The 53,097-nt window shown below is 26.8% G+C and carries 58 protein-coding genes, 1 pseudogene, 1 riboswitch and 2 other annotated features (1 of these 62 running past the window's edge); of the genes and pseudogenes, 46 read left to right on the forward strand and 13 right to left on the reverse strand.

Annotated features, from left to right (window positions below):
- From KGF46_RS09985 to KGF46_RS09995, 3 genes are all read left to right on the forward strand, one after another.
- Nucleotides 1–261, forward strand: partial view of a radical SAM protein gene (locus tag KGF46_RS09985; protein ID WP_227850407.1) — the end only. It extends 642 nt beyond the left edge of the window; the window shows 261 of its 903 coding nt (coding positions 643–903); its start codon lies beyond the left edge, outside the window; the stop codon is at nt 259–261.
- Between the two features lie 352 nt (nt 262–613).
- A complete protein-coding gene (locus tag KGF46_RS09990) occupies nt 614–1,444 on the forward strand; it encodes a class I SAM-dependent methyltransferase (RefSeq protein WP_227850406.1) in 831 nt (276 codons plus the stop codon).
- Between the two features lie 244 nt (nt 1,445–1,688).
- Nucleotides 1,689–2,915, forward strand: a complete 1,227-nt coding sequence (locus KGF46_RS09995; RefSeq protein ID WP_227861954.1) for an RtcB family protein — start codon at nt 1,689–1,691, stop codon at nt 2,913–2,915.
- 247 nt (nt 2,916–3,162) lie between these two features.
- On the opposite strand, the gene KGF46_RS10000 is transcribed toward KGF46_RS09995, so the two are convergent.
- Together KGF46_RS10000 and KGF46_RS10005 are read right to left on the reverse strand one after the other, a co-directional pair.
- The gene (locus KGF46_RS10000; RefSeq protein ID WP_413927280.1) at nt 3,163–3,492 is read right to left on the reverse strand and encodes a tyrosine-type recombinase/integrase; all 330 of its coding nucleotides are present in this window, start codon (nt 3,490–3,492) and stop codon (nt 3,163–3,165) included.
- A complete protein-coding gene (locus tag KGF46_RS10005) occupies nt 3,474–3,869 on the reverse strand; it encodes an Arm DNA-binding domain-containing protein (RefSeq protein ID WP_413926708.1) in 396 nt (131 codons plus the stop codon). The genes KGF46_RS10000 and KGF46_RS10005 overlap by 19 nt, the downstream gene beginning before the upstream one ends.
- Nucleotides 3,870–4,037: 168 nt before the next feature.
- Between KGF46_RS10005 and KGF46_RS10010 the strand changes: the two are divergent.
- The 11 genes and pseudogenes from KGF46_RS10010 to KGF46_RS10060 form a co-directional block, all read left to right on the forward strand.
- Nucleotides 4,038–4,479: pseudogene (locus KGF46_RS10010) on the forward strand (hypothetical protein); the annotation flags it as partial.
- A 376-nt stretch (nt 4,480–4,855) separates the two neighbouring features.
- A complete protein-coding gene (locus KGF46_RS10015; RefSeq protein WP_227850403.1) occupies nt 4,856–5,086 on the forward strand; it encodes a hemolysin XhlA family protein in 231 nt (76 codons plus the stop codon).
- Nucleotides 5,087–5,314: 228 nt separating this feature from the next.
- On the forward strand, nt 5,315–5,917 hold the full coding sequence (locus KGF46_RS10020; RefSeq protein WP_227850402.1) for a hypothetical protein: 603 nt from the start codon (nt 5,315–5,317) through the stop codon (nt 5,915–5,917).
- 11 nt (nt 5,918–5,928) lie between these two features.
- The gene (locus KGF46_RS10025; protein ID WP_227850401.1) at nt 5,929–6,234 is read left to right on the forward strand and encodes a hypothetical protein; all 306 of its coding nucleotides are present in this window, start codon (nt 5,929–5,931) and stop codon (nt 6,232–6,234) included.
- Complete coding sequence (locus KGF46_RS10030; protein ID WP_227861955.1) at nt 6,234–6,416, forward strand: hypothetical protein; 183 nt, start codon at nt 6,234–6,236, stop codon at nt 6,414–6,416. Before KGF46_RS10025 ends, KGF46_RS10030 begins: the two co-directional genes overlap by 1 nt.
- 131 nt (nt 6,417–6,547) lie before the next feature.
- On the forward strand, nt 6,548–7,792 hold the full coding sequence (locus tag KGF46_RS10035) for a hypothetical protein (RefSeq protein WP_227850399.1): 1,245 nt from the start codon (nt 6,548–6,550) through the stop codon (nt 7,790–7,792).
- Nucleotides 7,789–8,100, forward strand: a complete 312-nt coding sequence (locus tag KGF46_RS10040; RefSeq protein ID WP_227850398.1) for a hypothetical protein — start codon at nt 7,789–7,791, stop codon at nt 8,098–8,100. The genes KGF46_RS10035 and KGF46_RS10040 overlap by 4 nt, the downstream gene beginning before the upstream one ends.
- Complete coding sequence (locus KGF46_RS10045) at nt 8,101–8,238, forward strand: XkdX family protein (protein ID WP_227850397.1); 138 nt, start codon at nt 8,101–8,103, stop codon at nt 8,236–8,238.
- A 31-nt stretch (nt 8,239–8,269) separates the two neighbouring features.
- Entirely contained in the window at nt 8,270–8,428 is a 159-nt protein-coding gene (locus tag KGF46_RS10050; RefSeq protein WP_227850396.1) for a hemolysin XhlA family protein, read from the forward strand.
- Between the two features lie 93 nt (nt 8,429–8,521).
- Complete coding sequence (locus KGF46_RS10055) at nt 8,522–8,722, forward strand: phage holin family protein (RefSeq protein WP_227861956.1); 201 nt, start codon at nt 8,522–8,524, stop codon at nt 8,720–8,722.
- Between the two features lie 56 nt (nt 8,723–8,778).
- Nucleotides 8,779–9,594, forward strand: a complete 816-nt coding sequence (locus KGF46_RS10060; RefSeq protein ID WP_227850394.1) for an N-acetylmuramoyl-L-alanine amidase — start codon at nt 8,779–8,781, stop codon at nt 9,592–9,594.
- Nucleotides 9,595–9,643: 49 nt separating this feature from the next.
- Here KGF46_RS10060 and KGF46_RS10065 read toward each other — a convergent pair whose 3' ends face one another.
- The 5 genes from KGF46_RS10065 to KGF46_RS10085 form a co-directional block, all read right to left on the reverse strand.
- Nucleotides 9,644–9,778: a cyclic lactone autoinducer peptide gene (locus KGF46_RS10065; RefSeq protein ID WP_003417378.1), complete on the reverse strand. Its 135-nt coding sequence runs from the start codon at nt 9,776–9,778 to the stop codon at nt 9,644–9,646.
- A 12-nt stretch (nt 9,779–9,790) separates the two neighbouring features.
- Nucleotides 9,791–10,378, reverse strand: coding sequence for an accessory gene regulator B family protein (locus KGF46_RS10070; RefSeq protein WP_227850393.1), 588 nt, complete (start codon nt 10,376–10,378; stop codon nt 9,791–9,793).
- 51 nt (nt 10,379–10,429) lie between these two features.
- Complete coding sequence (locus KGF46_RS10075; RefSeq protein WP_227850392.1) at nt 10,430–11,743, reverse strand: ATP-binding protein; 1,314 nt, start codon at nt 11,741–11,743, stop codon at nt 10,430–10,432.
- Nucleotides 11,744–12,318: 575 nt separating this feature from the next.
- Nucleotides 12,319–12,519, reverse strand: a complete 201-nt coding sequence (locus tag KGF46_RS10080) for a cold-shock protein (protein WP_021384215.1) — start codon at nt 12,517–12,519, stop codon at nt 12,319–12,321.
- Nucleotides 12,520–12,746: 227 nt separating this feature from the next.
- Nucleotides 12,747–12,923: a hypothetical protein gene (locus tag KGF46_RS10085; RefSeq protein WP_227435413.1), complete on the reverse strand. Its 177-nt coding sequence runs from the start codon at nt 12,921–12,923 to the stop codon at nt 12,747–12,749.
- 52 nt (nt 12,924–12,975) lie between these two features.
- A riboswitch (cyclic di-GMP riboswitch) is annotated at nt 12,976–13,071 on the reverse strand.
- A 217-nt stretch (nt 13,072–13,288) separates the two neighbouring features.
- Here KGF46_RS10085 and KGF46_RS10090 point away from each other — a divergent pair.
- The 6 genes from KGF46_RS10090 to KGF46_RS10115 all read left to right on the forward strand — a co-directional run bounded on the left by KGF46_RS10090 (nt 13,289) and on the right by KGF46_RS10115 (nt 17,926).
- Nucleotides 13,289–13,678, forward strand: coding sequence for a BlaI/MecI/CopY family transcriptional regulator (locus KGF46_RS10090; protein ID WP_227861957.1), 390 nt, complete (start codon nt 13,289–13,291; stop codon nt 13,676–13,678).
- A 30-nt stretch (nt 13,679–13,708) separates the two neighbouring features.
- The gene (locus KGF46_RS10095) at nt 13,709–13,939 is read left to right on the forward strand and encodes a BlaI/MecI/CopY family transcriptional regulator (RefSeq protein WP_227861958.1); all 231 of its coding nucleotides are present in this window, start codon (nt 13,709–13,711) and stop codon (nt 13,937–13,939) included.
- 471 nt (nt 13,940–14,410) lie between these two features.
- Complete coding sequence (locus tag KGF46_RS10100) at nt 14,411–14,866, forward strand: MarR family transcriptional regulator (RefSeq protein WP_227861959.1); 456 nt, start codon at nt 14,411–14,413, stop codon at nt 14,864–14,866.
- Between the two features lie 106 nt (nt 14,867–14,972).
- On the forward strand, nt 14,973–16,316 hold the full coding sequence (locus tag KGF46_RS10105; protein ID WP_227861960.1) for an MATE family efflux transporter: 1,344 nt from the start codon (nt 14,973–14,975) through the stop codon (nt 16,314–16,316).
- Nucleotides 16,317–16,514: 198 nt separating this feature from the next.
- Entirely contained in the window at nt 16,515–17,297 is a 783-nt protein-coding gene (locus tag KGF46_RS10110; RefSeq protein ID WP_227861448.1) for a PhzF family phenazine biosynthesis protein, read from the forward strand.
- 209 nt (nt 17,298–17,506) lie between these two features.
- Nucleotides 17,507–17,926, forward strand: a complete 420-nt coding sequence (locus tag KGF46_RS10115) for a YjdF family protein (RefSeq protein WP_227828492.1) — start codon at nt 17,507–17,509, stop codon at nt 17,924–17,926.
- Nucleotides 17,927–18,036: 110 nt separating this feature from the next.
- Here the strand turns inward: KGF46_RS10115 and KGF46_RS10120 are convergent, their stop codons facing one another.
- Nucleotides 18,037–18,300: a DUF1294 domain-containing protein gene (locus KGF46_RS10120; RefSeq protein ID WP_227828493.1), complete on the reverse strand. Its 264-nt coding sequence runs from the start codon at nt 18,298–18,300 to the stop codon at nt 18,037–18,039.
- Between the two features lie 239 nt (nt 18,301–18,539).
- Here KGF46_RS10120 and KGF46_RS10125 point away from each other — a divergent pair, with 239 nt between their 5' ends.
- From KGF46_RS10125 to KGF46_RS10245, 25 genes are all read left to right on the forward strand, one after another.
- The gene (locus KGF46_RS10125) at nt 18,540–19,241 is read left to right on the forward strand and encodes a B3/4 domain-containing protein (protein WP_227828494.1); all 702 of its coding nucleotides are present in this window, start codon (nt 18,540–18,542) and stop codon (nt 19,239–19,241) included.
- Nucleotides 19,242–19,323: 82 nt separating this feature from the next.
- Entirely contained in the window at nt 19,324–19,932 is a 609-nt protein-coding gene (locus KGF46_RS10130; RefSeq protein WP_227828495.1) for an NUDIX hydrolase, read from the forward strand.
- Nucleotides 19,933–20,398: 466 nt separating this feature from the next.
- Nucleotides 20,399–21,415 carry a type I glyceraldehyde-3-phosphate dehydrogenase gene (gene gap / locus KGF46_RS10135; protein ID WP_227828496.1) on the forward strand — a complete coding sequence of 339 codons (1,017 nt, stop codon included), beginning with the start codon at nt 20,399–20,401 and terminating at the stop codon, nt 21,413–21,415.
- Between the two features lie 380 nt (nt 21,416–21,795).
- Nucleotides 21,796–22,965 carry a hypothetical protein gene (locus KGF46_RS10140; protein ID WP_227828497.1) on the forward strand — a complete coding sequence of 390 codons (1,170 nt, stop codon included), beginning with the start codon at nt 21,796–21,798 and terminating at the stop codon, nt 22,963–22,965.
- Between the two features lie 388 nt (nt 22,966–23,353).
- Nucleotides 23,354–27,610: a 2-hydroxyacyl-CoA dehydratase gene (locus KGF46_RS10145; protein ID WP_227828498.1), complete on the forward strand. Its 4,257-nt coding sequence runs from the start codon at nt 23,354–23,356 to the stop codon at nt 27,608–27,610.
- Nucleotides 27,611–27,756: 146 nt separating this feature from the next.
- Nucleotides 27,757–28,251 carry a methylated-DNA--[protein]-cysteine S-methyltransferase gene (locus KGF46_RS10150; RefSeq protein ID WP_227828499.1) on the forward strand — a complete coding sequence of 165 codons (495 nt, stop codon included), beginning with the start codon at nt 27,757–27,759 and terminating at the stop codon, nt 28,249–28,251.
- A gap of 86 nt (nt 28,252–28,337) precedes the next feature.
- The gene (locus KGF46_RS10155; RefSeq protein ID WP_227828500.1) at nt 28,338–28,715 is read left to right on the forward strand and encodes a C-GCAxxG-C-C family (seleno)protein; all 378 of its coding nucleotides are present in this window, start codon (nt 28,338–28,340) and stop codon (nt 28,713–28,715) included.
- Nucleotides 28,716–29,059: 344 nt separating this feature from the next.
- Nucleotides 29,060–29,500 carry a SufBD protein gene (locus KGF46_RS10160; protein WP_227828501.1) on the forward strand — a complete coding sequence of 147 codons (441 nt, stop codon included), beginning with the start codon at nt 29,060–29,062 and terminating at the stop codon, nt 29,498–29,500.
- A gap of 53 nt (nt 29,501–29,553) precedes the next feature.
- Complete coding sequence (locus KGF46_RS10165; RefSeq protein WP_227828502.1) at nt 29,554–29,706, forward strand: hypothetical protein; 153 nt, start codon at nt 29,554–29,556, stop codon at nt 29,704–29,706.
- 532 nt (nt 29,707–30,238) lie between these two features.
- Entirely contained in the window at nt 30,239–31,546 is a 1,308-nt protein-coding gene (locus tag KGF46_RS10170; protein ID WP_227828503.1) for a hypothetical protein, read from the forward strand.
- An 85-nt stretch (nt 31,547–31,631) separates the two neighbouring features.
- Nucleotides 31,632–31,891, forward strand: a binding site (T-box leader).
- 125 nt (nt 31,892–32,016) lie between these two features.
- Nucleotides 32,017–32,820 carry an amino acid ABC transporter substrate-binding protein gene (locus KGF46_RS10175; protein ID WP_227828504.1) on the forward strand — a complete coding sequence of 268 codons (804 nt, stop codon included), beginning with the start codon at nt 32,017–32,019 and terminating at the stop codon, nt 32,818–32,820.
- 37 nt (nt 32,821–32,857) lie between these two features.
- Nucleotides 32,858–33,469: an amino acid ABC transporter permease gene (locus KGF46_RS10180; RefSeq protein WP_227435933.1), complete on the forward strand. Its 612-nt coding sequence runs from the start codon at nt 32,858–32,860 to the stop codon at nt 33,467–33,469.
- A gap of 32 nt (nt 33,470–33,501) precedes the next feature.
- Entirely contained in the window at nt 33,502–34,173 is a 672-nt protein-coding gene (locus KGF46_RS10185; RefSeq protein WP_227828505.1) for an amino acid ABC transporter ATP-binding protein, read from the forward strand.
- A 137-nt stretch (nt 34,174–34,310) separates the two neighbouring features.
- Nucleotides 34,311–34,688, forward strand: a complete 378-nt coding sequence (locus tag KGF46_RS10190) for a VOC family protein (RefSeq protein ID WP_227828506.1) — start codon at nt 34,311–34,313, stop codon at nt 34,686–34,688.
- A gap of 233 nt (nt 34,689–34,921) precedes the next feature.
- Nucleotides 34,922–35,284 carry an arsenate reductase family protein gene (locus KGF46_RS10195; RefSeq protein ID WP_227828507.1) on the forward strand — a complete coding sequence of 121 codons (363 nt, stop codon included), beginning with the start codon at nt 34,922–34,924 and terminating at the stop codon, nt 35,282–35,284.
- Nucleotides 35,285–35,957: 673 nt separating this feature from the next.
- The gene (locus KGF46_RS10200; RefSeq protein WP_227828508.1) at nt 35,958–36,659 is read left to right on the forward strand and encodes a DUF4253 domain-containing protein; all 702 of its coding nucleotides are present in this window, start codon (nt 35,958–35,960) and stop codon (nt 36,657–36,659) included.
- A gap of 385 nt (nt 36,660–37,044) precedes the next feature.
- A complete protein-coding gene (larE, locus tag KGF46_RS10205) occupies nt 37,045–37,848 on the forward strand; it encodes an ATP-dependent sacrificial sulfur transferase LarE (protein WP_227828509.1) in 804 nt (267 codons plus the stop codon).
- Nucleotides 37,849–37,909: 61 nt separating this feature from the next.
- On the forward strand, nt 37,910–39,058 hold the full coding sequence (locus KGF46_RS10210) for a THUMP domain-containing class I SAM-dependent RNA methyltransferase (RefSeq protein ID WP_227828510.1): 1,149 nt from the start codon (nt 37,910–37,912) through the stop codon (nt 39,056–39,058).
- 141 nt (nt 39,059–39,199) lie between these two features.
- On the forward strand, nt 39,200–40,579 hold the full coding sequence (locus KGF46_RS10215) for a hypothetical protein (protein WP_227828511.1): 1,380 nt from the start codon (nt 39,200–39,202) through the stop codon (nt 40,577–40,579).
- A gap of 28 nt (nt 40,580–40,607) precedes the next feature.
- A complete protein-coding gene (walR, locus tag KGF46_RS10220) occupies nt 40,608–41,306 on the forward strand; it encodes a cell wall metabolism DNA-binding response regulator WalR (RefSeq protein ID WP_021384573.1) in 699 nt (232 codons plus the stop codon).
- A gap of 2 nt (nt 41,307–41,308) precedes the next feature.
- Nucleotides 41,309–42,742 carry a cell wall metabolism sensor histidine kinase WalK gene (gene walK / locus KGF46_RS10225; RefSeq protein WP_227828512.1) on the forward strand — a complete coding sequence of 478 codons (1,434 nt, stop codon included), beginning with the start codon at nt 41,309–41,311 and terminating at the stop codon, nt 42,740–42,742.
- Nucleotides 42,743–42,763: 21 nt separating this feature from the next.
- On the forward strand, nt 42,764–43,504 hold the full coding sequence (gene truA, locus KGF46_RS10230) for a tRNA pseudouridine(38-40) synthase TruA (RefSeq protein WP_227828513.1): 741 nt from the start codon (nt 42,764–42,766) through the stop codon (nt 43,502–43,504).
- A gap of 105 nt (nt 43,505–43,609) precedes the next feature.
- Nucleotides 43,610–43,817 (forward strand) — a binding site (T-box leader).
- A 263-nt stretch (nt 43,818–44,080) separates the two neighbouring features.
- The gene (locus KGF46_RS10235; RefSeq protein ID WP_227828514.1) at nt 44,081–45,280 is read left to right on the forward strand and encodes an argininosuccinate synthase; all 1,200 of its coding nucleotides are present in this window, start codon (nt 44,081–44,083) and stop codon (nt 45,278–45,280) included.
- A 410-nt stretch (nt 45,281–45,690) separates the two neighbouring features.
- A complete protein-coding gene (locus KGF46_RS10240; RefSeq protein WP_227828515.1) occupies nt 45,691–46,743 on the forward strand; it encodes a BtrH N-terminal domain-containing protein in 1,053 nt (350 codons plus the stop codon).
- Nucleotides 46,744–46,969: 226 nt separating this feature from the next.
- On the forward strand, nt 46,970–48,133 hold the full coding sequence (locus KGF46_RS10245) for a MerR family transcriptional regulator (RefSeq protein WP_227828516.1): 1,164 nt from the start codon (nt 46,970–46,972) through the stop codon (nt 48,131–48,133).
- A gap of 129 nt (nt 48,134–48,262) precedes the next feature.
- On the opposite strand, the gene KGF46_RS10250 is transcribed toward KGF46_RS10245, so the two are convergent.
- The 5 genes from KGF46_RS10250 to KGF46_RS10270 all read right to left on the reverse strand — a co-directional run bounded on the left by KGF46_RS10250 (nt 48,263) and on the right by KGF46_RS10270 (nt 52,018).
- Nucleotides 48,263–48,643, reverse strand: coding sequence for a DUF4363 family protein (locus KGF46_RS10250; protein WP_227828517.1), 381 nt, complete (start codon nt 48,641–48,643; stop codon nt 48,263–48,265).
- Nucleotides 48,644–48,645: 2 nt separating this feature from the next.
- Nucleotides 48,646–49,305 carry a DUF421 domain-containing protein gene (locus KGF46_RS10255; RefSeq protein ID WP_227828518.1) on the reverse strand — a complete coding sequence of 220 codons (660 nt, stop codon included), beginning with the start codon at nt 49,303–49,305 and terminating at the stop codon, nt 48,646–48,648.
- Between the two features lie 107 nt (nt 49,306–49,412).
- Entirely contained in the window at nt 49,413–50,384 is a 972-nt protein-coding gene (locus KGF46_RS10260) for a 3'-5' exonuclease (protein ID WP_227828519.1), read from the reverse strand.
- Between the two features lie 39 nt (nt 50,385–50,423).
- Nucleotides 50,424–50,774 carry a hypothetical protein gene (locus KGF46_RS10265; RefSeq protein ID WP_227828520.1) on the reverse strand — a complete coding sequence of 117 codons (351 nt, stop codon included), beginning with the start codon at nt 50,772–50,774 and terminating at the stop codon, nt 50,424–50,426.
- 287 nt (nt 50,775–51,061) lie between these two features.
- A complete protein-coding gene (locus KGF46_RS10270) occupies nt 51,062–52,018 on the reverse strand; it encodes an L-threonine 3-dehydrogenase (RefSeq protein WP_227828521.1) in 957 nt (318 codons plus the stop codon).
- A gap of 499 nt (nt 52,019–52,517) precedes the next feature.
- On the opposite strand from KGF46_RS10270, the gene KGF46_RS10275 reads away from it, so the two are divergent.
- The gene (locus tag KGF46_RS10275; protein ID WP_227828522.1) at nt 52,518–52,886 is read left to right on the forward strand and encodes a C-GCAxxG-C-C family (seleno)protein; all 369 of its coding nucleotides are present in this window, start codon (nt 52,518–52,520) and stop codon (nt 52,884–52,886) included.
- Nucleotides 52,887–53,097: the final 211 nt, after the last annotated feature.

The raw sequence follows: 53,097 nt of genomic DNA on the forward strand, positions 1-53,097 counted from the left end.
TATGTGTTACCTGGAACTTTGTATTTAAGAGGTGTAACTAGAGGTGTTTTTTTTGACTTCATTAAAAAAGAATTTCCTGATTTATTTGATAAATTATCAATACTATATAGTACAGGTTCAGCAAATAAAGAATATAAAAATCAACTATATAAAATGGTCAATCAACTTAGAAACAAGTACTCTTTATCAAGTAGTTATGCCAAAATAATGAAAGAAAAATTAAAACATTCAGGCGATATTCAGTTGTCTTTTTTTGATTAATTTTATATATAATAAGGTACTTTTAAATTGACTATTATAAATTATCTAAACCAAAATTCATTGACAAATAAACATAAATAAATATATAATGTATCTATAAAATAAAAATATGAAAGGATGATGTTGTTCGGCGTACTTGATATCATAAAATCGTTGATGTAAGTATTGCTGGAAAAGAGTAGATAAAATCAAATTTAATAAGTAAACAAAATAAAGCGATAGTTTTATTGTTGTGCTTAAAAATATTTGGTTCTATTTTACTCTTATTTAAACTCATCTTTTTGAAGTTAAACCACAGAGTAGAATCTGTGGTTTTTTTGTTTTATAAATAAACTTTAAGGAGTGGTATGTTTTGTTAAACAAATTATGTATGTATTTAGAAAGACCAGAATTTTATAAGGAAAGTAAAGTTAATTTTTGGGATGATGAATATATCTCAAAACAGTTATTAAAAGCGCATTTAGATGTTGATTTTGAAGGAGCAAGTAGAAGTCTAGACTTTATTAATGATTCTGTAGATTGGATAGTTAAAGTTGCATCTCCAGATAAGTATCCAAATTTAATTGATTTAGGATGTGGACCAGGACTATATGCAGAAAGATTTGCACAGAAAGGTTATAAAGTAACTGGGATTGATTTTTCAAAGCGCTCTATTAATTATGCACAAAGTAGAAAAGAAGAGAAAAATCTAAATGTAACATATTTATTTCAAAGTTATTTAAATATGAATTACAGTGAAGAATTTGATATAGCTACTTTAATTTATTGTGATTATGGAGCGTTATCAACTAAAAGCAGATGTCTATTAATGGAGAATATTTACAAGAGTTTAAAACCTGGAGGAAAGTTGATATTAGATGTATTTACAGTAAATAAATACAATGATTTTAAAGAAGTTAAAACATGGGAAATAAATGAAAAAGGAGGATTTTGGAGTGGTGAAAGATACGTGTGTATACAAGATAATTGCAAATATAGTGATTACAATACATTAGAACAAACTCTTGTTATAACAGAAGGAAATGAAAATGTATTTTATATTTGGAATAAATACTTTTCAAAAGAGAGTTTTTTAGCAGAAATTAAAGATATTGGTTTTAAATCTATTGAATTTTTTAATAATGTCAAAGGCGAAGTATATTCTGATGATAGTATGACTATGGGATTAGTTTTACAAAAATAGTAAAAAAATGATGAATATGTTTAAATGAATAAAAATTTGAAATCTATAATAATATCACATAAGAAAAGTATATATATTGAAAGATGGACATTTTTATGTTATTTTTAATACATTATAAATTTGATTATATAAAAATAAAAGCAATATTTTTGTTATTATTTTTTATATAAAATTTATTTGAATATATTTTTTTAATGGCATATGATATAAAATTTAATATATAGTTTAGAAGGATGTGGTATTAGTGTTAGAGATTCGAGGGAAATACAATAAAGCAAAAATATTTACAGATAATGTAGACAGTACAACAATAAGTCAAATAATAGAATTATGTAATCAGGAATTTACAACAAAATCTAAGATAAGAATAATGCCAGATTGTCATGCAGGTTCTGGCTGTGTAATAGGTACTGTAATGACAATACAAGATAAAATCGTTCCAAATCTTGTTGGAGTAGATATAGGGTGTGGGGTTATATGTGTAAATCTGGGTAAAGTTGATTTGGATTTAAAGCAGATAGATGATTTTATAAGAAAAAAAATACCTCATGGATTTAATATAAACAAATATAGTAAAGCAAACTATAAAAAAGAGATAGAATCACTATATTGTATAAAAGGCATAGGAAAAGCTACAGAGGAATATAATCGAACTATTGGAAGCCTTGGAGGGGGAAATCATTTTATTGAGTTAAATGAAGATAGTGAAAAAAATAAATATTTAATAATACACTCTGGTAGTAGAAATCTTGGTAATAGGGTAGCAAAATACTACCAAAAAAAAGCTTATGATTATTATATTAGAATTAGTAATAATTTTGAGGAAGATAGTAAAAGACTTGTTGAGCAGTACAAAAAGGAAAATAGAGAAGAAGAAATTCAGGATGCATTAATATCGCTTAAAAAAGAACATAACTTTACTCCTAAAATACCAAAAGATTTATGTTATTTAGAAGGCAAATTGATGGAAGATTATCTTCATGATATGGATATTATACAAAAATATGCTGAATTAAACAGAAATACAATGGCTAAAAGAATAATTGAAGAATGTATAGGTCTTAAATTTAATGATTTATACCATTTTCAAACTATACATAATTATATAGAAATTGAAAACAGAATACTAAGAAAAGGAGCTATAGCATCATATGAAGGAAGAAAGTTATTGATTCCTATAAATATGAGAGATGGTGTTATCTTGGGAGTAGGAAAAGGAAATTTAGATTGGATTAATTCTGCACCTCATGGAGCAGGACGTATACTTTCAAGGGGAGAAGCCAAAAGAAGTATAAATATGAAAGATTATGAAGAATCTATGAAAAATATATTTACAACGAGTGTAAATATTAAAACCATTGATGAAGCACCTCAAGCGTATAAGCAAATTGGTGAGATTGTAGAAAATATAAGAGAAACAGTTGACATAATTAATATATTGAAACCAATTTATAATTTTAAGTCAAATTAACAATTTGGAAGATTAAGAAAATACAGTAATCTTAATCTATATAAAAAAATAAAATTTATATATAAGGAGTACAAAAAATAGTACTCCTTTTTTATATAGAGGTTCAGAAATAAGGATTTATTTAATTATATAATAACAAACAAATATTAATGAGTGCTAATAAGCATTGAAATATATGATTTTAGCCATCTTTAAACAAACTCAATATAAAATAACTGACTGACATTTAACTGACAGCCAGCTTTGTTTATTTGAATAACATTTTACTTAAATTATCAGATGCTTTTTTATCCATTTCTTCAAGCACATGAGAGTATCTATTCATAGTGATTTGTATATCTGTATGACCTAATCTTTCTGAAACAACTTTCATGTTAGTGCCTCCTAATAAAAGCAAACTTGCGTTTGTATGTCTTAAATCATGCATCCTAATATCTCTTAAATTATTTTTTTTGATAAATCTATAAAAAGATTTTCTCAATGTAGCTGGTAAAAATGGATTGAAATATCTATTTAAACAAACTAGATTATTTTCATTTTCAAGTATGCCTTGTAATTTTAATTTATCTCTCTTAATCTATATGCTTCTTTTAGTACTGAACTTATGAAGCGATATCTTATATTTGAACTACTAAAAGTACAATTATTAAAAGTACTATTTATAAAAGATTGAAGTAAACTAGGATTTACATCTATAAGTTTTGTATCTTTAAAAAAAAGTTCTATGTGATTTTTAATCCAAGATTTTCTATCAACAACAGTATAAGGAGACCAATTATTTTTATTTATTTCTATATATTTATAACATCTTTCTACAAGTGTTGTACTTTTTGGAGTAATAAATCTATTGTTGTTTATAGTAGATTTTATTTCAATTAAATGTTTTTCAGCATCCTTTTTATTTTCATAATTTCCATAACTTTTCTGTTTTATTTTGCAAGTTGTTTCTTCCACATATTCCACATATACATGAAATTTATCTCATAAAAGCTGATTTAATGTTCAGATGTACACTTCCTTTATAAGTATTTTTAGTGTTTAAAACATATTAAATAACTATGGTTTTATTATATCAAATCTAAGTTATAAATACTATTTGATGATAGTAGAGGTATACAGAAACATCTAGATAAAATAGAATGGTTCATAGATAATATACTAAAAGGGACAATAACTGATAACTTATACTTAGAAAAAACTATTAATTATACTCTTACTGATAATGCTATACATACTTTAAAAATAGTTGTCACAGATTATTATAATAAAACTATAGAGAAAGTTATAAGTATAAGCAAAAGTATAATGCCATTAGAGGATGATGCAAGCCTACAAGATATAGCAAGTAAGGTTAGTGAAATAAAAGAAGGATTAATAAATGGTAAAACTTCTATAATAAATGTATTAGCATTAAAGAATATAGAAGCAGGCTTAAATAATTCTTTAGTAGAATTGTCAGAGAAGGTAAAGGAATCTTTAAGACTCTAGTGTAGAGATGTTACAAAACAGAGTAACAGAGTTAAATAATCAATTAAGGCAAAGAAAAAGATGGGCAAAAGGTACATCAATTGTTAACTCTAATAGACTTATTTTAAATCTACCATTTGACTCTAATATTTGCATACTAACAGTTAAGTTGGAAGATGATAGTGGAAAATATTTTGGATATGGCTATTTAAATAGTGATTGTCCTAATCATCAAATAGGATATGAACTTAGTAATCGTTCATCAAGTACTGTTGGGTATGTAAATTTAACTAAAACAGGAACAAATTTCACAATAGGTGGAGGTCATAAAGTTGTTAGTTGTGATTGGTTTGTGGCAGAATAAAAATTTAATATTAAAATATATAGGTAAATAAGTAATAATATAATTATGTTAAGGGGTTAGTCAAATCTAAGTCCTTTTTAAATGTAAATTTACAATTTAGGAGGTTTTCATGAATGAAGAACTTTTCAAAGAGAATTTGAAACGACATGAAGTAACAATAAATAAACATAATAATGAAATAGATGAATTAAAAGTAGCAAATATAGAGTCTAAAGCAGAGTTAAAAGCATTGTGTGAGAATTTAAATTCACTTACAAGCATGTTAAAATGGTTGATTGGCACAATGATTACAATACTAGTAGGATTCTTTATATTTGCAATTCAAAGAGGAATATTTTAAATTAGGATAATAGAATATGAAATAATTGGTTTTGAAAAATTCTTCAGTTAATATAATTTAACATAATGTTAGAAAGAACAAAACACATAATATAGCAATGTTCTTTTTTTATTCCTAAAAATATATAAATTCATTTACATTTTGCCTACACTTCCTCTACACTTTGTAGACGTTTATAGTTTTAAAATTATATATAATAAAATCATAAACTAAGAAAGAGGTGATACTATGGCAACGAAATTAACTGATAATGCTAGTTTAGGTGAACTTATGATAGCACTACAAAGTGTACAAACTGATTTTCAAACTGGTAAAAACAACATAGCTAATACATTAGGCAGTCCTTTTGACGGAATAGATAAACTAGATGTAACTAAAACAAAAATAGAAACGTTGAAAAATACATTGGTAAGCAATTTGACTAACAAAGGTGTAAATAGTACCAATATAGAAGCTTTTTCATCTTTAATTAATAAAGTTTCAAACATATATATACCTACACCATTATTTTATGCAACTGGTGAATGTACTTTGCTTAGACAAGGTAACTGTAAAAAATATGCAGATGACCGTACAATGCCTGTTTATTACTATCAATTTGAGTTAAATTTTTCTCCAAAATTTATTTTTATGTATAATTCTAGTTCTAAAAGCTACATGAATACTTATTTCTGTATTTACGCACCTTTCATATCTGCTACTAGAGAAGAAACAGCAGCTTATGCACTAGATAAAAAAGACAGTACTATTCAAGTCCAAAATGGTACGTGTATTTTACCCATACGTGGAAATAGCTATCCAGGTTCTATAACATTTTATGCAGTAGGTTAAGGAGTGATTTTATGAATGATTATATAGAAGTAGGAAGAAGAATATTTTTTGATGAAGATGGAGAAATAATATTTTATAAAGGGCAATCAAGAGGAAATGTTTCAAAGCGAAAAAATATTAAAAAAATAGAATATATAGATTTGGAATACGATTATGTTGATTATGATAAGTACAAAATAATAAGAATAAATGCAGAAACTAAACAACCTATTTTAGAGGAAATATCAATACATCTAACAGAGGAAGAAAAGAGAATACAAGAGTTAGAAAATCAAATTTTATTAAATGAAAATGAAAAAGTAGAAGGATTATTATAATGAATATAAATGAAATAGTAGTAAGGATATTAGCAGAGAGGATTCTAAACAAAGGATTGAACCCTTTGAAAAATCGAGAATTTGAATTAAATGATGTGACTAACACAGAGTACAGAAAAAATGTAGAGGATTATATAATTAAAGAAAGTGGAGTAGTAAAAGGAGCAGAACCAACAATATAGAGGTTCCTTTTTTATTCCTAAAAATATATAAATTCATTTACATTTTGCCTACATTTTATCTACGCTTTGTAGACATTTATAGTTTTAAATTTATATATAATAAAATTATAAATTAAGAGAGAGGTGATTAAATGTCTTTTAAAGAGCTCGTTAATAAAGTTAGAAATCTTGTATTAGAAGCAAAGAATGTAACTATAGAAGATACAGACAATTTGTTTTCAAGTGATAATGTAGAAGGAGCGTTAAAAGAGGTTTTTCAGTCTGAAGTTAATGCTAAAAATAATGTAGTAACAGCATTAAACTCCAAAGGTGCAGAGGTTACTACAAGTGATACATGGGAAGAAATAAAGAATAAAGTTGATAAAAAAGAGGGTAGATTAGATTTAAGAGAAACAATACTTTCAAATAATTATGCATATTTAGTTACAAGTGGTGCTATAAAATATATTGAAAAATGTAGTGGGAATTTCAAGACATTAGAATATGAAGAACCTTATTTTTATGTAATTAAAGAAACACATTTAGTTAAAATTAATGCAAGTGATGAATCTGTAATTTTTGATATTACTTTAGCTAATGCTAACTTCTCATGCGTTTGTATTGCTCAAGAATATTTGTTTATATCTGACAATACTGAATTATATAAAATAAATAAGATGACAGGAAGTGAGATACAATCTATAGACGGTGTTTATTATAAATTGTGTGCCTATGGAGACTATGTTTATGGAATATATGGAGATGAGACTTCTTCGACACTTCATAAAATTAGAATATCTGATATGTATATAATCTTAACTAAGAATTTAGTATCAAATAGTATTTATAATTTTAGTAGAGGTAAGTTTGTTTACAATAAGAATGGTATTTATGCTACTACAGAACATTCAAGCTCAAGTAGTATTACAATGTGTCATTTAGCTAAAATAAATTTTGATTTTACTATTGCTAAAGATTTTAGAATTGGAGGATATTTGTATGAAAAAAATATTAAGTTTTTAGATGATTTTGTTTTTGTATCTGACGAGTCTGGTAAGATTGAGGTGGCTAGTGGTAAAACAAGTGGACTAGTAAAATATGATGCAAATTTAAATCAGATTGTTTATAATAGTAGTGCAATAAGTTGTATAAATTTTGATATATATAACGGATACTTATATGTTATATATCCAACATATAATGCTAGTGACCCTGTTCAGAAACTCGATTTAAATACATTTAAGGCAGTTCGATATTTTTATGCATTTTATACATCATCCCCACGAGTGGGTATGATTATAGTGAATAATTTAGTTTTTTTTATAGATAATTACAATGTTTATAGAAATATAGCATCAAGAAAAGTTTATTCAGATGAAAAAGGAGTGGAATTATGATTTATTTAGGAAATTTAATGGATACAGAGGAACAAAATATAAAATATATTGGCATGATACACTATAAACCAACTTTACTATCAGATGAAGATTTAAAACAAGGTATTCTGATAGGGAGTTTACCAACTCAAAAGTATGCAGAGAATAAAGAAGCAAAGTTATTTATAAATATAGATACTAAAATAGATACTAAAGAAGTGTTTTATAGATACTCAGATATTAAAAATAGTATAGAAGATAAAGTAAATTATACAGAACAAACAATAGCAGATTTAACATTTCAATTAATGTCAAATGGGGTGATATAAATGAATTGGTATAAGATAATAACAGATTTTTATAAAAATGGGAATTGGACTAAAGAGCAAGTTAAAACAGCAATTTCAAAGAATAAGATAACAACAATAGAATATAAAGAAATAACAGGAGAGGACTATATAGCATAGTTCTTTTTTTATTCAAAATTAGGAGGCTTGCATGAATGAAAAACTTTTAGAAGTAGATTTAAAAAGACATGAAGTAACAATAAATAAACATAATGATGAAATAGACGAATTAAAGATAGCAAATATAGAGTCTAAAGCAGAGTTAAAGGCATTGTGCGAGAATTTAAACTCACTTACAAGTATGTTGTGAAATGGCAAATTGGTACAATGATTACAACACTGGTAGGGTTCTTTATATTTGCTATTCAGAGAGGAATATTTTAATTAATTAGGAGTATAAGATATGGATAATTTAATAAGTTTTATACCAGAGCAGTTACTAATTTTAGTGGCTGCTCTTTATGTTTTAGGAGTTGGTTGCAAGAAGCATAAACAACTAGATAATAAATATATTCCAGTAGTGTTATTGATACTTGGTATAGGATTTTTTATTTGGATGCTAGGATTAAATGCTGATGCAGTCTTACAAGGTGTAATTTGTTGAGGTATATCAATAGGTATAAATCAAACTTACAAACAGTTAAAGGAGGAAAATAAATAATGAAAATATGTATTACAGTAGGACACAGTATTTTAAAAAGTGGAGCATGTACTTCTGCTGATGGAGTAGTTAACGAGTATCAATACAATAAGTCACTTGCACCAGTATTAGCAGATATGTTTAGAAAAGAAGGGCATAAGGTAGATGTAATAATATGCCCCGAAAAGCAGTTTAAAACTAAATCGGAAGAAAAGTCTTATAAAATACCTAGAGTTAATGGTGGAGGATATGATTTACTCATAGAACTACATTTAAATGCAAGTGATGGTCAAGGAAAAGGCTCAGAGGTACTATATTATAGTAATAAAGGTCTAGAGTATGCAACTAGAATATGTAAGAAACTAGGCACAGTATTTAAAAATAGAGGTGCTAAACTAGATAAAAGTTTATATATCTTAAATAGTTCAAAGCCTACAGCAGTACTGATTGAAAGTTTCTTTTGTGACAATAAAGAGGATTATGAGAAGGCTAAGAAACTTGGATATGAGGGTATGGCTAAGTTAATTGTAGAAGGAGTATTAAATAAGAGTATTAATAATAATGAGGGAGTTAAACAGATGTACAAACATACAATCGTTTATGATGGAGAAGTTGATAAAATACCTGCAACTGTAGTTGGTTGGGGATATAGTAACGGAAAAATATTAATATGTGATATAAAAGATTATGTACCAGGTAAGACAGAAAATCTATATGTTGTAGGGGGAGGAGCATGTAATAAGATAGGGTCTATGACTAAAGAAAATTATACTATGATAAGAGGTAATGATAGATTTGATACACTTTACAAAGCGCTAGATTTTATTAATAGATAGATTAGAAGGTAGCAACTGGAGTTAGTTGTTACCTTCTTTTTAGTGATTTTTAGAATTTTTTTAGTTTTTCTGGTGTTTTTGGTTGATATACATGCCACAGAGAAGTTGTGTTTGCAGATAAAAATGCTACAAACATAGCTAATACACCACATGCTTTCATAAAATGATATAAAATTTTTTTCATGTTAACATCTCCTTATATTATTTTTTTATTTATAATGATTTGAATAATTAGTAATAAATTTATCCAAAGTAAAGCTAAAAAAGTGTATACAACATAATTGTAAAAAGATAAGTATCTGCATCCTAGAAGAATAATCAAGAATAAAGTTATAGATATAATTCTTGACATTAACTTATTTTTTTTATATTTTATTTCATTCAGTGGATTGTTAGCATGACATACTGGAGCAAAAATAAAAATGCTTAGAAAGTTAAAACTAGACAATATCACTAAAAATAACGGAATAGGATTAGAATTATTTAAAATTATTCCCAAAACCATAGAGATAAAAAAAATACTATTGAAAATTAGGATACAGTTTTTATTGCTATTTGCATGATATCCACCTGAAAATTGTCTTATTATACAAAAAGATATTAAGAATACTATAGAATAAATCAATCTACCTAATATTAAACCTATCATTAATGAAGCTAGAGTATTTATTATAGAAGATAGTAAAATCTCTAACCCATATGAACAGATTTCTAAATCATCTTTTTCTATTACTTGATTTAAAACAAACAAAAAAGCTATTTTATCAGCACAAGATTTTATCATTTAGTTTTCTCCTTAAATAATTTTATTAATAAATTATGGATATTAACTATTCTAATATGCAATATTTGAATATTTTTGTGATTTTCTAATTGGTATCATCATATTTAAACAAAATAAATTTTCAGAGAAATTTATAGAAATTGCACCACCATATTTTTCTAAAGAATTTTTTATACTTTTTATTCCTAATCCATGAAATTCTTTATCTTCTTTTGTAGTTAAAAAAGTATTCTTTTTTAATAAAATATCATTTGATTTTGTATTAGTAATTTTTATTACAAAGAATTTATTTACTATCATTCCCTGTAATTTGATTTTTTTATCATTATTTTTGATTTTTTCACAAGCTTCGATTGCGTTATCTAATGCATTTGCAAATATAGAACATATATCTTCTTCTTTAATAAAATTACAATCGCTAAAGTTCATATTAATTGTAAAATCAATTTCTTTTTCTATACAAAGTTCTTTTTTTTCTGATAATATAATGTTTAAAGTAATATTTCCTGTATCAAATACCGTACTATATTCATCAAGCTTTTTTTCTATGTTGTTTATGTAATTACTAGTATCAATATTCTTTTTATTCATTTCCTTAATGCAAATAAGATGATTCTTCATATCATGATTTAATTCTTTTGTCTTAATGTAATATTTTTTTATATTACTATAATATTTATTTTCAGCATTTATTTTTTCCTGTAGTTTAGTTAACTCAATATATCTTTTATTACTTTTTAATATTTTAACTAGGCTAGAAATCAATGCTATATTAGAAAATGTTAATAATAGTACCATAATTAATATATCTAATCTGGTAGTAGAAGAAATATCTAGAAGTTTTAAGATATATTTATAAAATATAAAAAATGATATCATATTTGCTACTATTGGTATGCACATATAAATTTCTCTTTTAGTCACTTGCAAATCATTAGATATGAATTTATAAATGTACAATAAAACAATTAGAACTACATTTCCTAAAACTATAGTTTCATATCTATAAAAATTATCATTTAATAAAATATTCATAGAACTCAAATTATTTATTGAAACTATTACTATCATACTTAATGCATTTATGCACACCAATATCGCCCAGTAAGAAAACAAAACTATTAAACATTTGTACATATTAACCTCATAATTTAATTTATAAAAAACAAACATTACAAAAATGCATATTAATATTCTATTATCAGCACCAACATTAGTATAGAAAGTAGAAATAATAATAAAAGTGGAAATTAAAAAATATAAATTTATTAAACTAGTTTTTACTTTACTTGTGTAATCAAACACTTTTTTGCATGCCCAAATTTCTATAATAGAAGAAACCATTGTTATAAACATATCCAACATAATAAAACTCTCCATAACTTAAGTAATTTTGCATAAATTTCATTTAATAATACGAAAATGATACTCTATTTTATAATAATTATATCATAAAATAGAGTATCATTGGATAAAGTAACTAAATATTATATATATATAAATAATTTTATCTATATATGTGATTATTAATATAAATGAGTAAAACTATAATATGTATTGTAATAATGAAGAGAACGAAAATTATCATACTAAAACATGTTATAATTATATTGCATGCTTCATTAATATACACTAGAAGCACTCCTGCAAAAGAGTGCTTATTTTTTGCAATCCATTAATGTAAAAATATCAAGAACACTACTCAAAATATTTTAAAATTGATTTAAATAGGTCTTTTTAACAACATAAACTATAATGATATAATAAAAAATAGAAGTGTACTACCAATATGCTTCTATAGTTGCAATTAAGCATTCTCATGAGCGGGAGTGCTTTTTTCATTTTTCCATACAATATTATTTGATTCATCAATAATTATATTATATATACTAGCAATAAAAAAAGACCCTCAAAAGAGTCTTTCCCGAAAAATCTATATATTATAATATAGTTATATTTTCTGCTTGAGGACCTCTAGCACCTTTAACTATATCAAAGCTTACTTGTTGACCTTCTTCTAATGATTTAAATCCTGAAGTTTGTATAGCTGAGAAATGAGCAAATACATCATCTCCACCTTCTATTGATATAAAACCAAATCCTTTTTCATTATTAAACCATTTCACTATTCCATTATTCATTAAAAATACTCCTATTAACCTGTATCAAGACATACTTGATTTAATTGTGTATTACCATAAATACTATTGTATCATAGATTAATAGAAATGTCTATGTAATTATATTTTTTAGTTAACATTTTTGGTTATTCTTAATATTAAAAATATATTTAAGAGTTTTGTATTACTAGATATTAATATAAATGTAGATAAAACTAAAAAGGGTTCTTCTAGAAAACAAATTTTATTTAATTATACTTACTTACCAATACCATCACTTGATGTAAGCAATTTTCTACTACATTTTCTCCGTACTCTAGTATAAAATCATCTAACTGTGTATCTATAAAATCACAATAATCATATGAACTACCAATATAAGCAGTTAACATATGTGTACATCTATCCATTTTATCTCTAAACATATATTATTATCCCCCTAAAAAACTTTCATAAAAACAAAAAGAAAAATATCTTTTTGGCAACTGGCTGACATAATTTATAAGAATTTTATAAATCTTAGTCCCTATAGCTTTGCGTCACTAAATTTCTCTAGTTTTGCCGATTTAGTTTTACTCTACAATTTAATAATACAACGAAATCAGTTATTATTCAACATCATTGTTTGAAAATTTGAAAATTGAATAAATTTATAAATATGAATGTCGTTTTATTTTAGAAAAAATAATCTGAAAATGTAGAGTATATGGAAAAATTTCCCTGTAGTTTTTGTATAAAAAAACTCCTATTATTAATTTAAGCTAGATTGAATTTGAGGAAGTGACATAAAATGGAGCAACAAGAGGTAGTAGAGAAACTGCACAGAGGGGAATTGATGTTGATGGAATATATGTGGAGTAAAAAATCTATTCTATTTAAAAAAGAAATAATAGCAGCAATGAAAGAAAAATATACGTGGAGGAAAAGCACAACAGAAATTCTTCTAAAAAGATTAGTAAAGATGAGAATATTAAAAAAGAAAATAGTAAGTTTTAAATCAAACTATGAGGTGCTAGTAATTAAAAAAGAATATTTAAGTGCTAGAAAAGAAGAAAGGTGTATAAGTAAAGATAATAACTTTTTCATACGAATATTTACAACTATACATAAAAGAAATAATACAATAGAAGAAAAATTAAAAAGACTTATAAAAAATATGCAAAATATAGTAAAAAGATAACTCTGTTTATATAGAAAGAAGGAATATATTATGTTGAATAAAAAATTACCAGATGCGGAATTAAAATTGATGAAAAATATTTGCAATTCGGGATACAAAACTGTAATATCGAAAGATGTTGCAGATGAAATGGAGGAAAAATATGGTTGGAAACATACAACTACAATTACACTTTTAGCGAGGCTAAGTAAAAAAGGTTTTTTAATATCCCAGAGAACTGGAAAACATGTACACTATACAGTATTAGTAAAAGAAAAATAATATCTAAAACTAGAAGGAAAAAGAATATTTGGAGGTTTACATAACAATCCCCTGTCAGAGTTAATTTCAAAACTACATAATAAAGAGGAAATAACTGAAGAAAAAATAATAGAAATAGGAGATTGGATAAAAAGTTGGCAAGAAGAAGATTAATATATATTAAAAGGTAGCTACTAATATAAGTGCTACCTTTTTATTGCTGTGGATAAAAATAGAGATAAGCTGTCGGAAACTTATGTAAAATTTGTGGCTAAAATATTTTGCTGACATTTAACTGACAAAAGGATTAAAATGAAAAATAAAAATGTTGAAAAAACAATACTTACAAACACTTAAAAGCCTATAAGAACTATTCAATTATAAAATAAATCTTTAGATATTTCTTAAAGATAAACTTGACAATTGAGAAGCAAGGACATAATATGTATAGTAACTAAACAGTAATGAAACTAAACACATAGAGGTGAAAGTATGAGAGATTATTCTAAACTAATTACACTGATGGAACGTATTATTCACAAATACAATCAATGGGAGGATAAAAAACGAACTTATGGAACAGAGCTTTTATTGTCAAAATCAGAAATTCATACAATAGCAGCTGTTGGTAATAATCCTGGGATAAATATTACATCTCTTGCAGATACTTTAGGTATTACAAAAGGCGCAGCTTCTCAGATGATTTATAAACTAGTAGATAAAGGGATGGTGGTAAAAAAAGTATCTCCTGATTCTGATACAGAAGTAGTTTTGAGCCTTACAGATGATGGAATGAAAAATTATAAAGCTCATCAAGAGTATCATAAGCAAACTAATGATGAATCACTCAAACTGTTAGATGATATGCCAGAACCTTTTTATGAATATATGCTGAGTTATTTTTCTGCTTTTGAAGAAAGTATTGATAAAAAACTAGAAGAAAATTAAGTGATATATGTGAAAAAATTGCTATCGTAGAGGGTAGCAATTATTTTTAAAAATATGTTTAGTAACTATACTGTATTGAAACAAAACAATTGAAAGGATGATTGGTATGGATGGAAATCAAAAAAGAATCTATCTTTTAGAAAAAGAAGATGTAAGGAAATCACTGTTAAAATTAGGAATGCCTACTATGATAGGGATGGTAGTATCAGCATTATATAATATTGTTGATGCTTTCTTTGTAGGTCGTTTGGGTACACTGCAAACTGCTGCAGTATCCTTAGTATATCCATTAACTATGGTTGGTACTGGAATAGGGCTGCTTTTTGGAAGTGGTGGGGGTTCTTATATTTCAAGGCTTCTTGGTAAAAAAGAATATGAGGAAGTAAAGATTTGTAGTAGTATAGCTTTCTTTTCAGGTATATTTTTAATCGCTGTTTTGGTTACAATTATGCTATTATTTTTTAATCCTCTTATGAATTCTTTAGGGGCAACAGATAACACACTTTATTATGTAAGAGAATATGGTTTGATATATATTTTGGGGCTTATATTCAATGTTTTCAATATAATGATGAATAATATGATAGTTGCAGAAGGGAGTTCTTCATTTAGTATGACTGCTATGTTGTTTGGTGGATTGACAAACTTCATATTAGACCCAGTTTTAATCTTTGTATGTCATATGGGAGTTTCTGGTGCTGCTATTGCAACATTAATTTCACAACTTGTCTCTACTTCATTTTATGGGTTTTATATTTTAAAAGGGCATACATTTTTGAAAATTTCTTTTAGTTATTTTAAAATTAAGCGTACTATTTACACAGAGATTTTCAAGATAGGTCTACCAGTTTGTTTCTTTCAATTTTTGACTGGTGGCGCTGTGAGTTTAACTAATATTGTTGCCAAACCATTTGGAGAAGCTGCCATTGCTGCTATGGGAATTGTTAATCGCCTTATGTCTTTGGAATCCAATGCTTTGTATGGTTTTTTAAAAGGTTATTCTCCTCTGGTTGGATATAACTATGGTGCAGGAAAAATAGATAGAGTTGAAAGAGCTACTAAGACAGCAATATATTGGAGTACTGCTATAAATGTATTGTTTGGAATTTTGTGCATTTTATTTTCAAAGCAATTTATTTATGTATTTAATCAAGAATCAGTTAAAGTATTGGAAATTGGAAGAACTGCTTTAATTGTTGATGCTATTTCATTTATGACATTAGGGGTTCAAATTGTCATAGGAAATTACTTTTTAGCAATTGGAAAGGCAAAACAAGGTGGTATGTTAAGTATATGTCGTCAAGGTTTACTGTTCATTCCATTTCTGCTGATTTTCACAAACTTATGGGGTATGACAGGTCTTATTGCAACTCAATTGGTAGCAGATGTATGTGCAACAATTATTACTGTCATAATGTGGTTTAAAGAAAAGTCACTGCAATTAGTATAGAAGAGATTTTGTCACAAAAGAAAATAATGTTGAAATATTGATAAGTAGGCATTTTATTTTTATATGTCAATAAATCATTATCAAAAGTAGATAAATATATTATATAGATTCATAAGAAATAGTAATTTGTTTTGATTATTTAAATATGAGATAATATGAATGTATTCCTAACTTTAAATTAGAAAGAAGGTATGAATAATGAAATATTATGTAGTTGATGCATTTACAAATAGATTATTTAAAGGAAATCCTGCTGGTGTCTGCGTTCTTGAAAAGAGATTATCATTAGAATTAATGCAGAAAATAGCAACAGAGAATAATCTTCCAGAAACAGCTTTTGTAGTTGAAAATGATGGAAATTATGATTTACGATGGTTTACACCTAAAGCAGAAATTGATTTATGTGGTCATGCAACTTTAGCCGCAGCTTATGTTATATCCAATTTTATTGATATAGATATTCAGAAAATTTGTTTTTTTACTCAAAGCGGAAATCTTGAAGTTACACGAAATGGAAATCTATATGAAATGATATTTCCAAACAGAGAACCTGTTGAAATTGAATTATCATTACAACAACGTAGTTTAATAGGTTGTACACCAGTGGCTATCTACTCTTCAAGAGATTTAATATTGTTACTAAATAATGAACAAGAAGTTATAGACTATACACCTAATTATCAAGATTTAAGTAAATTAACAGATTGGTTAGGTGTTATAATTACATCACAAGGAACTGATACAGATTTTGTCTCTCGATATTTTTGTCCAGAATTAGACTCAGAAGACCCTGTTACAGGTTCATCTCATTGTAGTCTCATACCATATTGGGCTGAAAAGTTGGGAAAAGATAAAATGATAGCATCACAACTTTCTAATCGTGGTGGTATTATTCAGTGTGAATTATTAAGGGATAATGTTGTAAAAATTTCTGGGGAAGTAGCTTTATTTATGCATGGAGAAATAATGTATAATATTTAAAGAAAAATAGTTAGAGTTGTTAATAGCAATAATAAAGAAGATAAGTTTATGTCAACATTGACAAATTAAAATAAAAAAGTTAGTATTTAATTGACGAAGATAAAAACACAGTCTGGTTGGTAGTCCAGACGCAGCAATTGCTGTCAGTAACCTGCCTCCTTGGTTGTCCATTCTTTAGAAATAAAGTAAATAAATAGGAGGAACTAGCAATGGATAATGTTAGTGGAAAATTAACAGTCTTATTTGAAGAACCGTTTTGGATAGGTGTATTCGAAAGACAAGATAGTAAAAAATATGAGGTGTGTAGGGTAGTTTTTGGAGCAGAACCAAAGGATGTAGAAGTATATGAATTCATACTTGAAAAGTTCTTTTCATTAAATTTTGGAAGCATTAAATTGGAGAAAAATGTATCTAAAGATAACATTGGATACAAAAGGATGCAGAGAAAAGTAAAAAAAGAACAGGCTAAAGAAACTATAGGAACTAAAGCACAAAATGCTCTTAAGCTTCAATATGAAGAAAGAAAACAAGATAAAAAAATCCTATCTAAATCTAGAAAAGAAGAAGAAAAAGAAAGACTTTTTAATTTGAAACAAGAGAAAAGAAAAGCCAAACATAAAGGTCATTAATCTAATTGGTTGGATTTTTATGAATTGCTAGATAAAAGGTGTATAAAATTAAAAATTTTATACACCTTAAATTATTAATAAAGATAGAATTATTATATTAAAAAATCACTTTAAAGCATATAAAAATATAATAATAACAGTTGTAGTAATATTATAAATGGTATCCCAAGTGTAAATTTAATATGCTTAGTCTTATGTCTAAAAGAATACATTCCAATGATAGAACCTATGCTACCCCCAATTATTGCTATGGTAATAAGGGTAGCTTCTTTTATTCTCCATTTATTTTTTATTGCTTTTTTCTTATCAATATACATTGAAGAGAAACCAATAATATTAATAATTATAAAATATATAGAAATCAAATTTTTCACAATATTACCTCCGTAAGACGTATAATAAAAATATATTATACATTATAAATCAAGAATATTTTTTTTAAAAGCCTAATCTACAATTACTATATATAAAATATTTCATAAGAAGTAATATTATATTAATTGGAAAATTTTAAAAAATTAAACAATTGCTAAAATAGGGGGTATATTTATAAGACATAAAGTGATAAAATTTACTTAGAAAATAATGTAAAATAACAGGAGGACAAGGCAAAATGAAATTCATAGTAGAAAAAGAAGTATTTGATAAATTAGAAAATGTATGTTTTGGTGTAGTAGTTGCAAAAGGAATAGACAATACTAAAGAAATTGAAAGAATAAATAATCTTTTAGATATAAGTATAGACAGAGTAGAAGAGTACTTTAAAGATAAAAAGGTAAAAGAAGCAGAAGAAATTATACCATATAGAGAAGCATTTAGAAGCCTAGGAATGAATCCAAATAAATTTATGAGTTCGATAGAAGCAATGACAACAAGAGTTGCTAAAAATAAAAAACTTCCACATATAAATCCTATTGTAGACTTAGGAAATTCTATTTCATTAAAATATCTACTTCCAATGGGTGCACATGATATGGATTTTAGAGATGATGATGTATTTGTTAGATTTTCAAAAAAAGGGGATAAATTTATTCCATTTGGAGAAACTGAAGTTGAGTTGATGGAAGAAGGAGAATTAATTTATTCTGTTGGAGATATGGTAAAAACTAGAAGATGGATATGGAGACAAGGTGAAGAAGGAAAAATTACAAGTAGTTCAAAAAATATATTTTTCCCTATAGATGGTTTTACTGATGCAAATTTAGATAAAGTAATGAGTGCAAGGGAAGAATTAGCAAAATTATTAAAAGAAATATTTGATTGTGAAATTAAAGTAGGGTTCATAGATAAAGATAACTTAGAAATGGAAATATAAGAAACTGTATCCAATACTTATTTTAAATTATTATGTATATAATTACTTAAAGGTATTTAAATAAAGAGAGGTCGTAGTAAATTTGAAAAAAACTATAATAAAGAATATAAATCCATTGGTTGAAAGTAAGTTTATGGGACTTTTTGAAATTGAGTATAAAAATAAGCTAGATGAAGATAAGGTATGGATGGTAGCATCAAGAAAAAGCAGTGAGCAATTAAAAAGTATTTATCTTGAAAATAAGGCAGATAGTGCAGATGCAGTCGCAATAGTAGGTCTTCATAAAAGTAGCAAAAAATTAATTTTAATAAAACAATTTAGAGTACCTATTAATGGATATATATACGAATTGCCAGCAGGTCTTATTGATAAGGGTGAATCTATAGATATTTCTGTTGAAAGAGAACTTAGAGAGGAAACTGGGCTTACTCTTTTAGAAATTCAAAAAAATAAGAGTAATGAGAAAGTCTATCTATCTCCTGGTATGAGTGATGAATCGATTGCATTTGTTTACTGTATATGTGATGGTAATATAACTGATGAATTTTTAGAACCAGATGAAGATATTGAAGCTATTTTAGTTTCACAAGATGAAGCAAAAGAAATTTTACAGAGTAATCATAAGATAGATACAAAAGCATTTTTAATTTTACAAATGTTTGTAAGTTTAGGAACTAAATTATTTGAATAATTATACAGAAAAGAGATTGTATTATGTGAGTGAGTAAAGTATAAAAATTTATTTTATTCATATAATGATATAATCTCTTTTTTGTTTTATTTTTTTAAGCTGTAAAGTAATCAATACAAAAACATACAAGGATTATTTTTAGGTAATCCTTATATGTTTTGTGTTGAGAGATAATCTTTTAATACATATTGTATTTTCAAATATAAATATAGTTTAAAAATTCAAAAAAATGGTGGTGAAATATGTCCCAAGGGACATTGGGCAAAATACGTCCCTCTAGCCTCTTTATATTAAAAAGTATATACTAAATAAGGGTTAAAAGAGATAAAAATGATACACTAATTGTCTTTTGATAATAAAAAAACACAGAATTTAATTATTTAATCTAGAAAAAGTATTGAACAAATGAATTGTTTAGTGTACAATAATCATGTAAAAACATAGTAATGGAGGGAGACATTTCATAATGAAAATTAAGGTAGGAATGAACGGATTTGGAAGAATAGGAAGAGCTGTGTTGAGAATAGCTCAAGAAGAATTAGGAGATAATATAGAAATTGTAGCCATAAATGCAAGAGCAACAACAGAGTCTTTGGCACATTTATTTACATATGATTCATGTTACGGAACTTTTAGAGGTGAGGTAGAAGCAAAGGATGAAGATACACTAATAGTAAACTCTAAAGAAATAAAAATACTGAGATACAATGACCCAGAAGAATTACCATGGAAAGAATTGGGGGTTGATATAGTTATAGAATCAACAGGATTATTTACACAAAGAGAAAAGTCAGAAAAACACATTAAAGCAGGCGCAAAAAAAGTAATAATAACAGCTCCAGGAAAAAATGAAGATATAACTATAGTTGTTGGAGTTAATGAAGAACAATATGATAATGAAAAGCATAATATAATCTCAAATGCATCTTGTACTACAAATTGTCTAGCACCATTTGCTAAAGTATTGGATGAAAAATTTGGTATAGTAAAAGGTTTAATGACTACTGTACATTCATATACTAACGATCAAAGAATATTAGATAAGAGCCACAAAGACTTGAGAAGAGCGAGAGCAGCGGCTGAATCTATAATACCTACCACTACAGGAGCAGCAAAAGCTGTGTCAAGAGTATTACCACAATTAGAAGGAAAATTAAATGGTTTTTCACTTAGAGTGCCAACACCAACAGTTTCACTTGTTGATTTAGTATGTGAACTTAAAGAAAACGTTACAGCTGAGCAAGTGAATTCTGTATTAAAAGAAGCTGCTGAAGGAGAATTAAAGGGTGTTTTAGGATACTGTGACAAACCACTTGTTTCTATAGATTACAGAGGCGATTCAAGATCATCTATCATAGATGCTCTGTCCACAATGGTTATAGAGGACAATATGGTCAAAGTAGTTTCATGGTATGATAATGAATGGGGATATTCTTCAAGAACTGTTGACTTGGTAAAATATATAGCTGAAAAATTAAAATAGTACATAACTTGAAAAAAAGTTTTGAAAAAATTTTATAAAAATAAAAGAAAGATTATGAAAAATATTGAAGGAAAAATTTTTTCATAATCTTTTTTGGTTCATGTAAAAGATACAAGTTACAACTTGTTAGTGGATATTAGGTCGTTAGAGTGGGATATGTCTATTTAGTAAGAAATTGTATTATTTTATATATGAAAGATAATATGTCGAAAACTTGCAGAAATCTGAAAAATTTTTATTATTGGAATACTGGTTTTCATTTTAAATATGATAAAAAAATGACAAATAAAGTTGCAAAGAGTAATATTTATAAGTATAATTAAAAAAGAGAAAAGGTTTTGTTAAGCTTTACAACAAAAGAAAAGAAGGGATGATTCAAAATGGAGAAGTTAACAGACAGGAGACAGGTTAAGGCAGTAAGCATGGAGACATTCGTTTTCATAATATTACTAATAGTTGGATTTGGCTATGTTGGTAGCATTATGGGAGCAGGAATGATGTTTAAAGTAATAATGAGTACAGCACATGCTTTACTATTAGAGACAGTTTTCTTAATTATGGCTATGGCAGTTCTTGCAGGCGCATTAAGCGCACTACTTTCAGAGTTTGGAGTAATAGCATTAATTAATAAAATTTTCGCTATATTTATGAAGCCTTTATATGGATTACCTGGTGCTAGTATAGCAGGAGCTATAACAACTTATTTATCAGATAATCCAGCTATTATACCTTTTGCTAAAGATAAAACATTCACACAGTATTTTAAACAATATCAAGTTCCAGCACTATGTAATTTAGGAACAGCTTTTGGTATGGGACTTATCTTAACAACATTTATGATATCTCAAGGTACAGAATATGTATTGCCAGCATTGATTGGTAACTTAGGTGCAGTAATAGGTAGTGTTGTAAGTGTTAGAATAATGTTGACATTTACTAAGAAGTTTTATAACTATAATCCAGAAGAAGATAAAGCAGCAGGAACATTAGAGAAAAAAGCTGAATTTAGAGAAATAAGAGAAGGAAATGTATTCCAAAGAGGCTTAGATGCTATTCTTGAAGGTGGTAAGATGGGCGTAGACATGGGAATGGCTATAATCCCTGGTGTCCTAGTAGTGTGTACATTAGTTATGCTACTAACTTTTGGACCATCTACAGACCCTGTTACAGGTCAAGAGGTTTATACAGGAGCTGCATATGAAGGAATAAAATTACTTCCAGTTCTTGGAGATAAGCTTGGATTTATATTAGAGCCATTATTTGGATTTACATCACCAGAGGCAATAGCATTTCCTATAACTTCATTAGGAGCTGTTGGAGCAGCAATGTCTTTAGTTCCAGAATTTATAAAATCAGGAGCTATAACTCCTAATGATATAGCAGTATTTACAGCAATGGGTATGTGTTGGAGTGGATATTTAAGTACACATATTGGTATGATGGATGCATTAAACGCTAGACAATTAGCTGGGAAAGCAATTCTTTCTCATACAATAGGTGGTTTATGTGCAGGAGCAGCAGCTCACTTTATATTTATGCTCGTATCATAAATATGATGAATAGAAATAATTAAAATAAAAAATAATATACAAAAAAATGGTTGTCTATATGCAATAAGAAATTGTGTACTGACAACTATTTTTTTTGAATGAAGATATTTTATAATATATGAACATTAAATTGGTATTAGAGTTAAGTTATATTTATGTAAAAAGTAACAAAAATCTGTAGAAATTTATGACAAAATTTAGTACACTAACTATATGTTCTTATTTAAAATTTAAAGGTATGATTAGAAATTACCTAGTAGAGTAAGATTGATTAATAAAAGAATCATAAAACAAAAATATTAATCATAAAAATTATAAAATAACTTACTTAAAATAAAACCATAGAACTTACAAAAATTAAAAAAGCATATAAGTATGGAGGGGTACAATGGATGAATTATTTCATATAGGAATTGATGTAGGTTCTACAACAGTAAAGGTTGTGGTACTTAATAATAACAATATAGTTCATAAAGAGTATAAAAGACATTATTCTGATGTGAAGAAATCAGTTAAAGAAGTACTAAATGGAATATACGAAAAATTGGGAGATATAAATGCAACCATTATAATAACTGGTTCAGGAGGAATTGGAATCTCAAAAAAACTTGGGGTGAAATTTGTCCAAGAAGTTATATCTAGTACAAAATCAATAGAATATTTCCATCCGGAAACTGATGTTGTTATAGAACTTGGAGGAGAAGATGCAAAAATAACCTATTTAAGTGGAGGAATAGATCAAAGAATGAACGGTATATGTGCAGGTGGTACTGGAGCATTCATAGACCAAATGGCTTCGCTTTTAAAGACAGATGCTAGTGGTTTAAATGAATTAGCTAAAGGCTACAATGTTATTTACCCAATAGCCTCAAGATGTGGTGTTTTTGCTAAAACAGATATTCAACCTCTTATAAATGATGGAGCTAAGCAGACTGATATAGCAATGAGTATTTTTAATGCAGTTGTCGTACAAACAGTAAGTGTTCTTTCTTGTGGAAGAAAAATAGAAGGCAATGTTGCATTTTTAGGTGGGCCATTGTATTTTTTATCTGAACTTAGAGAAGCTTTTAAAAGAGTACTAGATTTAAAAGATGAAAATGTAATTTTCCCAGAAGATGCACAGCTTTATATTGCTATTGGAGCAGGATTATTATCAGTAGATGAAGATAGTATAAAACTTAAATCTCTAATAGAAAAACTAGACAATATAAAAAACATTGAAGATGGAGAGGTAAATTTATTAGAACCTTTATTTAAAGATAGAAATGAGTATGAAGAATTTTTAAAAAGACATGAAAAAGAAAAAATAGATTATGTAGATATAAATTCAATTAATAAAAATTGTTATCTAGGAATTGATGCAGGTTCTACTACTACTAAGGCCGCGCTTATTGATGAAGATGGGAATCTAGTATATTCTTATTATAATAGTAATGAAGGAAATCCACTAAAAACAACAATCAAGGTCATAAATGAAATATATGATATATTACCAAAAGACGTTAAAATCTTGAGTTCAACTGTAACTGGATATGGAGAGGGGCTTATTAAAAAAGCATTAAAAATAGATAATGGGGAAATAGAGACTATAGCACATTATAAAGCTGCTAAATTTTTTAATAAAGATGTAGACTTTATACTTGATATTGGTGGTCAAGATATGAAGTGCTTAAAAATAAAAGATGGTGTAATTGATAATATAATATTAAATGAGGCTTGCTCATCAGGCTGTGGTTCATTTTTAGAGACCTTTGCAAGTTCTTTATCTATGACAATAGAGGAATTTGCACATGAAGGTGTCTATTCTCAAAGTCCTGTAGATTTAGGTTCAAGATGTACTGTGTTTATGAATTCGAGAGTAAAACAATCTCAAAAAGAAGGAGCAAGTGTTGGAGATATATCAGCAGGCTTATCCTATTCTGTAATAAAGAATGCTTTATTTAAAGTAATAAAAATCAGAGATTTAAATGAGATTGGAAATAATATTGTTGTACAAGGTGGAACATTTTACAATGATTTAGTACTTAGAAGTTTTGAAAGGTTAATTGGCAAAAATGTAATTAGACCTAATATTTCTGGAATTATGGGTGCTTTTGGTTCAGCTCTTATAGCCAGAGAGAAGTATGAAAGTGGATATCAAACATCTTTATTATCTAAAGAAGAATTGAATAGTATAAAATTAGAATCAAGTGTAATTAGATGTAAAGGATGCTCAAATCATTGTCTTCTTACAATAAACAAATTTTCTGATAATGAAATTTTTATTTCAGGAAATAGATGTGAGAAGGGAGAAGCCATTTATGGCGATAAAAAGATAGGTTTAGAAAAGAAAAACCCCATAAATCTATTTAAGTATAAATATGACAGGATTTTTAAATACAAACCATTAGAAAAAGATAAGGCAAAAAAAGGAGAGATAGGAATACCAAGAGTATTAAATATGTATGAAGATTATCCATTTTGGTTTACATTTTTCAATGATATGGGATTTAGAGTTGTACTTTCAGATAGGTCATCAAAACAATTATATGAAACTGGTATAACTAGCATTGCTTCTGAAACAGTGTGTTATCCTGGGAAATTAGTTCATGGGCATATAGAAAATCTAATTTCAAAAGGAATAAAAAATATATTTTATCCAAGTGTGACCAATGAAAATAAAGAGGATTTAAGTGCAGATAATTATTATAATTGTCCTGTTGTAATATCCTATTCTGAAGTAATAAAAAATAATGTGGAAAATATAAGAAACAAAAATATAAATTACATAAATCCATTTATTAGTTTAAATGATAAGGCAAAGTTGAAAAAGAGACTTCATGAGGAATTATCAAAACGTTTTACTGGTATAAATATAACTAAGGAAGAAATTAATCATGCAGTTGATAAAGCTACTGATGAACAAAATTCATTTAAAATGGAGATGCAAGCAGCAGGCGAAAGAGCACTTAAGGAGATAAAAGAGAGAAACTTAAAGGGAATTGTATTATGTGGTAGACCATATCATATAGATCCAGAAATAAATCATGGAATGCCAGAGCTTATAAATTCTTTAGACATGGCAGTGCTTACTGAAGATTCTATATGTCACTTAGCAAATATGCAAAGACCACTTAGAGTTGTAGACCAATGGGTCTATCATTCAAGATTATACAAAGCAGCTAGTTTTGTAAGAGATAAAAATTATTTAGAATTGGTTCAACTTAATTCATTTGGGTGTGGCTTAGATGCAGTAACTACAGACCAAGTTCAAGAAATACTTAATGAAAAATCTAAAATATATACTATTATAAAAATTGATGAAGGTAATAATTTAGGAGCTGCAAAGATAAGAATGAGGTCTTTAAAAGCAGCTATGTTTGAAAGAGAAAGTAAAAATATAGATGTAAAAAATATGAAAGTAGATAGAATACAGTATGCAAAGAATAATCAAATAACGAACAAACATACTATATTAGCACCGCAAATGTCACCTATACATTTTCAATTTCTTGAAGAAGCTGTAAATTTGAGTGGATATAAGATAGAAATTTTAAAAGATACAGATAGTAGTGTTATTGAGGAAGGTTTGAGATATGTAAATAATGATGCTTGTTATCCAGCTATAATAGTAGTAGGTCAATTAATAACAGCATTAAAGTCTGGAAAATATGATTTAAATAATACATCTGTTGCAATAACTCAAACTGGTGGCGGTTGTAGAGCTACAAATTATATTGGATTTTTAAGAAAAGCTATGTATGATGCAGGATTTAAAGATGTCCCAGTTATTGCACTTAGTGTAAATGGAATAGAAGATAGTGGAATAATGGATAATGTATCGCTAAAATTAATCAATAGACTTTTTATGGCTGTTGTGTATGGAGATTTATTAATGAAAGTACTCTATAAAGTGAGACCATATGAGAAAGTTATTGGAAGTACAAATGCTCTATATGAAAAATGGGTTGATATATGTAAAAAATCTCTTGTCAAAGCTAAAATTTCTGTATTTACTAAAAATATAAAAGAGATAGTAAATGAGTTTGACAACCTAGAGATATTAGATATTAAAAAACCTAAAGTAGGTTTAGTTGGAGAAATATTAGTGAAATTTCATCCAATTGCAAACAATAATCTAGTGAATATATTAGAGCGAGAAGGAGCCGAAGCAGTTGTACCAGACCTTACAAATTTCTTTTTAAGTTGTGCGTTTAATACTATTTATAAGCACACTCATTTAGAAGGAAGTAGAAAAAGTAGAATGATAGGGGAAGCCTTTATATACATAACAAGTATATACCAAAGGGTATATAAAAAAGCACTTGATAAAAGTAAAAGATTTTATGCTCCAGGAAATATAAAAACAGTTGCGAAGAATACAGAACCAGTAGTATCATTAGGAAATCAAACTGGAGAAGGATGGCTTTTAACAGGTGAGATGGTTGAATTATTAAATGAAGGTGTGGAAAATATCATTTGTATGCAACCTTTTGGATGTTTACCTAATCATATAATTGGTAAAGGTTCCATAAAAGAATTAAAAAGGTTATATAAGAATGCAAATATAATTCCTATTGATTATGACCCTTCTGCAAGTGAGGTGAATCAGCTTAACAGGATAAAACTTATGCTTTCTAAAGCTTTTAAAAATATAGAAGATTAAGGTTTCACATGTTGAAAATTTATAGCTTTCTAAATAAGCTACTATTATATTAATAATTATAAAAAGAGTTACTCTATATTTTTTAGGGTAACTCTTTATTACTTGAAAAATTATATGTATACTAATATAAAAGGGGGGGAAGTTATATGAATTTAGTATATGATGTTTATGAGTCTAAAATAGGAAATTTGTACATATTGAGTGAAGATGGTTTTGTAGTTAGCGTAGATATAGGAGATGAAAAATTTAATAATTTAAAAGAAGAATATATTAAAAAAGGAATAGATATAAAAAGAAGTAAAGAAGATTTAAAAGAAGCAATAAATCAGATAGACGATTATTTTAATGGAAAAAGAAAAAAATTTGATTTAAAAATACGTGTTGATGGTACTGAATTCCAAAAATCTGTCTATGAAGAAATGTTAAAAATACCTTATGGAAAAACACTATCATACTCAGAAATAGCACAAAATATAAATAATCCAAAGTCTGTTAGAGCAATTGGACAAGCAAGTAAAAGCAATAAAATCCCAATAATAATACCTTGTCACAGAGTTGTTGGTAAAAACAATGTTGGTGGATATATGGGAAATCATTCTGACTTAAAAAAAATATTATTAGATTTAGAAAAAAATAGTTAAATTGGTTAAAAGTGATTTTTTTGTTAATATTTGATATAATTATGTTAGAAGAAATTTTTAATTTACGATGATAAGGGGGAGTTTTAATGTGCAATAAAGTTATAGCATCAAAATATCATGAAAAGGGGTTCAATTGTGCAGAGTCAGTTATAAAAGCATATAATGAAGAGTTTAATACAGATATACCAGTTTGTTTAGGTAGTGGATTAGGTTCAGGCTGTGGAGTTGCTAGTTTATGTGGTGCAGTAAACGCCTCAAATATAATAATTGGATATGTAAGAGGTAGAAACCATGAAGGTGAAAGCACTAAAGCTAAAGCATATGCTAAAGATTTGACAACAACAGTAAGAAATGAGTACGGTTCAGAGTTATGTATAGACTTAAAAAAAGATTTAGTTGCATGTAGAGAGATAATGGATTTTGCATATGATAGTTTAAAAGAAACTTTAAAAAAGGAACTATAATAAATATAAGCTATAGAATATAAGCTATTTGATATAATATATTTAATAAGTCTATTATATTATAACTTATTAGTTGCAAATAAAACGCAATGAACTTTAAAAGAATATTAGATTTTATATTATAAAGACGCTCAGAAAGGAGCGTCTTTTTGCTAGTATAATTTAGAAAAAAGTTATATTATTTATTAACAGAATTTAAATGACAGTTGAGTATTAGCATTCATTGATGTAAATCAGCTTAATTAACAGATAATATTTATATAGGTATCTCAATTATTTCTATTTATTTTTTGTTATGTTATACTCAGCTTAAATAAATATTTGTTACAAAGGAGATGAAAGTATTGGAAAATATTGATTTGCTTATTAATGACTTATGTTCAAAAAATCACACTGAAGCATATAAAACTTTTTTATTTCTAGAAAATGAAAGCAAAAAATCAAACATTACGTACTGTTTCTTTGATTATTTTCTAGAGATGATTAATAATGAAAGTTCATATATTCGTACAAGAGGACTGTCATTAATAGTTGCAAATGCTAAGTGGGATACTGATAATAAAATTGAAATGAATATAGATAGTATACTAAGTCACATAGTGGATAAAAAGCCTTCTGTGGCGAGAAATTTTATTCAGTCATTACCTAATATTACAAAATATAAGAAACAACTTATTCATCGTATAAGAAGGGAATTAAGTAATGCAGATATAAGTATTTATAATGATAATATGAAACCATTAGTAGAAAAGGATATAAGTAATACTTTATCTAATCTTGAGTAAAGATATATTATCTAAATTTTACCAGTTGATATCATCATTAGGGATTAATTTTTTTGACAATAGCAAGAAATGTGAAAACAGCTAAGACAGAATTATGTACAATCATACTAGAAGGAGGCATTATGAAAACTAATTTAGAAACAATACAGGATGTAGTTGATAAGGATGGTAAAAGTTTGATTGAATATTGGGTTCCAATTTTATGAGTATTATAATATGCTTGAATATATAGACTAAATAAAAGTAGTAAAAATTGTTGTAATGAGTAAAAGCTTTATATGTTAAAAGAGAATATACATAATTTAATGGTAGTTTTGAAATAACAAATTAAAGCTACCATTTTTATTTTGAAAAATCATTCAATGAAATAGATTCAGTTTGTTAAATGTATTATTTATAAAATTATAGATAATATATTGTTAAAGAAAATATTTGATAAATTAAATGTTTTCTTTGACAATGTATATATATGAATGATAATATCTAAATGAATAAAAGCTTTGGTAGTAAAATGATTTCTTACAATCCACTTTAGGTATTATTAATAAATAAAAAATTTAAAAATACATAATGTGTCTAACAAACGATGATACTAGAATGATACTGTTTTTATAAGAAATTATAAAATACATAATTAATAAAAATAATATATTGAATTATATAATAGATTGGGTTTTACTAAATAAAAAAGAACTGAAATCCCCATGTTATTATACAAAAGCAAAGGTGGGAACAAAAATGAAAGCAATTGATGATGCTATAACATCACCATATTTAAGCTATGATATCAATGAAGATATTAGTATCTATAAAGGTAGATTTTGCATATATTTAGATAAGAAATATAGATGTAATGGAAAAATTTATTATAAAATGACACCTCCAATATCCATAAATTTTAAAGCAGATATAGGTTGCATTGAAGATATAGAAAATGAAGATGATAACTTAGTTTTGGATTATGATAATGCTATTCTTGAGGTCTATGGTTATAAGATTATTTCTATAACAATAAATACTCTAAGTGATTTTGGCATAGAAGGATATATCAATGATGATTGTATAAAATCTAAAAACTCTTATGTTGAACATGTAGATTTTAATATAATAAACTTAGATAAAATACCTGGAAAACTTATAAAATACAATGATAAAGTATATGCAGGTAGGATTGAATTTGATATAAATGATTATGTTGTTACTATAGATAAACGGTATGATTATAGAAAAGAATTAAAGTCAGATTTGAAGTCTAAATCTGGAGCAATAATAACTCATATAGGTAGGATTAGAAGAAAAGATGGTAAAATTTTTAGAACTAATAATACAATAAATCTTTTAGATAGAATAGCAACAGCCTTGAGTTTTATGTGTGGCAGATATGTTGGATTTTGTTTGGCAAAAGGATATAGAAATGGTAATGAAGTTTATAGAATTTGGAATGAGAATCAAATAACACCTTTTAGATATGTACCAACATGGTCAGATACGCTGTCAAATTATCATAATATGGAAAAATATATAAGTCTCATGTGTAAAAAATTAGAAGATTTTTATTATGGTTCTGCGATAAAGAGTGTTGTTGATTGGTATATAGAGTCTCTTGGAAGTGTGACTATGGAAAATAATATAATATCTGTACAGATTGCACTTGAAACTTTGTCATATGTAATGCTAGTAGAGCAGAATAAGGTGCTTACAGATGAAACTTTTGACCATAATTTGGCATCTAAAAATATCAGACTTCTACTTGATATATGTAAGATACCATATGGTAAATATGAGTTAGATATATTTGACAATATGATAAAAAAGAAGTTTGATGATGGAATAGATTTAATTATTTATTTAAGAAATAGTATAGTTCATCCAAGTAGAAAAGCCCATAGAGCTACATTAGAAGTTGAAGACATTTGGAATATAATTTCAATTGGAACAAGATATATTGAGCTTGTTTTGCTTTTTATTTTGGGATATAAAGGAGAGTATTCTAATAGATTGGTAGAACGATGTTATGGTGAGGTGGAAGTTGTGCCTTGGAATTAGATTTTTATATTTATTTTAAAATATATATTGACAGATATTACCTTATGATATAAAATCAATATCATAATAAGAATTCAAAACAACATTAAATGCTACGAAAAGAAATAGTAAAAGTAAGTAATCTTAAACAGAGAGTTTCCGATTGGTGAGAGGAGCAATAGATTTTACTTTGAACACATCTTTGAGCAGGACTCTGAAAGAGTAAAAATACTTTATTAGGAGCTTTCCGGTATCCTTGCACCCGTTATAGTGCTAGAGTATAATTTTATTGTACTTAAAGAGGTTAGTGTCGTGAGGCATTAATGAACAGAGGTGGAACCACGAGATTTAACTCCCGTCCTCTAGCAATAGCTAGAGACGGGAGTTTTTTAATATAATTTTTTAAGCGCGCAGAAAATTATATTGCAACAGATACATTTTTTCTAAAATAATCAAAATATTTAAAAATTTAAAAGATGAGGGAGAATATTATGAAAAATATATTAAAAAAATTAGGATTATTTACAATTATGTTAGGTTTAGTAAGTGGAATGGCAGGTTGTTCAAAATCAGATAATGAAAAGGATAAAAATACTTCAAATACATCAAAAAAAGAGGTAATTGTAGGATTTGATAATACATTTGTACCAATGGGATTTTTAGATGAAAAAGGAGAAACAGTGGGATTTGATGTTGATTTAGCAAAAGAGACATTTAAGAGACTTGGAATGAAAGTTAAATTTCAACCAATAGATTGGTCAATGAAAGAAACAGAGTTAAACGATTCAAAAACTGTAGATGTATTATGGAATGGATATTCTATAACAGATGAGAGAAAGAAAATAGTATCATATACAGAACCTTATTTACAAAATAAACAAATAATAGTTACTTTAAGTGATTCAAAAGTAAATACAAAAGCTGATTTAAAAGATAAAGAAGTTGGAACTCAACAAGGTTCAACAGCTCTTGATGCAGTAGAAAAAGATAAAGATTTTATGAATAGCTTAAAGGGTGGAGCTCCAGTTCTTTATGATACTTATGATAAAGCACTTAGAGACTTAGAAATAGGTAGAACTAGTGCAGTTGTTGGTGATGAAGTTTTAATTAGATACTATATGGGACAAAAAGGTGAAGATAAATATAAAGTATTAAAAGAAGATTTTGGATTAGAAGATTATGTTGTAGCAACATCTAAAGAAAATCCAGAACTTTGTAAGAAAATAAATGAAACATTACAAGAAATGAAAAAAGATGGAGCTTTTGACAAAATTTATGATAAGTGGTTTAAATAAAAGATAAGTTAGCTGTTAAGAAGGGGGCACTAAAGGCATGTTACAAGGTTTAGAAATAGTTATAGCAATGTTTTGTATAACATTGATAGTATCAATTCCATTGGGGATTGGAGTTGCATTTTTAAGATTATCAAAAAATAAATTAATAAGTGGTATTACACAATGTTATATATTAATAATGAGAGGAACACCTTTACTTTTACAAATGATAGTAATATTCTATGGTTTACCTCTTATAGGAATTGTGTTTGACAGATTTACAGCTGGAATAGTAGCTTTCTTCTTAAATTATGCAGCATACTTTGCAGAAATATTTAGAGGTGGAATACAATCAATAGATAGAGGTCAATATGAAGCTTCAAAAGTACTAGGGTTTGATAAATTTACGATGTACAAGAGAATCATATTTCCACAAGTTTTTAAAAGAATACTAGCACCTATTTCAAATGAAGTAATTACATTGGTAAAAGATACATCTTTAGTATATATATTAGGATTAAATGATATTTTAAGAATATCTCAAATAGCAATGAATAGAGAAGCAAGTTTGTTACCACTATTTGAGGCAGGAGCAATATATCTTATATTTGTAGCTATACTCACTAAGGGATTTGAATTACTTGAAAAAAAATATTCTTATTACAGATAAAGCTACAATAATTATAGGAGGAGGTTTTTCATATGTTGAAAATCAGTAATTTAAATAAATCATTTAAAAAAAATAAAGTACTTAAAGATATTTCTTTTGAACTAGAAGAAGGTCAGATTGGTGTCTTACTTGGCAAATCTGGTGCAGGAAAGACTACAATATTAAGATGTATAAATGGTCTTGAAGAATTTGATAGTGGAGAAATTATAATAGATAATGAAATAATAAAAAATAAGAAAGACATGGCAAAAATACGTGGTAAAATAGGTATGGTTTTTCAAAACTTCAATCTATTTCCTCATATGACAGTACTTGAAAATATAATTGAATCTCCAGTTAATGTTTTTAAGGTTCCTAGAGAGGAAGCTGAAAATAGAGCTAAAGAACTTTTGAGACTAGTTGATTTGGAAGATAAATTGAATTCCTATCCATTTGAGTTGTCAGGAGGACAGCAACAAAGAGTTGCAATAGCTAGGTCTTGTGCATTAATGCCAAAAGTTCTCTGTTTTGATGAGCCTACTTCTGCACTTGATATTGATACTATTCAAAAAGTAGTAAATATAATGAATAGGCTTAAAGATAAGGGAATGACTATACTGATAATTACACATGATGTTGTATTTTCAAATAGTGTTGCAGATAAGATTATAAGTATAAAAGATGGTATAGTTGAGGATATTCAAATAAAAGAAAAAATTGTTTAAATTTTTATAAATGAAATTTGTATTAAAATTTTATAAAAAAATAAGGATTGTTTGTCTGATTTTTACAATGAAAAATATAAATTTTAATGTATAATTATATAAAATTTATATTTTGTATCAAGGAGGAGATATTGACCATGCTAACTCCATATTTAACATTTAATGGGACTTGTGAAAAAGCATTTAACTTTTATGCTGAGGCTTTCGGAGGTGGAAAAACTCTGTTTGCACGATTAGATAACAACCCAAGCAATCCTGTTATGCACGCAAGTGTTACTTTCACAAAATATGAAGGTTGTATAATGGGGGCCGATACAAACCAGCCTGTTGTAATTTCTGGAATGGCGATTTGTGTTGTGCTACCGTCTCGAGAAGTAATAGAAGAAATATCTGTAAAACTTGCCGAGGGCGGTACGCTTGTGCAAGGATTTTTACCACACCCACCACCAGATCAAAGTGATGGTGGTGCTGAAGTGCTTGATAGGTATGGGTATACTTGGTATTTGAGTACATAGTTAAAACAAAAAACCTACAACTAATAAGCATAATATAGAGTAGCTAAATTTCAATTTAACAACGTAGTAAAAAAGTCGTGACTTTAAATTGTCATGGCTTTTAATTGTATAAAAATTCAAGAATTTTATTGAAAGCTTAGAGTAATTATGATACAAATTGATTAAAATATACAAATTATGGGTATAAGCATATAAATATTAAGATAAAAAACTAGAAAGGAAGTTTTACTACAATGATTAAATTATATGGATATACAAAATGTTCTACAGTTAAAAAAGCAAAAAATTGGCTTAAAGAAAATAATTTAAAATTTGAGGATATAGACATGGTTCAAAATCCACCAACTAAGGATGAATTAGAGTCAATTTATAATATTAGTGGGTATGATATAAAAAAATTTTTTAATACAAGTGGAATGAAATATAGAGAATTAGGTCTTAAAGATGTAGTAAAGACTGAGCAAGATGATAAACTTCTAGAAATATTAGTAAGCGATGGTATGCTTATTAAAAGACCACTACTATTTGATGGTAAAAATGTACTGTTAGGGTTTAAAGAAGATGTATGGAAAGATATTTTATTAAAGGAAGAATAGAAATCAATGGGTGTATTAGTTAAAATTTTTAATTGATACACCTATAAATTTAAGTATTTTTAGTATTTAGCATTGAGATTAAAACCACATCAATAGAATTATTAACTATTAGATAGAAGAATCTTGTACTTTCTGAGTTTAATATATTAAATAAATACATATCTTTTTACATAAAAGTACTATTAAATCTAAATCTTGATTTTAATCTGTTAATTCTTGCAAACTGGCATGTGATTTTTTAGAATTTATACTATACGTAAAGTCTAATAAAATATAATATTATTTATTATTTTGTGGATATTTGTTACTATTAAAAAAATATCCACATTAAATTTGTCTCAAATAAATTTAATGTGAATAAACATGACCTTTCTTATACAAATTATATCATTTATTTTATTTAAAATAACATAATATTACAACGAATTATTACAAAATTACTTATTATTAACCATGAACATTTGTTTTGTGATATTATATTTATATGAGGATATTGTCATAAAAAACATTATATTTATACAAAAAATTAAATGAAAAATTTATTTGATATGAATGTTTTTTACAAATTATACCTCTACTTATAGTTTTACAAATAATAATAGTATTTAAAAATTTGACAACAAAAAAAGAAAACTTTCAAAAGAATTAAATCTAAAAAGAATAGGAGATAAATATGGGTATTGAAGATTTATATGGTTTTGAATGTGTTCCTGTGAACAATGATATTGATATTGACAATTTATTAGAGACGATGATAGAAGATGGAAAAGAAAAAGGGTATACACCAATTATAATTATCGATGAAAAGGTAGGATTGCTAAAAGAAAACATCGATATTATTAATAAAGAGTATGGATCTCTTGAGAACTACAAAGAGTATTGTCTGAAAAAATATAATGAAATTGATGTAAATGAATTTTTCAAGTATAGGAAGAGTGAAATTTCAGAGATGATAAAAGAACTCATAGATTCAGAAGATACTTTTTGTGACTATAAAAGTTTTAACCCAATTACAAATATAGATATATTTCAAGAAAATAACAAAGTTTACATAGCTAAAGTCCCAACAACTAAACCTTACGAAGTGTTTGCATATATACCAATTGGTGGATTTAACGATTGTCCTAGTGATGAAGAGCATATAGCAGTTGCAAAATATTGGTACGAAAACTATGGAGCATACCCGATAGCAATTGGATGTGACACAGTTCAATATTTTTCAAAAAATATAACTAGCGATAATAAAATGTTTAATAACTTATGCATAGAATTAATCTTGTACTGTGAAGATATTATTGTACAAGGATATGAGACATTAAGAGCTCTAAAAGAGGTAATACAAGGTTCTACTATATGGCTTTTTTGGTGGGATTGATATAGAACTGTGTAAACTATAAGTATTAAGTTTAAGTTTTTAGAACATTTCTAATGATAGTATCTTTTTGTAATTTACAATTATATTACTAAGAAGAGTAATTATATGATAATAAAATCGTGAACTTAGCCATGAAGATAGGCTACTTACACTTCATGGCTTTTAAGTATATTGCTGTATTACACTGTTTTGTTTTTATATAGTGTAGTACAGTAATATGCTTAAATTATAAAGATATAAATAAAAGTACTTTAATATTATAATTAATATACTTAAAAGACATTCTAATTTTTTAAATATATACTTTATATGTTATAATCATTAAGTATGTAAAAAATAAGAATAGTTTTAGAGTTCATATTTTCTTGATATGGAGGTAGATTTAATGAAGGAAAGAGAAAAGCTAGAAAAATTAAGAGAAAATTTGATTGGGTTAGAAAGTGTGGCAGTTGCTTATTCAGGTGGAGTTGACAGTAATTTCTTACTTAAAGTAGCAAGAGATACATTAGGAGATAATGTTATAGCTGTAACTGTTCATGCAATGATGCACTCAAATAGAGAAATAGAAGAAGCAAAACAATATACTAAGGATTTTGGAGTTAAACATATTATATTAAAAACAGAAGATTTTGATTTAAAGGAATTCAAAGAAAATGGTGCTGAAAGATGTTATCATTGTAAAAAATATATATTTACTAAAATAAAAGAGGTCGCAAAGGAACATAATATAAAGTACATAGTAGATGGAACCAATGTAGATGATTTAGGAGACTATAGACCAGGTCTTAAAGCACTAAATGAATTAGAAGTAATTAGTCCATTAAAAGAAAGTGGATTAAAGAAAGATGAAATTAGGTTACTTTCAAGAGATATGAAGTTAGAAACTTTTAATAAACCATCATTTGCATGTCTGGCAAGCAGAATTCCTTATGGTGTTGAAATTACAGATGAAAAGCTTAGGATAATAGAAAAAAGTGAAGAATATTTATCCGACTTGGGATTTTCTCAATTTAGAGTAAGAATGCATGGAAATATAGCTAGAATAGAAGTTAACCAGGAAGAATTAGGTAAATTTTTTGAAAATAACAATTTTAGTAAAGTTGACACTAAATTAAAAGAATTTGGCTTTAAATATGTTACACTAGATATGTCAGGATATCAAATGGGAAGTATGAATTTAAATATGTAAATATGTAAATAGGTTAAAAAATAAATAATCGTTATAATTAATATAAGAAACAGGAGGTTTTATGAAAAACTATACACTAATATCGCCATGTTTTTTTGGAATGGAAAAAATGTTGGCTAGAGAAATTACTAATTTGGGATATGAAATAATAAAAACAGAAGATGGAAGAATAACATATAAGACTGATGAATTTGGAATAGCAAAATCAAATATGTGGTTGAGATGTGCAGAAAGAGTACATCTTAAGATTGCTGAATTTGAAGCAAAAAGCTTTGATGAATTATTTGAAAATACAAAAAGGATAAACTGGTCTAAATATATACCTTATGGAGCGCAATTTCCTATTTCAAAGGCTTCTTCTATAAAATCAAAATTATACAGTACACCAGATGTACAAGCTATAGTAAAAAAAGCTATTGTAGAAAGCTTAAAGAAAAGTTATTTAGAGGATGGTTTGCTTAAAGAAGATAAAGAAAAATACCCTATATTTGTATTTATACACAAAGATAAAGTAACTCTTTCAATAGACACAACTGGAGATGCTCTACATAAAAGAGGATATAGAGAAAAAGCAAATAAAGCTCCAATAAGAGAAACTTTAGCTTCTGGACTTATCTACTTAACTCCTTGGAAAGCAGGTAGGACTTTAGTAGACCCTATGTGTGGTTCTGGTACTATATTAATTGAAGCAGCCATGATAGGTATAAATATGGCGCCTGGCTTAAATAGAGAATTTATATCAGAAAAATGGAGAACACTTGATAAAAAGATTTGGTGGGATGTAAGAAAAGATGCTTTTAATAAAATAGACAATGAATCTAAATTTAAAATTTATGGATATGATATAGATGCAGAATGTATAGATATAGCTCAAGAAAATGCAGAAATAGCAGGTGTAGATGAATATATAGAATTTAATGTAGGAGATGCAACTGAGTTTAAAAGTGAAGAAGAATTTGGATTTATAGTTACCAATCCACCTTATGGAGAACGATTAGAAGATAAGGATAGTGTTAAACAATTATATAAAGAGCTTGGTTATGCATTTAGAAAGTTAAAAAATTGGTCATATTATCTGATAACTTCTTATGAAGAATTTGAATATGAATTTGGACAAAAAGCAGCTAAAAAGAGAAAACTATATAATGGTATGCTAAAAACTAACTTTTTCCAATATCCAGGGCCTAAACCTCCTAGAAATAATAATTAGATTTTATATTTATCATAAGTTTTATCAAAATAATAAAGTTTTGTTAAAATAAGTAAAACCTTATGAGGATTTGAAACGTCTAACTATTGTGAGGAGATTTTTGCGAGAAAAATTTAAGATTGTAGGATTAGGAGGAGTTAAATGAAGTTATTAAAACTTATTATTGTATCAGGCTTAATGATGTTATTTGTTACTGGATGTAATGTTAAAACTGAATCTCCAGAGCAATTGGCAAAGATACCTGACTATGATGATACAAAAAAAGTATTGTACGATGGTATAGATCAGCTACTAAAACCAGACTCATCTATGATATTGCCTTCTAATACAAAAGAGGTAGGAAAAATAAATAAGGTAGATTTAAATAGTGATGGAGTTGATGAATTAGTAGTATTTGAGCAAAAAGAAGATTTAAGTAATAATGTTAATAAAGTAGGTTTTGTAACCTTAAGTTACAATGGTGAAAAATATGTACTAGGAGACCATTATTTAGAAAATGGAGAATCAATAGAATATGCTAATTTCTATGATTTGGATTCAGATGGATATAAGGAAGTTATTTTACTTGTTAAATCCAAAGATAAAACTAATATGCATATATACAAAGTAAGGGATAATGAAATCACAAAAGTATACGATTTAGATGCTTCTTGGATTCAAAATAAAGAAGATTTTAACGATATAAAAGTAAAGATTGGTTATATAGATGGAGATGACAAGATAGATATATTAATGCTTCATTTGAATAATAAAACTAATGAGATGTTTGCAACTGTTGCAAATTTTGATGGAACTATGAAGGTTAAGGATTATGTCAAATTTGAAAATGTAAAAAATCTAAATGAGTTATATATAACTCTAGGTAATGTTGCTTCATCTGTTGGAAACTCATCGGCATCCATCAAAGGTGTTGTACTTGATATTCCCATGTTAAAGGAAAATAATTATATCACACAGATATTATATATGAAAAATGATAAAATTCAAAAAGTATTTAGTGATTATGATAAAACTATTACTAAACCTTACTACATACCTGTTGATGATGTTGATAAAGATAAAATTATAGAGATACCTATAGTTGCTGGTGGAAATAGAAATACCTATACCTCTAAAGCATCTGCTAATATAAGTTGGTACAGATGGAATGGGAAAGAAGGTTCTAATTCAAAATTAATATTTATAAGCCAGATATACTATAATTATAAATACAATTTTAGGTTATTTATGCAAAATAATTTAGTGGATAAAATAATTGTTGAACAAGAGTTTGTTGGTGAAAAAGCAGTATTTAAATTTTACTATTTTGATTATTCAGAACGTAAGAATTTATTTAATATAGTAGTAGAGAGTAAAAATAAACTTGAAGATAGAAAAAGTGCAAATACACAAAATTCTATTGTACTTCAAGAAAGTGATGAATATACTTTTTTACTAGTTATAAATGATGCAAATGAAATGGATAAGCTAGATATTACTATAGACGCATTAAAAGAGTATTTCTCATTAATATATGGTTAATATTATACTCAATTGGAGGTTTTATTTTATGAAGGAAAAAATACTTATACTAGAAGATGAAATTGGAATTAGAAGTTTTGTCAGTATAAACTTAAAAAGAGAAGGCTATGAAATAGTTGAAGCGGGTACAGGTAGAGAAGCTATAGAAAAAATGACAACAGAAAGTGACATTACAATAGCTCTTTTAGATGTAATGCTTCCAGATATAAGTGGAATAGAGGTTTGTAAATTTATAAGGGAAAATTTTGATCAAGTTGGTATAATAATGCTTACTGCAAAAGCTCAAGAAGATGATAAAATAGAAGGATTTATTTCAGGAGCAGATGATTACATCATAAAACCATTTAGTATAAAGGAGCTTTTAGTCAGGGTTTCTGCTCTTCTTAGAAGAGTTGCAAAAGATGATTCAAATGTTAAGTCAAGTGAAATAGTCTCACCACCATTTATACTTGATATAGATAAAAGAAAATTATTTAAGAATGGTAAAGAGATTGAACTTACTCCAACAGAATTTTCAATAGTAAAATATCTGATATCAAATGCTAAACAATCATTAAGTAGAGATCAGATATTAGATGAGGTATGGGGAACTAATTATTTGTATGATTTTAAAATAGTAGATGTAAATATAAGAAGGATAAGAAATAAAATAGAAGATGACCCATCAAAACCAAAATATATACAAACTATTTGGGGTTATGGATACTGTTTTAGAAAGGAAGAATAATAGTGTTACATTTTGAAGGTCTGAGAAAAAAAGTAATAAAAAACTATTTTATAATAATTATTATAATGGTAACTCTGTTTGAAGGGCTATTCATGTTTTATATACAAAACTATTACTATGATTCTGTTAAACAGCTACTTGAATCTGAAATAAAATATGCTGATGAATATAATGCTATTACAATGGAAACTACAAGTTTTGAGAAAAAAGTCAAAAACATTTTTGATAAACAACCATTAACAAAGAATTCAGAATTTGGGATTTCAATAATAGATAAGAATAAAAATGTTATATTGGACCAATATGGATTTAAAAGTAAAGAAAAAGCAAATTATGAAGATGTAGATAATGCATTAAGAGATGTAAAGACTAAGAATTTAACACCATATACTTATAAAATACCAGATACAGGAGAACATGTCATGAGTATCTCCTTACCACTCAAAGTAAATAATATTATAGAAGGTGTTGTTAGATATACTGTTTCATTAGATGGAATAGATAACGCCATATTAAAGCAAGCTACATGGCTTATATTGGCAGGAATATTTATACTTATTATAGCTATATTAATAAGTCTCAAATTTGCTGAGACTCTGATAAAACCGTTGAGAGAGCTAAAGAAGTTTGCAAACGAATTAGCAGTAGGAAACTACAATATAAAATTGGAAAATATGAAGATTGTAGATGATGAAATTGGTGATTTAGCACAGACATTTGAACATATGGCACATGAAATTGATAAGAGTGAAAAATTGAAAGAAGAATTTATATCTTCTGTATCTCATGAGCTGAGAACTCCTCTTACATCTATAAAGGGATGGAGTGAAACATTAGGATATGAAAGTATAACTAGAGAAGAGTTAGATTTAGGTCTAGGTATTATACAAGATGAGACAGAAAGACTTATAAAGTTGGTAGAAGAATTATTGGATTTTTCAAGGCTTTCCTCTGATAGGATAAAACTTCATGTTGATATAGTTGATGTTGAAGGATTAGTTGTTGGGGTTGTAAATCAGTTGAAAGTTAAAGCAGCTGAAAAAGATATATCACTTTTATTTGAATTTGAAAATGAATTTATAGAAAATATCCAAGGAGATAAAAATAGACTAAGACAAGTTCTTATAAATTTAATACAAAATTCATTTAAATTCACTAGTCAGGGTGGTTACATAAAAGTTGTAGCTTCTCAAGATGAAGATACAACGACTATATCAGTTGAAGATAATGGTTCAGGTATAGAAAAGCAAAATTTAAATAAAGTTTTAGATAAATTTTTCCAAGAAGATTACAATAAGGCTGGAAGTGGATTAGGTCTTGCAATTAGTAATGAAATTGTAAAACTTCATGGTGGAGTAATGAAAATAGAAAGTGAAAAGAACGTTGGAACAAAAATAATTTTTAATATAAAAAATAAATTTGCTAAACAGGCATAAATTCTTAGAAAGAGGATTAAGATGAGAAATATAAAAATGATAGTAGCATATGATGGTTCAAGATATAAAGGTTATCAAAAATTAGGTGATAATGACATGACTATACAAGAAAAGCTTGAGTCTGTCTTAAGCAAAATGGCCAATGAAACCATTGAGATAACTGGTTCTGGGAGAACTGATATGGGAGCACATGCAAGAGGTCAAGTTATAAACTTTAAAACAAATTGTATGGATTCAGTAGATAAAATTCAAAAATATCTATATGAATATCTGCCAGAAGATATAGTTGTAAAAACTGTTGAGGAAGTTGATGAAAGATTTCACTCAAGATACAATGTAAAATCAAAAACGTATTTATATAAGATTGATAATAATAAATATCACAGTCCTTTTATGAGAAAGTATGCTGCGCATATAAGTAAAAAATTAGATTTAGATAGAATGAGAAAAGCAAGTGAGTACTTAGTAGGAGAACATGATTTTACTAGTTTTGCTTCTTCTAAGTCTAAGAAAAAATCTAATGTAAGAGAAATTTACTCAATAAATATAAAAGAAAATGATGATATTGTAGAAATATATATAGAGGGAAATGGATTTTTGTATAATATGGTAAGAATAATAGTAGGAGCATTAATAGATGTTGGTCTTAAAAGAAAAGCACCACAAGATATTAAGTATATGCTTGAGTTGAAAGATAGAAGTAAGTCATCAGACACCGCACCAGCTAAAGGACTATGCCTTTGGAAAGTAAAGTATGAGTAAGCTTAAAGAGAAAACATTTTAAAAAGAAAATAAATTATATAGTTGACATAAATGGAAAAATAAACTATTATATATTCTATAAGAGATATCTAAAAAATTTGATATTTAAATCCGATGAAAAAGAGAGTAACTTTTATGTATTTTATAGAGAGCTGAGGATGGTGGAAGCTTAGCAAGTAAGTATTAGTGAAAAGAACTTTGGAGGATGCTAATTGAATTTAGTATGTTAGTAGGTAATCTCGCCTTAAGAGAAAGAGTGGATAAGTTTATCTTATCAATTAGAGTGGTAACGCGGATATATTTCGTCTCTTGGTTTTTCCAAGAGGCGTTTTTTAATATATTTATTTACTAATGTGTATTTAGTAGTTGTACATTTACTGATTGATTAGCTAAGTTTATCAATAAGAGTGGTACCGCGGATATTTCGCCTCTTAGTATTTAAAAATACTGAGGGGTTTTTTTAGTATTAAAATGATTTTATAAGAATCCACATTTTTAAAGTCATTCAATATTAAGAGTTTCTATTAAAAAATAAAAAATATAAAAATCATAATTTAAAATTAGGAGGAATTAACAATGAAGGAAAAAGTAGTATTAGCATATTCAGGAGGACTTGATACATCAATTATAATACCTTGGTTAAAGGAAAATTATGAAGATATAGAAGTTATAGCTGTTTGTGGAAATGTAGGTCAAGAAGATAAAATGGAAGATGTTTATGAGAAAGCTCTACAAAGTGGAGCATCAAAAGCTTATGTAGATGATATAAGTGAAGAGTTTGTGACTGAAACTATATTTAAAGCTGTAAAAGCAGAAGCAAAATATGAAGGAAAATACTTATTAGGAACTTCTTTAGCAAGACCTATAATAGCTAAAAAATTAGTTGAAGTTGCTCATAAAGAAGGCGCAAAATATATATGCCATGGATGTACAGGAAAAGGTAATGACCAAGTTAGATTTGAAGCTACAATTGCAGCTCTTGACCCAACTATAAAGGTTATAGCTCCTTGGAGAATATGGGATATAAAATCAAGAGAAGATGCTATAGATTATGCTGAGAAACACAATATAAAAGTAACAGCAACTAAAGCTAAAATATATTCAGTAGATGCTAACCTTTGGCATGTATCAACAGAAGGTGGAGACATAGAACATCTACAAAATGAACACAAAAAGGATGTATATAAACAATGTGTAGATCCTGAGGATGCATGTGATGTAGCTGAATATGTAGAAGTTTATTTTGAAAAAGGTGTGCCTAAAAAGATAAATGGGGAAGAATTATCTCCAGTGGCACTAATTCATAAATTAAATGAGTTAGGTTGTAAGCATGGAGTTGGAGTTATAGATATAGTTGAGAATAGACTTGTTGGTATGAAATCAAGAGGGATATATGAAACTCCAGGCGGAACAATTCTTTATGAAGCACACAATATTTTAGAAAGTGCTACTTTGGATAAAGATACATTACACTTTAAGCAAATGGTATCTTACAAATATGGAGAACTTATTTATAATGGATTATGGTACTGTAAATTAAGAGAATCTATAGATGCATTTATGGAACAAACTCAAGATAATGTTACAGGAACAGTAAAAGTTAAACTTTACAAAGGTAACATAAAACCTGCTGGAATATTTACTGAAAATGCACTTTATGATGAAGGAATATCTTCTTTTGGAGATAGTGAACTTTATGACCATAAAGATGCAGAAGGATTTATTAATTTATTTACTTTACCATTGAAAATTAGAGCTATGAAGGCTGGTAAATAATAGAATATAGTAAATTGAAATTATTAGAGTATATAAGAAATGTTTTTTAGTTTTTTATATACTCTTTTTTATATATTTATATAAAATTATTACATTATACAATTTGTAACAGTTTAGTTATTACAATATAAGAAATTTTAAAACTTATTTTTCTTCAACACTTCCTATTTATTTGTAAGCATTAAAAGTATGATTTTCTTATAAGTTACACAATATGAATACTTATTTTTGAATTTTGCTATTGACTCTCACATTATAAGAGGGTTTATACTAAGTTTAATTAAAAATCTACATGCAAAAGCTGCGCATAGTAGAAGGTAGTAACCATATCATTTGAAATTATAAAGATATAATTTATGAAAATACTATTAATTCCATAATGAAATTATTTATAAACGGAGGTAGATTAAATGAGGAAAATAATTGAAATAAAACACCATTCGCATGATTATGAATGTATGTGGAATGGTATAGAAGATATATATATGAATAAAATGGATGAATCTCTGCCAAATGATTTTTTCTTTTTATTAGCAGGTTTTGGTTCATTTTGTTATCTGAGGACAAACAAAAAAGAATTAAAGAGAATGGTTGCTTTGGGAGATGGAAGAACCAAAAAAATGTATGAATTTTTAGCACCTATTGTTGGTTTTGAATATAAACACTATGAGTTTAAAAAGTATGAACAAGCTTTAAAAAAAGCAAAATCAGAAATTGATTCTGGTTATCCAGTTGTTTTAGGAGCTTTAGATATGTATTATCTGCCATATTATGAAAAATTATATCATAAGGAGCATATTCCTTTTCATTATGTGCTTATGGTAGGGTATGATGATATGGCAGAGAGAATATATTTATATGATTGTGGGAGAACTGAGTTACTTTCTCTTTCTTATGATGAACTATGTGAATGTATGAATTGTAGTTATCCTGGGTTAAGCAAAGCAAATACAATTTGTACAGTTAGAATGAATAGTTCAAAGAATAAATATCAGATTGCCCAAGAAGCACTTGCTATAAAGCGGGATATGTTTTTAAATCCATCTACAGGTTTTTTAGGATACAAAGGTTTTGAAAAGTTTATTAAAGAATTGCCACAATGGAAACACGAATTGGAAAAAGATGACTATGATAGGATTTTAGCTAATATGGTTATGCTTTTTGGAACGGTACCAACTATTCCAAATGCAATCAAAGGAATTGAAGAACCAGATAGTGTTGAATTTAAAGGTGGTTTTGATAAAATGAGCAAGATGCTTAAGTGTATTGGAACTGAATACAAAAATGACTGTTGGGTACAAGTAGCAGAGATTTTTGAAGAAAGTTCAATCATAATTAAAAAAATATCTAATATAATAATAGATTATTTATCGAATAAGGTTGATGAGACTGAAAAACTTTCTTTGCTATTTTCTGAAATTTTGAAACAAATGAAAGCTGGATACTTAATGTTAGGTATATGAATATAGAATAAGATTTCTTTTTTAATAAAAGTGTATTAGCTAGATAATCAAAATTTAAATATGAAATGAGTTCAAAAAATCAAATTATATATTTATAAAGTGTTGACCCTAACACCACGTCATATTGTAATATGAAAACATAGTTTGAAAATATTAATAAATACTGATAGGTATATAAGTATTTATTAATATTTGTAGCTATAAAATAAAATTTTGAGGTGAGGCAATGAGAACAGTAAAACAAGTTTCAGATTTGACAGGAATAAGTGTGCGCACATTACATTACTATGACGAAATAGGCTTATTAAAGCCAAGTGAAATTACAGAAGTAGGGTATAGGCTTTATGATGATGAAGCTATTGAAACGCTTCAACAAATTTTATTTTTTAAAGAACTTGAGATACCTTTAAAAGAGGTTAAAGATATAATGTTAAGCCCATACTTTGATAAAATGCATGCTCTAGAAAGTCAAAAAAAGCTACTTATTATAAAACGTAAAAGATTGGATAGTCTAATAGAAATTATAGACAAAACTTTAAAAGGGGAAAATATAGTGAACTTCAAAGGATTTGACATGAGTGAATATTTTAAAGTATTAGAGGAATTTAAAATAGAGCATGAAGATAAAATAATCAAAACTTATGGTAGTGTAGAGAAATATAATGAGCATATTGAGACGTTTAAATCTAAAGAAGATGAAATTGCTAAAATGGCTATAAAAAAATATGGAAGTATTGAGAAATATGCTGAGGCTATAAAGAAGAATTTTAATAGTGATATATTAACTTTAGCAGAACAATTTGATGAATTTAAAAAAGATTGTTTGGAGGACAATCATCCAAAATTAAAAGAACTGTATAAAAGACTTGTAGCAGATTTAAGTAAAAATCCTTTATCAAAAGAACTTCAAGAAATTGCTAAAGAGATAACAGATACATCTAAGAAAGATTATGAACTTTTTAATATGGAGTATGGAGATGATAATTGGTATGGCATGGTACAAAATTATTTACTAAATCCCATATGGATAAAAGAAGTTGATAAAAAGTATGGTAATGGAGCATGTAAATTTATTGGCGAAGTTTTGAAGCATTATTTAGGTAATAAACAGCCCAAAATAAATATGTTATATGAAAAACTTGTAGCAGACTTAAGTAAAAATCCATCTTCAAAGGAAATTCAAGATATTGTTGAAGATATAGTGTATGAAACTAACAGAAGTAATGAATTTTACAAGATAGATGAAGGAGAGAATAATTTAGATTATTTAGCAGAACTTTATTTACAAAATTCTATTTATATACAAGTAAATGATAAGAAATATGGTAAAGGGGCATCTAAATTCATTGGAGAAGCTCTAAAAATTTATTCTGATAATAGTAAAATATAAGTAAACAAATATGGAAAATTGTAAAATAGGATAAAAAATAGCAACTAGATTATTGCAAAGTTGATTATATTTTGAATGTAGAAAAAGGATATAGAATTATTACTTTATCTATATCCTTACTTGTGATTGTTAAAATATATAATTTATATCGAACTTAACACTTTCAACAATATTTCCTAAATATGTTTTTATACTTTCAACTTCTTCTAAAGATTTTAATTTATTTTCAGTATAAATTGCCTTATCAAGAATATTAAATTTTAGACCTATTTCATCAAAGTATTCATGATTTAAAACTTTATACCAATGATTTCTTTCTTTAGACCATCTAGTAGATATAGAATCAGCTTCTTTTTGAGCTTTTTCCCAATCTTCATCTACTATAGATTTTTCTAAGATAGACATATTACTTTTATAGTCCTCTGTAAAATCATATAATTTATTATTAACATAAAATCCAAATAGCATAAATAAAACAGCCCATAGTATAACAAATGTTGCAGATTTCAATATTAATCACCCTTCTTATTTTGAATAAATATTTTGTCATTTTCATCTAAAACACAAATAAGAACATCTTTAAAAGTTTCTATGTGGTTAGACTTTAAGATACCCATTAACCAGTTAGTATCTTTTTCAGCCATATCAAGATTTTTATTTATTATTTTACCATCCAATATAAGTGGAATTGGCAAATGATTAAAAGCTCTTGGAGGAGTACTATTGTAACTTGATGCTGGAACTACACTTAAATTACCATCAGTCTCTAAAATAGCATATTGTACATCTTTTAGGTTGAAGTAGCCTTGAATTCTCAATTGCTCTAACAACTCATCTATACTAACTCTTTCTTTTTTAAGTTCATTATATACAATCTTTCCTTTGTCAATTAAGACAGAAGGTTTACCTGATAAAAATGAACTTAATTTTCTACTTTTTAAGGATAAAAATGAAATTAGAGTCTGCATAATTACAAGGCCAGTTATTGCTGCAACGCCATTTATAATTGGTATATTATTATTTTCCATTGGGACGGATGCAACTTCTGCAATTAAAAGTGTTATGACCAAGTCAAAACAGTTCATCTCAGCGATTTCACCTTTTCCCATGACTCTAAGTGCAATCAACACTGTTATGTATAATATAATACTTCTTATTAATACAACTGTCATATCTATCAATTACTCCTTTAAAAAATATTTACACTAAGTTAGTATATCCTATATAAAAAAATTAATTCAGATTATAAAAAATACCTTAAACAATTGAATTCAATTATTTAAGGTACTCTTGATAGTCTCAATATTAAATTTTTTATAGATTTTCTATTACTTTTATTTATCTTAACTACAGATTCAACAAAATTCTTTTTATCCCCTAATTTCAATACAAAATCAGGGTATTCTTCAAATTCATTGAGCTTTATTAATTTAAAAGAAGAAGATAAGTTTTTAAAGCTGATAATTTTAGAATTATTTACTAATACACTTCTTTTTTTAAAATAAATGTCTTTTTTACTTATATTTAATATATTGAATATTTGTTTAAGATGCATTATTATATCCTCTGGAGTCTTGTCAAATTTAAGTTCAAAATTTTCATCCTCAAAGTAGGGAATACAATATAAAGGATTTTTAATAGGAGGCAGTTTATTGTATAATTCTTCAAGTATATTAGTATCTTTAGGATAGTTAAGGTAAAAACATTTACATACATTCATTAAATCCATAGCATCTGAAAGTGAATTATGTTTAATTTCTCCCTCTACAGAAAAAATCTTTTTCATATTTAGTAAAGATAGTTGCTTAGATAAGATTCTATTTTTGTATGTAATATGCTGAGATATAAAAGGTTGAATATCAATCATCATATTGAATAACTCTAAGCAGATACCCGTATATTTATATACTCTAAAGGAATTTAGAAGACCAGCAATATCAAAATTACCCCAATTATATATTGTAACATCACTAAATTTTTTAAACCATTTGCAAAAATCATCCATAACATATAAAAGATTATGAGCATTATCAATTTCTAACTGGTTTAATTTAGTGAGTTTTTTACATTTAGATGAAAGTAATTCATTGTATTTTGGTTTAACTAAAGAATAATAATCATCAACTATATTAAAGTCATTATCTACCAAAACACAACCTATGGAAATCAACTCAGCTCCACTATATTCTAGCTTGTATTTATTATCATCTAATATATTAAATTCAAAGTCTATAAATAACTTGTATTTCATAAATTAAAAGCACATCCTCATAGATATTATTTAATGAGATTAAGCGTCATAAGAATCAATCGATATAATGATTCTGAACATCAAAGGCTCATTACAACTTTTATTTATTTCGTAATTTAAATCAAAGGAATCTTTTAAGATAGAATTTATAAGTATTCTTTCCCAACCTATTTTTAGATTAACTTTAGCTTCTATCAATTTAGTTTCTATTTTTTTAAATATTTCTATATTTGCGGGTATTATACTGAGTTCAATATTACTTTTAAATGGGTTAGATTTTAAATCAGCTATAAGAATATTCTTTAACTCTTCTGTAAGTTCAGAGATTAAATTATTCCCTATATATTCTTTAATTATTTCTTCTCTAATTTCTCTTAAATTTAGCAACATTAACACCTGCTACTTGTATTATAATATGCAAAGTATAGTAAAATTTGATTAAGTTTTTTTATTATACTTGCAATAGTAGCTTTTTCCTTTCTGTTTATTTTTATATGACTAATCCATATTAGAAAACTATTAATATGCTTATAAATAATAGTTTGTTGTATGTTAAAAGTAAAAACTTTTATATTTTCAGAGAATAAAAACTATATAAAAGTGAAGATTTATAAAATAGAATCATAAAGATAAGATGTTTTATTCTCTGAATTTTTTGGTACTAAATTCTTAATTTGTTATTTGCCAATTCCTTTTTCTGATAATTTTTCTAGCATATCCTTAGTCATTTTATCTAAATCATAATTAGCTTTAAAATTCCATTCATTTACAGCACTGCTACTATCTAATGAATTAGGCCAAGAATCAGCTATACCTTGTCTTACAGGGTCTACATCATACTCTATTGTAAAATCAGGTATATATTTTTTTATAGAATCAGCTATTTCTTCAGGAGCAAAACTCATAGCGGTGATATTAAAAGCATTTCTATGAATAAGTTTTTCGGCTGGAGCTTCTATTAAATCTACTATAGATTGAATGGCATCAGGCATGTACATCATATCCATTTTTGTACCTTTTGCTATGTAAGACTTATATTTTTTATTTTTTAATGCTTCATAATATATATCAACTGCATAATCTGTAGTTCCACCACCAGGAGGAGTAACGTAAGAAATAAGGCCAGGAAATCTAACTCCTCTAGTATCCACTCCAAATTTTGAATGATAATAATCACATAGTAATTCACCAGAAACTTTAGTGACACCATACATAGTATTAGGTCTTTGTAGTGTATCTTGAGGAGTCATGTTTTTTGGCGAATTTTCACCAAATGCAGCTATTGAACTAGGTGTAAAAAACTTACAATTCAATTCTCTAGCTACTTCAAGACCATTTACCAATCCATTCATATTTAAATTCCAAGCTTCTAAATGTTTACTTTCTGCAACTGCAGAAAGCAGAGAAGCTAGATGAATTATAGTATCTACATCATACTTTTTTGCGATTTCAAAGAATCGATTTTTATCTGTGACATCTAATATTTCAAATATACCAGATTCACATACAGGATTTCCTTCTTTTATTCTTCTTGAGCTAGCAATTACATTTTGTTCTCCATATTCATTTCTTAGCTTGATTGTTAATTCTGAGCCTATTTGTCCTAATGCACCTGTTATAAGTATTTTTTTCAATTTGCTAACCTCCTTAGAGTTTAATTTATGTATTATTGCTTATTTTTATTTTAGCAAATCTTTTGTTTAAATACAAAGAATTAAACCCATTAATGCATTACTTAATTTAATAAAGCATAATAAATGTTTCAGAATTTAATGTAATAAATATCAAAATTAAGTATATAGTATATAGGTAAGATATAGTAATATAAATGTTTATATGTATTATTTATAGAGATTGTTTTTAAAGATAGATAAAGTACAAAGATAGGCAAAATGTACAGTGGATTAAATTTAAAAAGTAATACTTATAAGATTGCTTTTATTTAAGTTCTAAATTTATTTTTTATTAAATTAAGTCTTAATGAGGTATAAAGATAGAGTATGTGACTAAGTCACAGAAATAAAAGTAAATTTAGGATATAATAAAAATATATAATATTAAGATATAACAAAGATGATTCTACAAATGAAAAAGTATTATAAGTTAAAATAAAAATTGAAAGGAAGTATAAAAATGACAAGACCATCAATATATCATAACCAAGGATACACTTGTGCAGAAGCATTAATAAAATCTTATAATGAAGAACATGAAACAGATATACCAATTTCAATAGGAAGTGGTATGGGGGTTGGAATTACTGTAGGGAGTGTTTGTGGAGCTGTAAATGCAGCAGTTGTTATAATAGGGTATCTAAATGGACGAAATAATAATTTAGATGAAAATATAGCAAAAAAGTATTCAAGAGAATTAATGAATAAAGTAAGGGACAAATACAGTACAGAAATATGTGCTTCATTGAAAAAAAATAAAATAAGCTGTGGTGAAATAATAAATTTCACATATGATGCCTTAAATGATATACTAGAAAATCAAAAATAATCTTAAGAAATGAGCATTTCCTATTTAGGGGAGTGCTATTTTTTATTATATAAATAGTATCTTCTTTTAATATAATTTTTAAATCAATTTGATTATATTTTAGTCAATATAATTTAATATAGAAAATATTAATTGACAAGAAAAAATATACTATGCTAAATAAAAATAAATTATTTAATATATATAGAGTCGATATATTTATGTCTATAAG

The sequence above is a fragment of the Clostridioides sp. ZZV14-6153 genome (genome assembly GCF_020657855.1).
Classification (GTDB): domain Bacteria; phylum Bacillota; class Clostridia; order Peptostreptococcales; family Peptostreptococcaceae; genus Clostridioides.

Coding starts and splice junctions, on each gene's coding strand:
- KGF46_RS10185 (WP_227828505.1), top strand. CDS start 33,502: ATGTTGAAAATCAGTAATTTAAATAAATCATTTAAAAAAAATAAAGTA.
- walR (WP_021384573.1), top strand. CDS start 40,608: ATGAAGGAAAAAATACTTATACTAGAAGATGAAATTGGAATTAGAAGT.
- KGF46_RS10115 (WP_227828492.1), top strand. CDS start 17,507: ATGGATAATGTTAGTGGAAAATTAACAGTCTTATTTGAAGAACCGTTT.
- KGF46_RS10100 (WP_227861959.1), top strand. CDS start 14,411: ATGAGAGATTATTCTAAACTAATTACACTGATGGAACGTATTATTCAC.
- KGF46_RS10025 (WP_227850401.1), top strand. CDS start 5,929: ATGAATGATTATATAGAAGTAGGAAGAAGAATATTTTTTGATGAAGAT.
- KGF46_RS10065 (WP_003417378.1), bottom strand. CDS start 9,778: ATGAAAAAAATTTTATATCATTTTATGAAAGCATGTGGTGTATTAGCT.
- KGF46_RS10215 (WP_227828511.1), top strand. CDS start 39,200: ATGAAGTTATTAAAACTTATTATTGTATCAGGCTTAATGATGTTATTT.
- KGF46_RS10170 (WP_227828503.1), top strand. CDS start 30,239: ATGAAAGCAATTGATGATGCTATAACATCACCATATTTAAGCTATGAT.
- KGF46_RS10040 (WP_227850398.1), top strand. CDS start 7,789: ATGATTTATTTAGGAAATTTAATGGATACAGAGGAACAAAATATAAAA.
- KGF46_RS10150 (WP_227828499.1), top strand. CDS start 27,757: ATGAATTTAGTATATGATGTTTATGAGTCTAAAATAGGAAATTTGTAC.
- KGF46_RS10110 (WP_227861448.1), top strand. CDS start 16,515: ATGAAATATTATGTAGTTGATGCATTTACAAATAGATTATTTAAAGGA.
- KGF46_RS10255 (WP_227828518.1), bottom strand. CDS start 49,305: ATGACAGTTGTATTAATAAGAAGTATTATATTATACATAACAGTGTTG.
- KGF46_RS10095 (WP_227861958.1), top strand. CDS start 13,709: ATGTTGAATAAAAAATTACCAGATGCGGAATTAAAATTGATGAAAAAT.
- KGF46_RS10020 (WP_227850402.1), top strand. CDS start 5,315: ATGGCAACGAAATTAACTGATAATGCTAGTTTAGGTGAACTTATGATA.
- KGF46_RS10145 (WP_227828498.1), top strand. CDS start 23,354: ATGGATGAATTATTTCATATAGGAATTGATGTAGGTTCTACAACAGTA.
- KGF46_RS10125 (WP_227828494.1), top strand. CDS start 18,540: ATGAAATTCATAGTAGAAAAAGAAGTATTTGATAAATTAGAAAATGTA.
- KGF46_RS10105 (WP_227861960.1), top strand. CDS start 14,973: ATGGATGGAAATCAAAAAAGAATCTATCTTTTAGAAAAAGAAGATGTA.
- larE (WP_227828509.1), top strand. CDS start 37,045: ATGAAGGAAAGAGAAAAGCTAGAAAAATTAAGAGAAAATTTGATTGGG.
- KGF46_RS10015 (WP_227850403.1), top strand. CDS start 4,856: ATGAATGAAGAACTTTTCAAAGAGAATTTGAAACGACATGAAGTAACA.
- KGF46_RS10080 (WP_021384215.1), bottom strand. CDS start 12,519: ATGAATAATGGAATAGTGAAATGGTTTAATAATGAAAAAGGATTTGGT.
- KGF46_RS10155 (WP_227828500.1), top strand. CDS start 28,338: ATGTGCAATAAAGTTATAGCATCAAAATATCATGAAAAGGGGTTCAAT.
- KGF46_RS10245 (WP_227828516.1), top strand. CDS start 46,970: ATGAGAACAGTAAAACAAGTTTCAGATTTGACAGGAATAAGTGTGCGC.
- KGF46_RS10275 (WP_227828522.1), top strand. CDS start 52,518: ATGACAAGACCATCAATATATCATAACCAAGGATACACTTGTGCAGAA.
- KGF46_RS10075 (WP_227850392.1), bottom strand. CDS start 11,743: ATGTTGGATATGTTTATAACAATGGTTTCTTCTATTATAGAAATTTGG.
- KGF46_RS10200 (WP_227828508.1), top strand. CDS start 35,958: ATGGGTATTGAAGATTTATATGGTTTTGAATGTGTTCCTGTGAACAAT.
- KGF46_RS10195 (WP_227828507.1), top strand. CDS start 34,922: ATGATTAAATTATATGGATATACAAAATGTTCTACAGTTAAAAAAGCA.
- KGF46_RS10045 (WP_227850397.1), top strand. CDS start 8,101: ATGAATTGGTATAAGATAATAACAGATTTTTATAAAAATGGGAATTGG.
- KGF46_RS10235 (WP_227828514.1), top strand. CDS start 44,081: ATGAAGGAAAAAGTAGTATTAGCATATTCAGGAGGACTTGATACATCA.
- KGF46_RS10050 (WP_227850396.1), top strand. CDS start 8,270: ATGAATGAAAAACTTTTAGAAGTAGATTTAAAAAGACATGAAGTAACA.
- KGF46_RS10085 (WP_227435413.1), bottom strand. CDS start 12,923: ATGTTTAGAGATAAAATGGATAGATGTACACATATGTTAACTGCTTAT.
- KGF46_RS10055 (WP_227861956.1), top strand. CDS start 8,522: ATGGATAATTTAATAAGTTTTATACCAGAGCAGTTACTAATTTTAGTG.
- KGF46_RS10070 (WP_227850393.1), bottom strand. CDS start 10,378: ATGATAAAATCTTGTGCTGATAAAATAGCTTTTTTGTTTGTTTTAAAT.
- KGF46_RS10210 (WP_227828510.1), top strand. CDS start 37,910: ATGAAAAACTATACACTAATATCGCCATGTTTTTTTGGAATGGAAAAA.
- truA (WP_227828513.1), top strand. CDS start 42,764: ATGAGAAATATAAAAATGATAGTAGCATATGATGGTTCAAGATATAAA.
- KGF46_RS10090 (WP_227861957.1), top strand. CDS start 13,289: ATGGAGCAACAAGAGGTAGTAGAGAAACTGCACAGAGGGGAATTGATG.
- KGF46_RS10140 (WP_227828497.1), top strand. CDS start 21,796: ATGGAGAAGTTAACAGACAGGAGACAGGTTAAGGCAGTAAGCATGGAG.
- KGF46_RS10260 (WP_227828519.1), bottom strand. CDS start 50,384: ATGAAATACAAGTTATTTATAGACTTTGAATTTAATATATTAGATGAT.
- KGF46_RS10265 (WP_227828520.1), bottom strand. CDS start 50,774: ATGTTGCTAAATTTAAGAGAAATTAGAGAAGAAATAATTAAAGAATAT.
- KGF46_RS10030 (WP_227861955.1), top strand. CDS start 6,234: ATGAATATAAATGAAATAGTAGTAAGGATATTAGCAGAGAGGATTCTA.
- KGF46_RS10190 (WP_227828506.1), top strand. CDS start 34,311: ATGCTAACTCCATATTTAACATTTAATGGGACTTGTGAAAAAGCATTT.
- KGF46_RS10240 (WP_227828515.1), top strand. CDS start 45,691: ATGAGGAAAATAATTGAAATAAAACACCATTCGCATGATTATGAATGT.
- KGF46_RS10175 (WP_227828504.1), top strand. CDS start 32,017: ATGAAAAATATATTAAAAAAATTAGGATTATTTACAATTATGTTAGGT.
- gap (WP_227828496.1), top strand. CDS start 20,399: ATGAAAATTAAGGTAGGAATGAACGGATTTGGAAGAATAGGAAGAGCT.
- KGF46_RS10180 (WP_227435933.1), top strand. CDS start 32,858: ATGTTACAAGGTTTAGAAATAGTTATAGCAATGTTTTGTATAACATTG.
- KGF46_RS10060 (WP_227850394.1), top strand. CDS start 8,779: ATGAAAATATGTATTACAGTAGGACACAGTATTTTAAAAAGTGGAGCA.
- KGF46_RS10035 (WP_227850399.1), top strand. CDS start 6,548: ATGTCTTTTAAAGAGCTCGTTAATAAAGTTAGAAATCTTGTATTAGAA.